General features: G+C 71.3%; 53 protein-coding genes. 40 read left to right on the forward strand and 13 right to left on the reverse strand.

Going from position 1 to position 56,710, the window contains the following annotated elements; translation table 11 throughout:
- Positions 1–191: 191 nt before the first annotated feature.
- A complete protein-coding gene (locus tag RL72_RS15035) occupies positions 192–833 on the forward strand; it encodes an LmeA family phospholipid-binding protein (protein WP_428838630.1) in 642 nt (213 codons plus the stop codon).
- Position 834: 1 nt separating this feature from the next.
- Here the strand turns inward: RL72_RS15035 and RL72_RS15040 are convergent, their stop codons facing one another.
- Together RL72_RS15040 and RL72_RS15045 are read right to left on the reverse strand one after the other, a co-directional pair.
- A complete protein-coding gene (locus RL72_RS15040; protein ID WP_082072437.1) occupies positions 835–1,878 on the reverse strand; it encodes a YhjD/YihY/BrkB family envelope integrity protein in 1,044 nt (347 codons plus the stop codon).
- Between the two features lie 112 nt (positions 1,879–1,990).
- Positions 1,991–2,383 (reverse strand): VOC family protein, encoded by a 393-nt coding sequence (locus tag RL72_RS15045; RefSeq protein ID WP_045251871.1) that lies wholly within the window; start codon positions 2,381–2,383, stop codon positions 1,991–1,993.
- A gap of 139 nt (positions 2,384–2,522) precedes the next feature.
- Between RL72_RS15045 and lysA the strand changes: the two genes are divergently transcribed.
- The 5 genes from lysA to prfA all read left to right on the forward strand — a co-directional run bounded on the left by lysA (position 2,523) and on the right by prfA (position 9,495).
- Positions 2,523–3,971, forward strand: coding sequence for a diaminopimelate decarboxylase (gene lysA / locus RL72_RS15050; RefSeq protein WP_045251695.1), 1,449 nt, complete (start codon positions 2,523–2,525; stop codon positions 3,969–3,971).
- The gene (locus RL72_RS15055; RefSeq protein WP_045251696.1) at positions 3,968–5,287 is read left to right on the forward strand and encodes a homoserine dehydrogenase; all 1,320 of its coding nucleotides are present in this window, start codon (positions 3,968–3,970) and stop codon (positions 5,285–5,287) included. Before lysA ends, RL72_RS15055 begins: the two co-directional genes overlap by 4 nt.
- 19 nt (positions 5,288–5,306) lie before the next feature.
- On the forward strand, positions 5,307–6,242 hold the full coding sequence (gene thrB / locus RL72_RS15060) for a homoserine kinase (RefSeq protein ID WP_045251697.1): 936 nt from the start codon (positions 5,307–5,309) through the stop codon (positions 6,240–6,242).
- 197 nt (positions 6,243–6,439) lie between these two features.
- Positions 6,440–8,374 carry a transcription termination factor Rho gene (rho, locus tag RL72_RS15065; protein ID WP_045251698.1) on the forward strand — a complete coding sequence of 645 codons (1,935 nt, stop codon included), beginning with the start codon at positions 6,440–6,442 and terminating at the stop codon, positions 8,372–8,374.
- Between the two features lie 41 nt (positions 8,375–8,415).
- Complete coding sequence (gene prfA, locus RL72_RS15070) at positions 8,416–9,495, forward strand: peptide chain release factor 1 (RefSeq protein ID WP_045251699.1); 1,080 nt, start codon at positions 8,416–8,418, stop codon at positions 9,493–9,495.
- Between the two features lie 12 nt (positions 9,496–9,507).
- On the opposite strand, the gene RL72_RS15075 is transcribed toward prfA, so the two are convergent.
- Positions 9,508–10,173, reverse strand: coding sequence for a TetR/AcrR family transcriptional regulator (locus RL72_RS15075; protein ID WP_045251700.1), 666 nt, complete (start codon positions 10,171–10,173; stop codon positions 9,508–9,510).
- Between the two features lie 87 nt (positions 10,174–10,260).
- On the opposite strand from RL72_RS15075, the gene RL72_RS15080 reads away from it, so the two are divergent.
- Complete coding sequence (locus RL72_RS15080) at positions 10,261–11,277, forward strand: NAD(P)-dependent alcohol dehydrogenase (protein WP_045251701.1); 1,017 nt, start codon at positions 10,261–10,263, stop codon at positions 11,275–11,277.
- Between the two features lie 12 nt (positions 11,278–11,289).
- Here RL72_RS15080 and RL72_RS15085 read toward each other — a convergent pair whose 3' ends face one another.
- Positions 11,290–12,354 carry a DNA polymerase IV gene (locus RL72_RS15085; protein ID WP_211256071.1) on the reverse strand — a complete coding sequence of 355 codons (1,065 nt, stop codon included), beginning with the start codon at positions 12,352–12,354 and terminating at the stop codon, positions 11,290–11,292.
- A gap of 60 nt (positions 12,355–12,414) precedes the next feature.
- On the opposite strand from RL72_RS15085, the gene RL72_RS15090 reads away from it, so the two are divergent.
- Both RL72_RS15090 and RL72_RS15095 read left to right on the forward strand, forming a co-directional pair.
- Positions 12,415–12,837 (forward strand): membrane protein, encoded by a 423-nt coding sequence (locus RL72_RS15090; RefSeq protein ID WP_045251702.1) that lies wholly within the window; start codon positions 12,415–12,417, stop codon positions 12,835–12,837.
- Positions 12,838–13,001: 164 nt separating this feature from the next.
- A complete protein-coding gene (locus RL72_RS15095; RefSeq protein ID WP_052674458.1) occupies positions 13,002–13,961 on the forward strand; it encodes a PDDEXK family nuclease in 960 nt (319 codons plus the stop codon).
- Positions 13,962–14,052: 91 nt separating this feature from the next.
- Here the strand turns inward: RL72_RS15095 and epsC are convergent, their stop codons facing one another.
- Both epsC and cysK read right to left on the reverse strand, forming a co-directional pair.
- Positions 14,053–14,637 (reverse strand): serine O-acetyltransferase EpsC, encoded by a 585-nt coding sequence (epsC, locus tag RL72_RS15100; RefSeq protein ID WP_045251703.1) that lies wholly within the window; start codon positions 14,635–14,637, stop codon positions 14,053–14,055.
- On the reverse strand, positions 14,637–15,575 hold the full coding sequence (cysK, locus tag RL72_RS15105; protein WP_045251704.1) for a cysteine synthase A: 939 nt from the start codon (positions 15,573–15,575) through the stop codon (positions 14,637–14,639). Before cysK ends, epsC begins: the two co-directional genes overlap by 1 nt.
- 140 nt (positions 15,576–15,715) lie before the next feature.
- Between cysK and prmC the strand changes: the two genes are divergently transcribed.
- The 17 genes from prmC to RL72_RS20600 all read left to right on the forward strand — a co-directional run bounded on the left by prmC (position 15,716) and on the right by RL72_RS20600 (position 32,502).
- Entirely contained in the window at positions 15,716–16,573 is an 858-nt protein-coding gene (gene prmC, locus RL72_RS15110) for a peptide chain release factor N(5)-glutamine methyltransferase (protein WP_045251705.1), read from the forward strand.
- Positions 16,574–16,653: 80 nt separating this feature from the next.
- Positions 16,654–17,328, forward strand: a complete 675-nt coding sequence (locus RL72_RS15115) for an L-threonylcarbamoyladenylate synthase (RefSeq protein ID WP_045251706.1) — start codon at positions 16,654–16,656, stop codon at positions 17,326–17,328.
- A gap of 24 nt (positions 17,329–17,352) precedes the next feature.
- Entirely contained in the window at positions 17,353–18,498 is a 1,146-nt protein-coding gene (locus RL72_RS15120; protein WP_045251707.1) for an MraY family glycosyltransferase, read from the forward strand.
- On the forward strand, positions 18,495–19,028 hold the full coding sequence (locus tag RL72_RS15125; RefSeq protein ID WP_045251708.1) for a Cg1360 family ATP-synthase-associated protein: 534 nt from the start codon (positions 18,495–18,497) through the stop codon (positions 19,026–19,028). The genes RL72_RS15120 and RL72_RS15125 overlap by 4 nt, the downstream gene beginning before the upstream one ends.
- 121 nt (positions 19,029–19,149) lie before the next feature.
- Entirely contained in the window at positions 19,150–19,935 is a 786-nt protein-coding gene (gene atpB / locus RL72_RS15130; protein ID WP_045251709.1) for a F0F1 ATP synthase subunit A, read from the forward strand.
- Between the two features lie 49 nt (positions 19,936–19,984).
- Positions 19,985–20,221: an ATP synthase F0 subunit C gene (gene atpE, locus RL72_RS15135; protein ID WP_045251710.1), complete on the forward strand. Its 237-nt coding sequence runs from the start codon at positions 19,985–19,987 to the stop codon at positions 20,219–20,221.
- 28 nt (positions 20,222–20,249) lie between these two features.
- On the forward strand, positions 20,250–20,801 hold the full coding sequence (locus RL72_RS15140; protein WP_045251711.1) for a F0F1 ATP synthase subunit B: 552 nt from the start codon (positions 20,250–20,252) through the stop codon (positions 20,799–20,801).
- Positions 20,801–21,589, forward strand: a complete 789-nt coding sequence (locus RL72_RS15145) for a F0F1 ATP synthase subunit delta (protein ID WP_045251712.1) — start codon at positions 20,801–20,803, stop codon at positions 21,587–21,589. Before RL72_RS15140 ends, RL72_RS15145 begins: the two co-directional genes overlap by 1 nt.
- Before the next feature lie 51 nt (positions 21,590–21,640).
- On the forward strand, positions 21,641–23,284 hold the full coding sequence (gene atpA / locus RL72_RS15150; RefSeq protein WP_045251713.1) for a F0F1 ATP synthase subunit alpha: 1,644 nt from the start codon (positions 21,641–21,643) through the stop codon (positions 23,282–23,284).
- Between the two features lie 20 nt (positions 23,285–23,304).
- Positions 23,305–24,204, forward strand: a complete 900-nt coding sequence (locus RL72_RS15155) for a F0F1 ATP synthase subunit gamma (protein WP_045251714.1) — start codon at positions 23,305–23,307, stop codon at positions 24,202–24,204.
- Positions 24,205–24,227: 23 nt separating this feature from the next.
- Positions 24,228–25,664: a F0F1 ATP synthase subunit beta gene (gene atpD, locus RL72_RS15160; RefSeq protein WP_045251715.1), complete on the forward strand. Its 1,437-nt coding sequence runs from the start codon at positions 24,228–24,230 to the stop codon at positions 25,662–25,664.
- A gap of 2 nt (positions 25,665–25,666) precedes the next feature.
- Positions 25,667–25,942, forward strand: coding sequence for a F0F1 ATP synthase subunit epsilon (locus RL72_RS15165; protein ID WP_045251716.1), 276 nt, complete (start codon positions 25,667–25,669; stop codon positions 25,940–25,942).
- An 82-nt stretch (positions 25,943–26,024) separates the two neighbouring features.
- A complete protein-coding gene (locus RL72_RS15170) occupies positions 26,025–26,789 on the forward strand; it encodes a YaaA family protein (protein WP_045251717.1) in 765 nt (254 codons plus the stop codon).
- Positions 26,790–26,902: 113 nt separating this feature from the next.
- Positions 26,903–27,658 carry a hypothetical protein gene (locus RL72_RS15175; RefSeq protein ID WP_045251718.1) on the forward strand — a complete coding sequence of 252 codons (756 nt, stop codon included), beginning with the start codon at positions 26,903–26,905 and terminating at the stop codon, positions 27,656–27,658.
- A gap of 93 nt (positions 27,659–27,751) precedes the next feature.
- Positions 27,752–28,723, forward strand: coding sequence for an aldo/keto reductase (locus RL72_RS15180; RefSeq protein WP_045251719.1), 972 nt, complete (start codon positions 27,752–27,754; stop codon positions 28,721–28,723).
- 83 nt (positions 28,724–28,806) lie between these two features.
- The gene (locus RL72_RS15185; RefSeq protein WP_045251720.1) at positions 28,807–29,625 is read left to right on the forward strand and encodes a PP2C family protein-serine/threonine phosphatase; all 819 of its coding nucleotides are present in this window, start codon (positions 28,807–28,809) and stop codon (positions 29,623–29,625) included.
- A gap of 57 nt (positions 29,626–29,682) precedes the next feature.
- Entirely contained in the window at positions 29,683–32,502 is a 2,820-nt protein-coding gene (locus RL72_RS20600) for an FtsK/SpoIIIE domain-containing protein (RefSeq protein WP_045251721.1), read from the forward strand.
- Here the strand turns inward: RL72_RS20600 and ald are convergent.
- Positions 32,474–33,589, reverse strand: coding sequence for an alanine dehydrogenase (gene ald / locus RL72_RS15195; protein WP_045251722.1), 1,116 nt, complete (start codon positions 33,587–33,589; stop codon positions 32,474–32,476). The two genes, RL72_RS20600 and ald, sit on opposite strands and share 29 nt — an antisense overlap.
- Positions 33,590–33,655: 66 nt before the next feature.
- Positions 33,656–34,651, reverse strand: a complete 996-nt coding sequence (locus RL72_RS15200) for an asparaginase (protein ID WP_045251723.1) — start codon at positions 34,649–34,651, stop codon at positions 33,656–33,658.
- 81 nt (positions 34,652–34,732) lie between these two features.
- Between RL72_RS15200 and RL72_RS15205 the strand changes: the two genes are divergently transcribed.
- Positions 34,733–35,218, forward strand: coding sequence for an OsmC family protein (locus tag RL72_RS15205; RefSeq protein ID WP_045251724.1), 486 nt, complete (start codon positions 34,733–34,735; stop codon positions 35,216–35,218).
- A gap of 7 nt (positions 35,219–35,225) precedes the next feature.
- Here RL72_RS15205 and RL72_RS15210 read toward each other — a convergent pair whose 3' ends face one another.
- Positions 35,226–36,029 (reverse strand): lysophospholipid acyltransferase family protein, encoded by an 804-nt coding sequence (locus tag RL72_RS15210; protein WP_374700520.1) that lies wholly within the window; start codon positions 36,027–36,029, stop codon positions 35,226–35,228.
- A 124-nt stretch (positions 36,030–36,153) separates the two neighbouring features.
- Between RL72_RS15210 and RL72_RS15215 the strand changes: the two genes are divergently transcribed.
- From RL72_RS15215 to RL72_RS15230, 4 genes are all read left to right on the forward strand, one after another.
- Positions 36,154–37,119, forward strand: a complete 966-nt coding sequence (locus tag RL72_RS15215; protein WP_045251725.1) for an FKBP-type peptidyl-prolyl cis-trans isomerase — start codon at positions 36,154–36,156, stop codon at positions 37,117–37,119.
- 15 nt (positions 37,120–37,134) lie between these two features.
- Entirely contained in the window at positions 37,135–38,220 is a 1,086-nt protein-coding gene (gene dxr, locus RL72_RS15220) for a 1-deoxy-D-xylulose-5-phosphate reductoisomerase (RefSeq protein WP_045251726.1), read from the forward strand.
- A gap of 68 nt (positions 38,221–38,288) precedes the next feature.
- Positions 38,289–39,617, forward strand: a complete 1,329-nt coding sequence (locus tag RL72_RS15225) for a M50 family metallopeptidase (RefSeq protein WP_045251727.1) — start codon at positions 38,289–38,291, stop codon at positions 39,615–39,617.
- A gap of 117 nt (positions 39,618–39,734) precedes the next feature.
- Positions 39,735–41,798, forward strand: a complete 2,064-nt coding sequence (locus RL72_RS15230) for a PKD domain-containing protein (protein WP_045251728.1) — start codon at positions 39,735–39,737, stop codon at positions 41,796–41,798.
- 66 nt (positions 41,799–41,864) lie between these two features.
- Here RL72_RS15230 and RL72_RS15235 read toward each other — a convergent pair whose 3' ends face one another.
- Positions 41,865–43,775: an anthranilate synthase family protein gene (locus RL72_RS15235; protein ID WP_045251729.1), complete on the reverse strand. Its 1,911-nt coding sequence runs from the start codon at positions 43,773–43,775 to the stop codon at positions 41,865–41,867.
- A gap of 231 nt (positions 43,776–44,006) precedes the next feature.
- Here RL72_RS15235 and ispG point away from each other — a divergent pair, with 231 nt between their 5' ends.
- The 3 genes from ispG to RL72_RS15250 are packed head-to-tail and all read left to right on the forward strand — an operon-like array spanning position 44,007 to position 46,523.
- Positions 44,007–45,158, forward strand: a complete 1,152-nt coding sequence (gene ispG, locus RL72_RS15240; RefSeq protein ID WP_175491204.1) for a flavodoxin-dependent (E)-4-hydroxy-3-methylbut-2-enyl-diphosphate synthase — start codon at positions 44,007–44,009, stop codon at positions 45,156–45,158.
- The gene (locus RL72_RS15245; protein ID WP_045251731.1) at positions 45,155–46,024 is read left to right on the forward strand and encodes an alanyl-tRNA editing protein; all 870 of its coding nucleotides are present in this window, start codon (positions 45,155–45,157) and stop codon (positions 46,022–46,024) included. The genes ispG and RL72_RS15245 overlap by 4 nt, the downstream gene beginning before the upstream one ends.
- 40 nt (positions 46,025–46,064) lie before the next feature.
- A complete protein-coding gene (locus RL72_RS15250; protein ID WP_045251875.1) occupies positions 46,065–46,523 on the forward strand; it encodes a GNAT family N-acetyltransferase in 459 nt (152 codons plus the stop codon).
- A gap of 16 nt (positions 46,524–46,539) precedes the next feature.
- Here RL72_RS15250 and RL72_RS15255 read toward each other — a convergent pair whose 3' ends face one another.
- Both RL72_RS15255 and RL72_RS15260 read right to left on the reverse strand, forming a co-directional pair.
- Positions 46,540–47,892, reverse strand: coding sequence for an erythromycin esterase family protein (locus tag RL72_RS15255; protein WP_052674459.1), 1,353 nt, complete (start codon positions 47,890–47,892; stop codon positions 46,540–46,542).
- Positions 47,879–49,297, reverse strand: coding sequence for an RNB domain-containing ribonuclease (locus RL72_RS15260; protein ID WP_045251732.1), 1,419 nt, complete (start codon positions 49,295–49,297; stop codon positions 47,879–47,881). The genes RL72_RS15255 and RL72_RS15260 overlap by 14 nt, the downstream gene beginning before the upstream one ends.
- Positions 49,298–49,350: 53 nt before the next feature.
- Here RL72_RS15260 and RL72_RS15265 point away from each other — a divergent pair, with 53 nt between their 5' ends.
- The 5 genes from RL72_RS15265 (at position 49,351) to RL72_RS15285 (ending at position 54,116) form a co-directional block, all read left to right on the forward strand.
- Entirely contained in the window at positions 49,351–50,124 is a 774-nt protein-coding gene (locus RL72_RS15265) for an isocitrate lyase/PEP mutase family protein (RefSeq protein ID WP_045251733.1), read from the forward strand.
- A gap of 70 nt (positions 50,125–50,194) precedes the next feature.
- Entirely contained in the window at positions 50,195–51,952 is a 1,758-nt protein-coding gene (locus RL72_RS15270) for a proline--tRNA ligase (RefSeq protein ID WP_045251734.1), read from the forward strand.
- A gap of 19 nt (positions 51,953–51,971) precedes the next feature.
- A complete protein-coding gene (locus tag RL72_RS15275; RefSeq protein WP_045251735.1) occupies positions 51,972–52,568 on the forward strand; it encodes a pyridoxine/pyridoxamine 5'-phosphate oxidase in 597 nt (198 codons plus the stop codon).
- Positions 52,565–52,996: a cupin domain-containing protein gene (locus RL72_RS15280; protein ID WP_045251736.1), complete on the forward strand. Its 432-nt coding sequence runs from the start codon at positions 52,565–52,567 to the stop codon at positions 52,994–52,996. Before RL72_RS15275 ends, RL72_RS15280 begins: the two co-directional genes overlap by 4 nt.
- A gap of 79 nt (positions 52,997–53,075) precedes the next feature.
- Positions 53,076–54,116: an LOG family protein gene (locus RL72_RS15285; protein WP_045251737.1), complete on the forward strand. Its 1,041-nt coding sequence runs from the start codon at positions 53,076–53,078 to the stop codon at positions 54,114–54,116.
- A gap of 30 nt (positions 54,117–54,146) precedes the next feature.
- Here the strand turns inward: RL72_RS15285 and RL72_RS15290 are convergent, their stop codons facing one another.
- On the reverse strand, positions 54,147–55,523 hold the full coding sequence (locus RL72_RS15290; protein ID WP_045251738.1) for a flavin monoamine oxidase family protein: 1,377 nt from the start codon (positions 55,521–55,523) through the stop codon (positions 54,147–54,149).
- Between the two features lie 123 nt (positions 55,524–55,646).
- Between RL72_RS15290 and nusA the strand changes: the two genes are divergently transcribed.
- Positions 55,647–56,633: a transcription termination factor NusA gene (nusA, locus tag RL72_RS15295; protein WP_045251739.1), complete on the forward strand. Its 987-nt coding sequence runs from the start codon at positions 55,647–55,649 to the stop codon at positions 56,631–56,633.
- Positions 56,634–56,710: the final 77 nt, after the last annotated feature.

Consider the following 56,710-nt stretch of genomic DNA (forward strand, 5'->3'; position numbering starts at 1 on the left):
CTGCACTCCGCCGGCGCCCGCGCCGTAGAACATCAGCGGCCCGGCCGCCTCGGCCTCCACGAACACGGCGTTGTTGCCGCCGGGCGCGCTGGCCGTGGGTGCTCGGCGTCGTGCTGGTCGTGCTCGCCGGGATCGTGGTCGGCGGCGAGTTCGTCGCGCGCGCCGTGGTCGCCCAGCAGATCCGCTCCCAGGTGATCACGGCCCTGAAGCTCCCGGCGGACCAGCAGCTCGACGTCGCCGTCGGCGGGATCGTGCTGCCGCAGCTCGTCGCCGGACGCCTGGACGACGTCCATCTGTCGACGAAGAGCGTCGCGATCGGGCCGATCACGAGCGCGGTCGACGTCGACGCGACGGGCGTGCCGATCCGTGGCGGCGCCCTCGGCAGCGCCACCGGCACCTTCCGCATCACGGCCGATCAGCTCGAGGCGGCGGTCAAGGCTGCTGCGGGCGCGTCGACGCCGATCGAGTCGGTGACCATCGACGGCGCCGGGGTGAAGGCCGCGGGCACGGTGTCGCTGTTCGGTGCGAGCGTGCCCCTCGCCCTCGCGCTCACTCCGGGGGCGGAGAACGGCGAGCTCACCTTCACGCCGACCTCGGCGTCGATCGGAGCGCTCACCGTCGACCCCGACACGGTCGCCTCGTCCCCGTTCGGCGCGGCGCTCAAGCCGCTCTTCGCGACGCAGAAGGTCTGCATCGCAGACCGGCTCCCCGCCGGCGTGCACCTGGGCGGGCTGCGGGTGAAGGACGGGGAGCTGATCGCCACCTTCACCGCGGACAGCGCGATCACGACGGATCCTGCGCTGCTCGAGAACGGCACCTGCCCGGCGTCCTGAGTCAGCGAGTCCCGCCCCGCTCCGCCTTCAGGGCCTCGCGCGCGGCGTCGCGTTCGGCCGTGGTCGCGGCCAGCAGACGCTCTGCCCGGTCCAGTCGACGCTCCGCGAACGAGCGCGGCTGTCCCGAGGTGCGATCCTCGCCGTCCTCCACACCGGTGATGATCCAGGCGCCCGCCAGCAGGACGACCTGCGAGGAGAGGTTGAGCCACAGCAGCAGCGCGATGAGCGCGGCGAAGGAGGCGAGCAGCGGATTCGCGGAGGCGCTGCGGACGAACAGCGTCGACAGCTGCTGCAGCACGAGCAGGCCGGCGCCGCCGATCGCGGCGCCCGCCCACAGGGTCCTCGCATCGGCGCGCACCCCGGAGAGCACGGCGAAGACCGACGCCACGAGCGCGGTGTCGAGGGCGAAGACGACGACCAGCGACACGATCCGCTCCGTCCATGCCGCGGCGACCGCATGCTCGGCGCCCAGGAGGACGGCGATCCGGTCGATGCCGAACGAGCCGATCACCGTCGCCGCGGCCGAGAGCGCGAAGCCGACGCCGATCCCGGCGGCGAGTCCGAGGTTGCGCAGGATCACCCAGTACCACTGCACGTCGTCGGCCAGGCGGCCGGCGAGGGTGCGCAGCGCGATGCGCAGCGACCCGATCGCGCCGAGAGCCGCCCCGATGAGGCCGACGAGCGAGGCGGCGCCCGCGATCGAGAGGCCCGTCGGCGCCGCGATGGTCGTGGGGTCGATGAGCCCGTCGGATCCGATCAGCCCGGGCACGGCGGCGTCGACGGCCCGGATGAGCGCGGCGAGCGCCTGCCTGTTGCCGGACAGCCAGAGCCCCGCGACGGAGAAGCCCAGCAGCACCGCGGCGAAGACGCTGAACAGCGCGCGGTAGGTGATGCCGTCCGCCAGGGCGGGGCCGTGCTTCTCCGCGTACAGCAGCCAGGTGCGCACCGCCCGCCAGCGCAGCACGCGTGCCAGCATCGCGTCGATCCGCTTCTGGATCCGCGTCTTCTCTGCCGGTGCGTGCTCGGAGTCGGTGCGGGTGCCCATGCGTCGAGCGTAGCGAGAGGGGTGGGTGAGGTCGGCGCCCCTTGACGCGGGGTAGGGGGGATGGGGTAGTGACCGGCGCCGACGGCGGCGGACCGTCACGTTCGGTGCATGCTCACGTCTCCGTCGCGACGACCTCGGCCTTGAACCCCTCGCTGTTCTCCAGCCAGCCCGCGTAGTGGTCGGGTCCGCCCGCGTGGGGGTACCGATCGTCGTACAGCGCGTTCCAGCCGTGCTCCGGCGCCTCGGCCATCAGGCGGTCGACGTCGCTCCTCGACCCGCCGTGGAAGGCGAGGTGGTTGAGGCCGGGAAGCCTGCGGTCATGCCTTTCGCCGCGCAGTCCGGGGGGCACGCAGACGGTGAGATAGGAGTCATCCGCCCGCCAGGAGCTTCCGTCCTCCCAGGCGGCGTCGAGCGTGAAGCCCAGGCGGTCCAGGAGCCAGGACCACTCGGACCGCGCGCGATCCAGATCCGCGACCCACAGCTCGACATGATGGAATCCGCGCACGATCACATCCAAGCAGGTCGGGTGCCGCGCGGCCGTCACACCCGTCGGGTCGGGGCAGTGCGGTGCTCTAGAATTCTCAGAACCCGGCCCGCTCTGGGCCGCGCTCGAAACCCGAGTCCCACACGACGATTGGTGCCCTGTGCTTTCCGCATCGCCCGACGACGCGCTCGCTCCGGCCTGGCTGGAAATCCCGGCCGATCCGAACGGACTCGCCCCGGGGGTGTGGCCCGCGTCCGCGCGCCGCGACGCAGACGGAGAGCTCGAGCTCGGCGGCGTGGGCGTCGCCGAACTGCGTGCACGATTCGGCACGCCGCTGTACGTGCTCGACGAGGCGGAGGTGCGCGCCCATGCGGCCCGCATCCGGAGCGCCTTCCACGACGCGGCCGCCGCGCACGGAACCAAGGCGCGTGTCTACTACGCCGGCAAGGCGTTCCTCAGCACCGAGGTCGCCCGGTGGGTGACGCAGGAGGGGCTCCGCGTCGACGTCTGCAGCGGTGGCGAGCTCGAGATCGCGCTCGCGGCCGGCGTCAAGCCGTCGCGGATCGGCTTCCACGGCAACAACAAGAGCGTCGCAGAGCTCGAGCGCGCTGTCGCGGTCGGCGTCGGCACGATCATCCTCGACTCGGCGATCGAGATCGAGCGCCTCGGCGCGATCGCCGAGCGCCGTGGCGCGGTGCAGCGCGTGCTGCTGCGCGTGAACAGCGGCGTGCACGCCGAGACCCACGACTTCCTCGCCACCGCGCACGAGGACCAGAAGTTCGGGACGCCGCTGGAGGCCGCGCCCGCGCTCGTCGAGCGGATCCGCGAGATCCCCAGCCTGAAGCTGCGGGGTCTGCACTGCCACATCGGCTCGCAGATCTTCGGATCCCGCGGCTTCGCCGAGTCGGCCTCTCGCATGATCGAACTGCACGCGGCGCTGCGCGAGGGCGGTGAGCTCCCGATGCTCAACCTCGGCGGCGGCTTCGGCATCGCTTACACGTCCGCCGATGACCCGACGCCCATCGAGGAGCTCGCGGACTCGATCGTCGACGCCGTCGCGCGCGAGTGCGAGGTGCGGGGCATCCCGATCCCGATCCTCGCCTTCGAGCCCGGCCGTGCGGTCGTGGGCCAGGCCGGCGTCACCCTGTACGAGGTCGGCACCACCAAGGAGGTGTCCCTCGGTGATCGGGGTGAGCGCCTCTACGTGAGCGTCGACGGCGGGATGAGCGACAACGCCCGTCCCGCCCTGTACGGATCCCAGTACTCGGCGCGCATCGCGTCGCGCGAGGGCACGGGCGCCCCCGTGCTGGCGCGCGTCGTGGGCTCGCACTGCGAATCCGGGGATGTCGTCGTCGACCACGAGTACCTCCCCTCCGACGTCACCCCGGGCGACCTGCTCGCGGTGCCGGCGACCGGCGCCTACTGCCACGCGCTGTCCAGCAACTACAACCACACCCCGCGCCCCGCGGTCGTCGCCGTCCGCGACGGCCAGGCGCGGGTGATCGTGCGGGGGGAGACCCTCGCCGACCTCCTCTCCCGGGACGCCGGCATCGCCGCCCCCGGGACCTCGGAGCGCACCGGTGCCCGCACCGGAGAAGGAGAAGCATGACGGAACTCGACGGCCACCGCCGCACCCTCCGCGTCGCCCTGCTCGGGGCCGGATCCGTGGGGTCGCAGGTCGCGCGCCTGCTGCTCGCGCACGGCGCCGACCTCTCCGAGCGCAGCGGCGCGACGCTCGAGCTCGCGGGGATCCTGGTCCGCGACGTGAACGCGCCGCGCGACGCGGAGCTGCCGCGCGAACTGCTCACCACCGACGCCGAGGCGCTGATCCTCGGCGCCGACATCGTGATCGAGCTCATGGGCGGCATCGAGCCGGCGCGCGGCTACGTGCTGCAGGCGCTGCGCAGCGGCGCCGACGTCGTCACCGGCAACAAGGCGCTGCTCGCGACGCACGGCGCGGAGATCTTCGAGGCCGCCGATCAGGTGGGCGCCTCCGTGTCGTACGAGGCCGCCGTCGCCGCCGCGATCCCGATCATCCGGCCGCTGCGCGACTCGCTCGCCGGCGACCGGATCGAGCGGATCTTCGGCATCGTCAACGGCAGCACGAACTTCATCCTCGACTCCATGGACCGTCAGGGGCTGAGCGCCGAGGAGGCGCAGCGGATCGCCACCGACCTGGGCTACCTCGAGGCGGATCCGACCCTGGACCTCGAGGGCTTCGACGCGGCGCAGAAGGCCGCGATCCTCGCGAGCCTGGCCTTCCACACCCAGGTCTCGATCGACGACGTGCACCGCGAGGGCATCTCGTCGGTCACCGCTGACATGATCGAGGACGCCCGTCGCGCGGGCTACGTGATCAAGCTGCTCGCCGTGTGCGAGCGCCTCTCCGAGCCCGCCGGCGACGCCGTCTCGGTGCGCGTGTACCCGGCGCTGATCGACCGCGACCACCCCCTGGCCAGCGTGCACGGCGGCAACAACGCCGTGTTCGTGGAGGCCGAGGCGGCCGGGCCGCTGATGTTCTACGGCGCGGGCGCCGGCGGAGTGCAGACGGCGTCGGCCGTGCTCGGCGACGTCGTCTCCGCCGCGCGTCGCCACATCGCCGGCGGCGTCGGCGTGGGGGAGTCCGCGCGGCAGAGCCTGCCGATCGCGCCGTTCGGGCACATCACGACCCGCTACCAGATCACGATCGAGGTCGCCGACGTCACGGGCGTGCTCGCGACCGTCGCCGGGATCCTCAGCGACCACGGCGTCTCGATCGCCACCGCCCTGCAGACGGTGGAGGGCGGCGAGGACAGCAAGACCGCCCGCCTCGTCATCGGCACGCACCGCGCGACCGAGCAGGCCCTCAGCGACACCGTCGCCCGCCTGGCCGACAGCGCGGCCGTCACCCGCGTGGTGTCGGTCCTGCGCGTCGAGGGGGAGTGACGTGAGCGCTGCCGCACCGATGCCGGGGCGCACCGTCGAGGTGCGCGTCCCCGCCACCAGCGCCAACCTCGGCCCTGGGTTCGACACCCTCGGCCTGGCCCTGAGCATGTACGACGAGCTGGAGGTCACCGCGCTCGAGCCGGGGACCTATGAGATCGAGGTCTCCGGATCCGGTGCCGAGGAGATCGCGCGCGACCCGTCGAACCTCGTCGTCCGCTCCATCGCCCACGTGTTCGCCGACGCCGGCATCGCGATGCCGGGCATCCGCCTCGTCGCGCGCAACGGGGTGCCGCATGGCCGGGGGCTCGGCTCCTCCGGGGCCGCCGTGGCCGCGGGCGTCCTCGCGGCCAAGGGCCTGCTCGAGGGGATCGTCGAGCTCGACGACGAGGCGCTGCTGCGCCTGGCGACCGAGCTCGAGGGGCATCCCGACAACGTCGCGCCCGCACTGTTCGGCGGACTCACGATCGCCTGGACGGGGGAGCGCGGCCCGCAGCACAAGAAGCTGCTGGTGCACCGCGGAGTCTCGCCCCTCGTGCTCGTGCCCGGATACACGATGTCGACCAAGGCGGCGCGCAGCCTGCAGCCGCAGCACGTGCCGAGCGAGGACGCGGTGTTCAACGTCTCGCGGTCGGCGCTGTTGATCGCCGCGCTCACGCAGAGCCCCGACGTGCTGCTGGACGCCACGGACGACCGGCTGCATCAGGACTACCGTGCACCCGCCATGCCCGAGACGAACCGCCTCGTGCGCGCACTGCGGGCGGAGGGCTTCGCGGCCGTCGTCTCGGGCGCCGGGCCGAGCGTCCTCGTGCTCTGCGACGGCCCGGGAAGCCGTCTCGACGCGGTCCGCATCGCGGAGACGGCGACGGACACTCCGTGGATCCCGCAGATGGTCGCCGTCGATGTGCGAGGTGGTACAGTGAGGGAACGAGCGGAGGGTTCTTCGTCACAATCGTGATCCCGGCCCGCGACGCACTTCCTGCGTCAGCCGCACAGCATCCGAAACCGCACCGCGAGCCGGTCACCGAGCTCGTCGAGAGCGTGTTCTCCGGGTGGCATGCAGGGGACAGCCTGTTCTCGGCATGATCGTGCGGTCGCGCCCCGGCAATCTGCCGTGTGCGCGTCGAACACCCACGTCTTACAAGAGGAGTACTCGTGGAGACCATCTCCGAGACCCAGATCGACAGCTCGGCTCCGGCCGGCGACGCGTCCGCCGAGGACGCCCCGAAGGCGCCGCGCAAGCGCGCCCCGCGCCGAGCGACCACCGCGAGCGCGGCCAAGGCGGCCGAGGCCGGCGACACCGTCGTCGCAGCCCCCGCCGCCGAGGCCCCCGCCGCTGAGGCCGCTCCGGCCGAGGAGGCGCCGAAGGCCAAGGCCCCGCGTCGCAGCCGTGCGAAGAAGATCGAGGAGGCTCCGGCCGAGACCGCGTCCGCCGACGCTCCCGCCGCGGACGCCCCTGCCGCCGAGGCTGCTCCCTCCGAGGACGCGCCGAAGGCCAAGGCCCCGCGTCGCAGCCGTGCGAAGAAGACCGAGGACGCTCCGGCAGAGACGGCCGACGCCGCTCCCGCCGAGGCGCTGGCCGAGTCCGCCCCGAAGGACGCGCCGGCTGACGCCGCGGCGTCCGACCAGGCGTCCGAGGCGCCCGCCGAGACCGGCGAGGAGCAGACCGGCCGCAGCCGCAGCCGCTCGCGCTCGCGCAGCCGCAACCGCAACGGCGGTCAGGACGGCCAGGGCAACGGCGGCCAGAACAACGGCGGCCAGAACCAGAACCAGAACCAGAACGGTCGCGGCGGTGCTCCCGCCGACGCCGACGAGGACGGCGGCAGCAGCCGCAGCCGGCAGCGCAACAAGCGCCGGGGCGGCGGCAACCAGAACGTCGACGAGTTCGAGACCGAGATCGGCGAGGACGACGTCCTGATCCCGATCGCAGGCATCCTGGACGTGCTCGACAACTACGCGTTCGTGCGCACCACCGGATACCTCTCCGGCCCCAGCGACGTGTACGTGTCGCTCGGCCAGGTGAAGAAGTACAACCTGCGCAAGGGCGACGCGGTCGTCGGCGCGATCAAGCAGCCCCGCGAGGGAGAGCAGCAGGGCCGCCAGAAGTACAACGCCCTGGTCAAGGTCGACTCGATCAACGGCCTGAGCACGGAGGACGCGGCCGCCCGCGTCGAGTTCTCCGCCCTCACCCCGCTGTACCCGCAGGAGCGCCTGCGCCTGGAGACGGCGCCGGAGAAGCTCACGCAGCGCATCATCGACCTGGTCGCCCCGATCGGCAAGGGCCAGCGCGGTCTCATCGTCGCGCCCCCGAAGGCCGGCAAGACGATCGTCCTGCAGCAGATCGCCAACGCGATCGCGCAGAACAACCCCGAGGTGCACCTCATGGTCGTGCTCGTCGACGAGCGCCCCGAAGAGGTCACCGACATGCAGCGCACCGTGAAGGGCGAGGTCATCGCCTCGACCTTCGACCGCCCGGCGGAGGACCACACCACGGTCGCCGAGCTCGCGATCGAGCGCGCCAAGCGCCTCGTCGAGCTGGGCCGCGACGTGGTCGTGCTGCTCGACTCGATCACCCGTCTGGGGCGTGCGTACAACATCGCGGCGCCGGCCTCGGGCCGTGTGCTCACCGGCGGTGTGGACGCCTCGGCGCTGTATCCGCCCAAGCGCTTCTTCGGCGCGGCGCGCAACATCGAGAACGGCGGATCCCTCACGATCCTCGCCACCGCTCTCGTCGAGACCGGATCCAAGATGGACGAGGTCATCTTCGAGGAGTTCAAGGGCACCGGCAACAGCGAGCTGCGCCTGTCGCGCGCCCTCGCCGACAAGCGGATCTTCCCGGCCGTCGACGTCAACGCGTCCTCGACCCGCCGCGAGGAGATGCTGCTGAGCCCCGACGAGGTCAAGATCACCTGGAAGCTGCGCCGCGCCCTCGCCGGGCTCGACCCGCAGCAGGCCCTCGAGGTCGTCCTCGGCAAGCTCAAGGAGACCGAGTCGAACGTCGAGTTCCTGCTGCAGATGCAGAACGCGCAGCTGGGCAAGCCGGCCTCCGGCACGGGCCACAGCCACGCGTCCGAGAACAGCATCCGCTGACCCGCGTCCGCGGATCAGTCATCGTCCGGGATCCGGTCGTCATGTTCGAACAGGTCGAGGCGCTGCGCGACGAGCACCGCAGGGTGGAGAAGGAGCTCTCCGACCCTGAGGTGCACGCCGACGCGGCGCGGGCGAAGCGCGTCAACCGGCGCTACGCCGAGCTCAGCCGCATCGTGAAGGCGCATGACGACTGGATCGCCGCCGGCGAGGATCTCGAGACGGCGCGCGAGTTCGCCCGCGAGGACGAGTCGATCGCGGCGGAGATCCCCGGCATGGAGGATCACCTGCAGCAGGCGCAGGAACGACTGCGGCGCCTGCTGATCCCCCGCGACCCCGACGACGCCCGTGACGTGATCATGGAGATCAAGGCGGGGGAGGGCGGCGCCGAGTCCGCGCTCTTCGCAGCCGATCTGCTGCGCATGTACGTGCAGTACGCCGCGTCGAAGGGGTGGAAGACCGAGCTCCTGGAGCGCACCGAGTCCGACCTCGGCGGCTACAAGGACGTCCAGGTCGCGATCAAGGGTTCCTCCACGGATCCGTCCCAGGGCGTCTGGGCGCACCTCAAGTACGAGGGCGGCGTCCACCGCGTGCAGCGCGTGCCGGCGACGGAGTCGCAGGGGCGGATCCACACGTCCACGACCGGGGTGCTGGTGTTCCCCGAGGTGGACGAGCCCGACGAGATCGCGATCAACCAGAACGACCTCAAGATCGACGTGTTCCGCTCCTCGGGACCGGGCGGTCAGTCGGTCAACACGACCGACTCCGCCGTGCGCATCACGCACGTCCCGAGCGGGATCGTGGTGTCGATGCAGAACGAGAAGTCGCAGCTGCAGAACCGCGAGGCGGCGATGCGCGTGCTGCGCGCCCGTCTGCTCGCGAAGCAGCAGGAGGTGCTCGACGCCGCCGCGAGCGACGCCCGGCGCTCGCAGATCCGCGGCATGGACCGCTCGGAGCGGATCCGCACCTACAACTTCCCGGAGAACCGCATCGCGGATCACCGCACCGGCTTCAAGGCCTACAACCTCGACCAGGTGATGGACGGCGCGCTCGAGCCGATCATCGAGTCCGCGATCCACGCGGACGAGGAGGCGCGCCTCGCCGCCCTCGGCAGCGAGGACTGACCGCGCTCCTCATCACTGGTCGCGGCGGCGTCCGCCCTGAGCCGCCCGCCGCACCTCCAGCTGGTCGAGCACGAGATCCAGGCCGTAGTCGAACTCGTCGCCGAACGCGTAGTCGTGCCCGACGACCATCTGCTCGAGCATCTCGGCGAGGTGCGGATAGTCTGCGGCGGGAAGCTCCAGCCCCTCGGCGAAGGCGTCGGGACCCGTCTCGGGGGTGAACGGCAGGCTGAGCTCGGTGAGCACGAAGCCGTAGATGTACGCATCGAGCACCGAGTAGGCGTGGGCGGCCAGCACGAGCTCGAAGCCGTCGCTGCGCAGCAGCCCGAGCACGCGGTCGTGGTGGCGCATCACCGCCTCGCCCGGGTGCGATCGCGACTCGAGCAGGGACAGCGCCCAGGGGTGCCTCTTGAGCACGGCGCGCATGGCGTGGGCGCGCGAGGTCATCGCCGCACGCCAGGGCGTGCCGAGCTCGAGCAGAGGGATCTGGGCGAACGCCGCGTCGGCGAGCAGGTCGAGCAGCTCCTCCTTGCCGGACACGTGGTGGTAGAGCGACATCGCCTCGGCGCCCAGCGCCCTGCCGACGCTCCGCATGCTCACCGCCCCCAGACCGCCCTCGTCCGCGACCTGCGTCGCGGCCGCGACGATGCGTTCACGGCTGAGCGGGGTGCGCGGGGGCATGTCGACTCCGTTCCGGGCGCAGGTTGCGCTCCTTACACCTGTAAGGCTATCGTGACGAGCACAGACTTACAGGCGTAAGGGGGCAGGATGCGTGCAGGAGTGGTGGAGCGGTACGGACCGCCGTCGGTCGTGCGGATCGCGACCGTGGCCGATCCGGTCGCGGGCCGTGGCGAGGTGGTCGTGCGCGTCATGGCGGCGACGGTCAACTCCGGCGACGCGCGCATCCGCGGTGCGCGCTTCCCGCGCGGGTTCGCCCTGCCGGGCAGGCTCGCGCTCGGACTGCGGGGACCCAGGGCCGCGGTGCTCGGCGTGGTCTTCTCCGGTGTCGTCGAGGCGGTCGGCGAGGGGGTCGAGGTCGGTCGGCGCCGTCGCGGGGGCACTTCGCCGGCGTCCGGGCTCGCGGTCGGCGACCGCGTCTGCGGCATGACGGGGGCGCGGATGGGGGCGCACGCCGAGCTCGTCACGGTGTCCGCCTCCCGGCTCGTGCGCATCGACGACGGGATCTCCTTCGACGATGCGGCGGGAGTGCTGTTCGGCGGCACCACCGCGCTCTCCTTCCTCCGCGACAGAGCTGCGGTGCGCCCGGGCGAACGGGTGCTGGTCGTCGGGGCGGCGGGGGCGGTCGGAACCAACGCGGTGCAGCTCGCGAAGCACCTCGGAGCCACGGTCACCGCGGTGACGAGCGCGCAGAACGCCGAGCTCGTCAGATCCCTCGGGGCCGACCGGGTCGTCGACTACCGGGTCACGCCGACCCGTGCGCTCGCGGAGCACGGCGAGCGCTTCGACGTCGTGTTCGACACGGTCGGCGCGCTGAGCCCGAAGACAGGACGACCGCTTCTCGCCGAGGGAGGGAGACTGCTGCTCGCCGCAGCGACCCTCGGCGAGATCATCGCGGCCCGCGGTCCGGTCAAGACGGGCACCGCCCCGCAGCGCCCCGAGGACTTCACGACGCTGCTCGACCTGGTCGGATCCGGTGCGCTGCGCGTCGTCGTGGACGACGCCCTTCCGCTGGACGGCCTCGCCGCGGCGCACGCGCGCGTCGACTCGGGCCGCAAGACCGGCAACCTCGTGCTGCACCCGCAGCTCGCCGCCGAACCCCTCTGATCCGCGAGGCCGTCACCATGCACCGCGCGTCGGTGTGCGTCCTTCCCTCGCGTCGTCCGGAAGAGCCATCTCGGCGCGCAGGCCCAGAAGGCGCACGGCCCGGTCGGGGGCGATCCGGGCGATGAGCTCCCTGGCTCTGTCGACGACGACGGCCCGGTCGGCGGTCTCCGGGATCCGCTTCGTGAACGTCTTCGTCGTGAACGGCGCATAGCGCACCTTGAGCGCCAGCCCGATGACGCCCCGCCCGTCCTCGGCGACGTCGTCGAGGACCTGATCCAGCAGAGCCAGCGCGGCCCGCTCGATCTCCGCGGGATCGGTGAGATCGGCCTGATAGGTCGTCTCGCGGCTGTGCCCGCGGGGGACCCAGGGCGTGTCGTCGACGACGGCCGACCGTCCGCCCTGCCCGAGCTCCCGGTACCAGAGCCCCATCCGCGGGCCGAACTCAGCGACGAGCTCGTCCTCGGGCGCGTCGGCGAGCTCGGCGACCGTCCGGATACCGCGCGAGAGCAGTCGCTTCGACACCTTCGAGCCGACTCCCCACAGCTCGATCACCCCGCGGTCGCCCATCACCTCGTCCCAGTTCTGCGCCGTGAGGCGGAAGACCCCTCGCGGCTTGCCGAATCCCGTCGCGATCTTCGCGCGCACGAGCGTGTCGCCGATGCCGACGCTGCAGTGCAGCCGTGTGCGATCCAGGACGGCCTGCTGCAGACGGCGCGCATACGCCTCGGGATCATCCGTGTCGACGCCGACGAACGCCTCGTCCCAGCCCAGCACCTGCACGACCGCGCCGGGCTGCGCGCGCAGCTCGTCCATCACCTCCGCGGACGCGGCGAGGTAGGCGGGCGCGTCGACAGGCAGGATCACGGCGTCCGGCACCTTCCGCGCCGCGATGCGCAGCGGCATGCCGGAGCCCACACCGAACTCCCGTGCTTCGTAGGACGCGGTCGACACGACCGCGCGCTCGGTGGGATCGCCACGACCGCCGACGATCAACGGGAGGCCGGCGAGCTCGGGACGGCGCAGCACCTCGACCGCCGCGATGAACTGGTCGAGGTCCACATGGAGCACCCAGTGCATGTCCCCGACAGTACGCGGGGCGGCCGCGGAACGGCACCCGCCCCGCGCTATGCTCCGGCTATGGGCCTCTTCCTCACGCGCACCCTGATCTTCCTGGCTTCGTCCGCGATCGGCCTCATCGTGGCCGACCTGCTGCTGACCGGGTTCACGATCGAGTGGAGCAAGTGGTGGGGCTTCGTGCTGTGCGTGCTGATCTTCACCGTGCTGCAGAGCCTCCTCGCGCCCTGGATCACGTCCATGGCGAACCGTTACGCGCCGGCGCTCCTGGGCGGGATCGGCATCATCTCGACGTTCGCGGCGCTGCTCATCGTCGTGCTGCTGCCGATCGGCGGCCTGCGGATCACCGACGCCCTGGGCTGGATCCTGGGTCCCGTCGTCGTCTGGATCATCACGGCGCTGTGCACGGTCGTGCTGCCGCTGCTGCTGATCAAGCGCGAGGTGCGCGAGGCGGCCGCGCTCAAGGCCGCCGCGAAGAAGCGCTGACCCTCCGCGCCGGCCCGGCTCCGCGCCGGCCCCGGTCCCCGTCCCTTCCCTCTATTTGCGTCAAACCGTGGGTTTCAGGCCCCTAACGCCACGGATCGGCGCAAACAGACGGAGCCTGTGGAGAACCGGCGCGGGGGATGCCTGGTCTGCGTCAGAGTCGGGGGATGGGATCTCCCTCCTCGCACCCGCCGGATCTGCCGTCGTCCTTCACCGTGCGCGAAGGACTGCTCCACGGACTCAGCGAGTGGCGGCTGCGGGATCCGGCTCTGCGGCGCTCGTTCCATGGCGCGCGCAGCCTCGGCACGGCCGTCGATGACGTCCTCGACCCGGGGCCGTGGTGGCAGACGCGAGCCGAGGAAGCCGAGCAGATCCTGCGGGACTACCTCCCCGTGATGCCCGCGCACGCCTTCTTCTGCGGACCGACCGCGGCGTTGCACTGGGGCGTTCCTCTTCCGCGCCGTCTCGACCCCGCCCTGCATGTCGGCGTCTGGCGTCCTCGGACCGCGCCGGTGCGACCGGGGATCCGCGGCCATCAGTTCTCGACGGGATTCGTCCGCACCGTGGTGTCGAGGGGCGTCAGGGTCACGGATCCGGCGAGCACCTGGGCCGGCCTCGGAGGACTGCTCACCGACGACGAGCTGGTGGCGGCCGCCGACTTCGTCCTGCACATCCCGCGCCATCCCGGAGGATTCGCACCGGTGACGGACACGGCGCTCGCGACCCGCGCCGAGCTGGCGGCCTTCGCCGAACGGAAGGGACGCCCGGGGGCTCCCGCCCTGCGTCGCGCGCTCGCGCTCGCCCGCACCGGTTCTGCATCACCGCCCGAGACACAGATCCGCCTGATCCTGCATGATGCGCGGATGCCCGAGCCGACGCTGGACTGGGATGTCTACGACGATCTCGGGCGGTTCCTCGGCTGCAGCGAGCTGGCGTACCCCGAGAGCAGGCTCGCGATCGAGTACGAGAGCGACGGCCACCTCGCCCGTGCGCAGCTCCAGCGCGACATCGACAAGTACCAGGCCTACGCGGAGGCCGGATGGCGCGTCGTCCGGCTGACGTCCGAGCACGTCTACCGTGCCCCGCGGGAGGTCGTGCGCCGCGTGCGTGCCGGTCTCGCCACCTGACCCTTCCGTCCTTCCGTCTGTTTGCGTCAAACGGTGGGTTTCGGGCCCTGAACCCCACGGATCGGCGCAAATAGACGGAGGCGGCGGGCGGTCAGATCGAGTAGTCGGGCACGGAGAGGATCCGGGCCGTGCTCTCGCCCTCGACACGGGGGCGCGCTCGTGCGGGGACGCCGGTGAGCACCGAGTCGGGCGGGGCGTCCTTCGTCACGACCGCGTTGGCGCCGATCGCCGAGCGGGCTCCGATCACGACCGGTCCCAGGATCTTGGCGCCGGCGCCGACCACCACGCCGTCCTCGAGCGTGGGGTGGCGCTTGCCCGCGTCGCGGGTGCGTCCGCCGAGCGTGACCCCGTGGTAGAGCATGACGTCGTCGCCGACCTCGGCGGTCTCGCCGATCACGACTCCCATGCCGTGGTCGATGAAGAACCGTCGCCCGATCTGCGCCCCGGGATGGATCTCGACGCCGGTCAGCCAGCGCGCGATCTGCGAGCCCATCCGCGCCGGGAACCGCAGCCCGCGCGTCCACAGCGCATGGTTCAGCCGGTGCGCCCAGATGGCGTGCAGTCCGGGGTAGAGCAGGGCGATCTCGAGTCCGCCGCGTGCGGCGGGGTCGCGAAGCCGGGCGGATGCGATGTCCTCGCGGATCCGCCCGGCCCACGACATGCCGGAGTTCGGCATCAGTCTTCGCGCAGGTCCTCGAACAGCGCGGTGGACAGGTAGCGCTCGCCGGTGTCGGGGGCGATCACGACGATCGTCTTGCCGGCGTTCTCGGGACGCGCGGCGACCTTCAGCGCCTGGGCGACGGCGGCGCCGGCGGAGATGCCGACCAGCAGCCCCTCCTTCGCGGCCAGGTCGCGGGCGGTGGTGAGCGACTCCTCGAAGCCGGCCGTGATGATCTCGTCGATCACGTCGCGGTCGAGGATCGGCGGGACGAAGTTCGGGCCGATGCCCTGGATCTTGGCCGGTCCGGGGTGACCCTCGCTGAGCAGCGGGGAGTCGGTCGGCTCGACGGCGATCACCGTGAGCGCGGGGTTGGCCGCCTTGAGCGCCTGACCGGTACCGGTGATGGTGCCGCCGGTGCCGATGCCGGCGACGAACACGTCGACGTCGCCGTCGGTGTCGCGCAGGATCTCCTGCGCGGTGGTCTCGCGGTGGATCTGCGGGTTCGCGGCGTTCTCGAACTGACGGGCCCAGACCGCGCCCGGGGTCTCCGCGATGATCTCCTGCAGCTTCTCGATCGCGCCCTTCATGCCCAGCGTCGGGTCGGTCAGCACCAGCTCGGCGCCGAACGCCTTGAGCAGGACGCGGCGCTCCTTCGACATGGACGCGGGCATGGTCAGGATCACGCGGTAGCCGCGGGCCGCGCCGACCATCGCCAGCGCGATGCCGGTGTTGCCGCTCGTGGCCTCGACGATCGTGCCGCCGGGCTTCAGCTCGCCGGAGGCCTCTGCGGCGTCGACGATGGCGATCCCGATGCGGTCCTTCACGCTCGAGGCCGGGTTGAACGATTCGAGCTTGACGAGCACCGTGGCGCCGAGGCCATCGGTGACGTGGTTCAGGCGGACCAGCGGGGTGTTGCCGAACGTGCTGGTGATGTCGGAGTGGATGCCTGCCATGACGGACCTTTCGATGGGCGCACTGCGTCGGTGGAGCGACGGGTCCCGCCACCGGAGTCGACGAGGACACGCTCGTGCACAGCCTAGGACGGGGTCGTGTGCGCACGGTGAATGTGACGGCCGCATTACGCTGTACCTCTATGCCCGAGTCCCTCTCCGATGCCCTCCGCCGCGCCGCGTCCGCCCTCGGCGAGGCCGGAGTCCCCGACCCCGCGGTGGACGCCGAGCTGCTGGCGGGCCATGTGCTGGGTCAGGGGCGCGGCGCCGTGCAGGCCGCCACGATCCGCGGCGACGTGCTCGATGACGCGCAGGCGGCGACGTTCGAGGAGCTGGTGGCCCGGCGGGCGGCCCGGGAGCCGCTGCAGCACCTCACCGGGACGGCGCCTTTCCGCCACCTCGAGCTCGCGGTCGGCCCCGGCGTCTTCGTCCCGCGGCCGGAGACGGAGATCGTGGCCCAGTTCGCGATCGACGCCCTGCTGGCCTCGCCCTCATCCGAGCCCGTCGGCGTCGACCTCTGCACCGGATCCGGCGCGATCGCCCTCGCGATGGCGACCGAGGTGCCCCATGCCCGGGTGCACGCGGTCGAGCTCTCGCCGGAGGCGCACGCCTGGGCGCGGCGCAACACCGAGGGGCAGCAGAACCTCGCGCTCGTGCTGGGCGATCTGCGCGACGCGCTGGGCGAGCTCGACGGCACCGTCGACGTGGTGATCTCCAACCCTCCGTACGTGCCGGACGACGCGATCCCGCGCGACCCCGAGGTGCGCCTGTTCGACCCGGCGCTCGCGCTCTACGGGGGCCCGGACGGACTCGACGTCGTCCGCGCGATCAGCCGGCGCGCGTGGGCGCTGCTGCACCCGGGCGGCACGCTCGTGCTCGAGCACGCCGAAGTGCAGGGTGCGGCCATCCGCGAGCTGCTCGCCGCGGACGGATGGCGGGCGACCGCGACGCATCAGGACCTCACCCGTCGTGACCGCGCCACGACCGCGATCCGCGCCTGACCCTGCGTGGCCCCGCGGCGCCGGGGATCGGGGCGGCGCTCAGCAGGACCGCGCCCTGCGCCCCGTAGACTGGGTCGGCCATGTCCTCCCTCTTCGATAGCCGCGACGCGGATCAGATCCTCACCGGTATGCGCCAGGCCCGCCTGGCGATCGGCCGAGGCGAGCTGGTCGTGCTCCCCACCGACACCGTCTACGGCGTGGGCGCCGATGCGTTCAGCCCCGCCGCCGTGCAGCGCCTGCTCGACGCGAAGGGGAGGGGACGCCAGCAGCCGCCTCCCGTGCTCGTCGGCAGCACCGCGACGCTCGCCGCCCTGGTCGAGACCGTGCCCGAGCCCGTGCAGCGTCTCGTCGATGCGTTCTGGCCCGGGGGCCTCACGATCGTGCTGCCGTCGCAGCCGTCGCTCGTGTGGGACCTCGGCGACACCCACGGCACGGTCGCCGTGCGAATGCCCGATCACAAGGTGGCCCTGGCGCTCCTCGAGGAGACGGGCCCGCTCGCGGTCTCGAGCGCGAACCTCACCGGACAGCCCGCCGCGGTCGAGGCCGAGGCGGCGCAAGGCATGCTGGGCGACAGCGTGGCGGTCTACCTGGACGCCGGACCGGCGACCGGCGGCGTGGCCTCCACGATCGTCGACGCCACCTCTCTCGTGCGCCCCGGCGGGGACGACGCGAAGGTCCGGGTCCTCCGCGAGGGTGCCATCTCGCGCGAAGAGCTCGTCGGTGTGCTCGGGGATCTGCTCGAAGACCCGTCCTGACGGTCCTCGGATGAGAGCGACGACGTGAAGCAGTACTTGTTCACCGTGATCCTCACGGCCGCCGTGACCCTGGCCTGCTCGTGGGCGGTCTGGCAGCTCGGCCTGCGGTACAAGCTGTACCCCGGCATCCGCGAGCGCGACGTGCACACCACGCCGACGCCGCGGCTCGGGGGAGTGGCGATGCTGCTGGGGATCCTGGCGGCGTTCGCCGCGAGCGCGGCGAGCCCGTTCTTCCACATCATCTGGGCGCAGCCGCAGACGATGTGGTCGGTGCTCGGCGCCGTGCTGCTCATCGCGATCGTGGGCGTCGTCGACGACCTCTGGGATCTCGACTGGATGATCAAGCTCGGCGCGCAGTTCATCGCCGCGGGCCTGGTCACGATCGTCGGCGGACTGCAGATCGCTTCGCTGCCGCTCGCGGAGCCGGTGATCGGATCCAACTGGCTCAGCATCGTCATCACGATGTTCGCGATCGTCATCGTGATGAACGCCGTCAACTTCATCGACGGCCTGGACGGCCTCGTCGCGGGGGTGTGCCTCATCGCGAACGGCGTGTTCTTCGCGTACTCCTACATCATCGCGCGGGACATCGGACAGTCCAGCTACTTCAGCCTCGCACCGTTCATCGCCGCGGTGCTGATCGGCGCCTGCATCGGCTTCCTGCCGATGAACTGGAGCCCCGCCAAGCTCTTCATGGGCGACTCCGGGGCGCTCGTGATCGGCCTGCTCATGGCCACGAGCGCCGTGGCCATCACCGGCCAGCTGAACCCTGCCGCCCTCCCGAACGCGCAGATCGGCCGCTCCCAGCTGCTCGGCGCGTTCATCCCGATCCTGCTGCCCGTCGTGGTCGTGCTGCTGCCGCTGCTCGACTTCGGACTGGCCGTGCTGCGCCGCATGGGCGCCGGCAAGTCGCCGTTCTCCCCGGACCGCAAGCACTTGCACCACCGCATGCTCGATCTCGGCCACCGCGGCCGGGACGCCGTGCTCATCTTCTACGCCTGGACCGCGATCATCTCGCTCGCCGTGCTGCTGATGTACATCGGCTCGCGCGAGGGCTGGTACGGCGAATACGCCGCCGGCGTGATCTTCGGCGTCGTCGGCGCGGGGGCCTGCCTCGTCGTCACCCTCATCCCGTCGCGCCCGCGCGCCCCCCAGAAGGAATCGAAATGAGCTCCGCGAGCCCCGTCACCAGCACCCCGATCCTGCGCACGGCCCTGGTCGCCTCCGGCATCGCCGCGGTCGTGCTCGGCGTCATCGCGGCGGTCGTCGGGGGAGCCCTCAAGGGTGCTCCCGGAGTGTGGAGCGGCCTCATCGGCGCGCTCATCGCCGTGGTCTTCGGGGCGATCACGGCGGGCAGCATCCTGATCGCGAACCGCTGGTTCGGCCAGGAGCTCTACGTGCAGCTGTTCTTCGCGATCGTGATGGGCGGCTGGTTCCTCAAGCTCGGGCTGTTCGTCGTGCTGATCCTGGTGCTGCGCGGACAGCCGTGGCTGGAGCCCGTGGTGTTCTTCTGGTCGCTCCTGGCCGGTGTCCTGGTGTCCCTCGCGATCGACGGCGTGGTGTTCCTGCGGATGCGCCTGCCGCACGTCAGCGACACCTCTCTTCCCACCGTCGCACCCGAGGACGTGGCGCCGTCGGCAGGGGAGCGTAGCGCCTCCGAGCGGGATCATGACGCGGATTCAGGGAACTCACACGTCTGATAGGCTGGAACCCGAGCCCGCTCGTCCCGCGAGCGCTGCGCTGTGAAGCACATCGACCGACGCCCCGGTAGCCCCCGGTGCCCCGAAGTTGGAGCCCGCGCTGTTTAATCTTGCTGCGACCATGATTCCTCGACTGGCCGACGACAGCGGTTTCCACGGCCCGTCGATGGACGAGTTCTTCCCCGAGATCCTGTTCAACGTCTTCGGCGTCCCGATCCACCGGATCCACCTGGTGCAGTTCATCTCGGTCGTCGCCGTGGTCCTGGTCCTCGTGATCGGCACGCGCCGCATGAAGGTCGTCCCCGGTCGCTTCCAGAGCGTCGTCGAGATGGGCCTCGGCTTCGTCCGCGGCGGCATCGCGCACGACCTGCTCGGCCGCAAGGACGGCGACCGGTTCCTGCCGATCCTCACCACGATCTTCTTCATGACGCTGTTCATGAACATCACGGGCATCATCCCCGGCCTCAACATCGCCGGTACGAGCATCATCGGCGTGCCCCTGCTGCTCGCCGTGATCAGCTACGTCACCTTCATCTACGCCGGCATCAAGAAGAGCCCGAAGAACTTCTTCAAGAACGCCCTGTTCCCGGCCGGTGTGCCGTGGCCGGTGTACATCATCGTGACGCCGATCGAGTTCATCTCGACGTTCATCATCCGCCCGGTGACCCTCACCCTGCGTCTTCTGATGAACATGGTCGTCGGGCACATGCTCCTCGTGCTGTGCTACTCGGCCACCGCGTTCTTCTTCTTCACGGCGGGCGGCGGCTGGGCCGCGCTCGGTGTGGGAACCCTCGCCTTCGGCGGCGCCTTCTCGGTCTTCGAGATCCTCGTGGCGGTCCTCCAGGCCTACGTCTTCACCGTCCTCACCGCGGTCTACATCCAGCTCGCGGTCGCAGAAGAGCACTGACAACCCCTGCGGGCGGTGAAAGCGCCGCCCACAACGAAAGGAAAAATCCGTGGACGCTACTACGGTTCTCGCAGCAGTCAACGGCAACCTCGCGGCGATCGGCTACGGTCTCGCCGCCATCGGCCCGGCCATCGGCGTGGGCATCGTCGTCGGCAAGACGATCGAGGGTGTCGCCCGTCAGCCCGAGCTGGCCGGTCGCCTGCAGGTTCTGATGTGGATCGGTATCGCCTTCACCGAGGCGCTCGCGTTCGTCGGCATCGCCGTCGGCTTCATCCCCTTCCCGTAATCCGCACCCGAATCCCGAAGGAGACAGGATGCTGAACGCTCTTGTCACGAACCTCGCGGCCGAGGGTGAGGCGCACAACCCGCTCCTGCCCGCGTGGTACGACCTGGTCTGGTCGGCGCTGTGGTTCGTCGTGATCCTCCTCGTGGTGTGGAAGTTCGCTCTTCCCCGCTTCACGAAGATGCTCGACGAGCGCTCCGCGGCCATCGAGGGCAACATCGCGAAGGCGGACGAGGCGCAGAAGCAGGCCGAGGCCGCGCTGGAGGAGTACACCCGCCAGCTCGCCGAGGCCCGTACCGAGGCCGGCGCGATCCGCGAGACCGCCCGTGAGGACGGCAAGAAGATCGTCGCCGAGGCGAAGGAGACCGCTGCCGCCGAGGCGGCGCGTCTGACCGCCGCCGCGCACTCGCAGATCGAGGCCGAGCGTCAGACGGCGTTCGTCTCGCTGCGCAACGAGGTCGGCGGCCTGGCCCTCGACCTCGCCGGTGGCGTGGTCGGCGAGACCCTGTCCGACGACGCCCGCGCGACGGCCGTCGTGGACCGCTTCCTCGCGGACCTCGAGGCCTCCGAGGCGGCGAAGTAATGGGCAGCGCGACCGCTCAGGCCCTCACGGCGTCGAGCAACGCTCTGACCGCCGCGCAGGGGATCACCCTCGACGTCGCCGGGGAGCTCTTCTCCGCCACGCGCCTGATCGGTGAGTCCACCGCGCTGAGCGGCGCGCTCGCCGATCCGTCCGCCCCGGTCGAGGCCCGCGCCGCCCTGGTGTCGCGGGTGTTCTCCGGTGCTTCCGCAGCCACGCTGAGCGTGCTCACCACGGCCGTCTCGCAGCGGTGGTCCTCGGCCGCCGACCTCGTCGACGGCGTGGAGGAGCTCGCGGTGCGCGCCGCGGCGATCGCCTCCCCGGATGCCGACATCGAGGGCGAGCTGTTCTCGGTCTCGCGCCTGGTCGCCGACAACGCCGACCTCGAGCTCGCTCTGGGCAGCCGCCTCGGCGGCGGCGAGGGCAAGGCCGCGCTGGTCCAGAAGCTGGTCGGTCCGAGCGTCCACCCGGCGACCTCGCTGATCGTCACCTCGCTGGTGCGCGAGCCGCGCGGACGCCGCGTGCGCCGCCTGCTGAGCCGTGCCATGCGGGTCGTGTCGGAGCAGCGTGACCGGATCGTCGCGACCGTGCGCACGGCGGCCCCGCTCAGCGCATCGCAGCGCGACCGTCTCCGCACGGTGCTGGCCGGCCGCTACGGCCGTCAGGTCGCGCTGAACGAAGTGCTCGACTCCTCCGTCGTCGGAGGCCTGCGCGTGCAGGTCGCGGACGACGTCATCGACGGCAGCATCGCCGCCCGCCTCGCCGATCTCCGGCAGAAGCTCGCGGGCTGACAAACGAACTTCGCGCGGTACGGCCGCGCACCTGTATACAAAGGGAAGACAATGGCAGAACTTTCGATCAGCCCCGACGTCATCCGTGACGCGCTGAAGGACTTCGTCGCCGCGTACGAGCCGACGGCCGGCACGGCGACCGAGGTCGGCACCGTCATCGACGCCGCGGACGGCATCGCGCACGTCGAGGGACTGCCCGGCGTCATGGCGAACGAGCTCGTGACCTTCGCCGACGGCACCAAGGGTCTCGCGCTGAACCTGGACGAGCACGAGATCGGTGTGGTCGTCCTCGGCGACTTCGCCGGCATCGAGGCCGGCCAGGAGGTCACCCGCACCGGCGAGGTGCTCTCCGTGCCGGTCGGCGACGGCTACCTCGGCCGCGTCGTGGACCCGCTCGGCAACCCGATCGACGGCCTCGGCGAGATCACCCCTGTGGAGGGCGTCCGTGCGCTCGAGCTGCAGGCGCCCGGCGTCATGCAGCGCAAGTCGGTCCACGAGCCGATGCAGACCGGCATCAAGGCGATCGACGCCATGATCCCCGTCGGCCGCGGCCAGCGCCAGCTCATCATCGGCGACCGCCAGACCGGCAAGACCGCGATCGCGATCGACACGATCATCAACCAGAAGGCCAACTGGGAGTCCGGCGACGTCAACAAGCAGGTCCGCTGCATCTACGTCGCCATCGGACAGAAGGGCTCGACCATCGCCTCCGTCAAGGGTGCGCTGGAAGAGGCCGGCGCCCTGGAGTACACGACCATCGTCGCGGCGCCCGCGTCCGACCCGGCCGGCTTCAAGTACCTCGCTCCGTACACCGGCTCGGCCATCGGCCAGCACTGGATGTACGGCGGCAAGCACGTCCTGATCATCTTCGACGACCTGTCGAAGCAGGCCGAGGCCTACCGCGCCGTGTCGCTGCTGCTGCGCCGTCCGCCGGGCCGCGAGGCCTACCCGGGTGACGTCTTCTACCTGCACTCCCGTCTGCTGGAGCGTTGCGCGAAGCTGTCCGACGAGCTCGGCGCCGGGTCGATGACGGGTCTGCCCATCATCGAGACCAAGGCGAACGACGTCTCGGCGTACATCCCGACCAACGTGATCTCGATCACCGACGGCCAGATCTTCCTGCAGTCCGACCTGTTCAACGCGAACCAGCGTCCCGCGGTCGACGTGGGCATCTCGGTGTCCCGCGTCGGCGGTGACGCCCAGGTCAAGTCGATCAAGAAGGTCTCCGGAACGCTGAAGCTCGAGCTCGCGCAGTACCGCTCGCTCGAGGCGTTCGCGATGTTCGCCTCCGACCTCGACCAGGCGTCGCGGCGCCAGCTGGCCCGTGGTGCGCGCCTCACCGAGCTGCTCAAGCAGCCGCAGTACTCGCCGTACCCCGTGGAGGACCAGGTCGTCTCGATCTGGGCCGGCACCAACGGCAAGCTCGACACCATCGAGGTCGAGGACGTGCTGCGCTTCGAGAGCGAGCTGCTCGACCACCTGCGTCGTCACACCACGGTCCTGGACCGCCTGCGTGAGACGAACGTCCTCGACGACGACACCGTCGCCGAGCTGGAGAAGGCCACCGACGCCTTCATCCTCGAGTTCCAGGGCGGCAAGGGCCACGGCATCGGCGCTCCCGGTCACGAGGAGCACAGCGCTGCGGACGTCGACGACGTGAACCAGGAGAAGATCGTCAAGGGTCGCCGCGCGTAAGCGCGGGGGAGTCTTCCGATATGGGCGCACAACTCCGGGTCTACAAGCAGAAGATCTCTTCTGCTCAGACGACCAAGAAGATCACGAAGGCGATGGAACTCATCGCGGCTTCGCGCATCCAGAAGGCGATGGCGCGCGTCAACGCGTCCTCGCCCTTCGCGCGAGCCGTGACCCGGGCCGTCTCAGCCGTGGCCACCCACTCCAACGTCGACCACCCGCTCACCCGTGAGCCCGAGAACATCCGCCGCTCCGCGGTCGTGATCTTCTCCTCGGATCGCGGTCTCGCGGGCGCCTTCAACTCGCAGATCCTCCGTGAGGGCATGGAGCTCGCCGAGCTGCTGCGCTCCGAGGGGCGCGAGCCCGTGTTCTACCTGGTGGGCCGCAAGGCCGTGGGCTACTTCCAGTTCCGCGGCCTCGAGGCCGCGGCCGAGTGGACCGGCGACACCGACACGCCGTCCTTCCACACGGCAGAGGCCATCTCGGCCACCCTGCTGGAGGCGTTCGAGCGCGGCGGCGAGCAGGGCGGCGTGGACGAGATCCACCTCGTCTACAACCGCTTCGTCAGCATGATGACGCAGTCGCCGGAGACGGTCCGCCTGCTTCCGCTGGAGATCGCGGAGGCCGACGCGAACGACACCTCGACCGCGGTCTACCCGCTGTACGAGTTCGAGCCGGATGCGGCGACGGTGCTCGACGCGATCCTGCCGGTGTACATCCAGAGCCGCGTCTTCAACGCACTCCTGCAGTCGTCCGCTGCCAAGCAGGCCGCGACGCAGAAGGCGATGAAGTCGGCCAGCGACAACGCCGACAAGCTCATCACCGACTACACCCGCCTGCGCAACAACGCGCGCCAGGCGGAGATCACGCAGCAGATCGCCGAGATCGTCGGCGGCGCCGACGCCCTGGCGTCGAGCAAGTAAGACCCTCAGGAGAGAGACGAAATATGACTGCCACCGCTACGACGGTCGTCGGGCGCGTTGCTCGCGTCACCGGCCCGGTCGTCGACATCGAGTTCCCGCACGACGCGATCCCCGACATCTACAACGCGCTGAAGACGACGATCACGATCGGCGACGAGTCGACCGAGATCACCCTCGAGGTCGCCCAGCACCTCGGCGACGACCTCGTCCGCGCCATCGCGCTGAAGCCGACCGACGGCATCGTCCGCGGCCAGGAGGTGCGCGACACCGGCGAGCCGATCTCGGTTCCCGTCGGCGATGTCACCAAGGGCAAGGTCTTCAACGTGATCGGCGAGGTCCTCAACGCCGAGCCCGGCGAGCAGATCGAGATCACCGAGCGCTGGCCGATCCACCGCAAGGCGCCGAACTTCGACCAGCTCGAGTCGAAGACCACCATGTTCGAGACCGGCATCAAGTCGATCGACCTCCTCACGCCGTACGTGCAGGGTGGAAAGATCGGCCTGTTCGGCGGCGCGGGCGTCGGCAAGACGGTCCTCATCCAGGAGATGATCCAGCGCGTCGCGCAGGACCACGGTGGTGTGTCGGTGTTCGCCGGTGTCGGCGAGCGCACCCGTGAGGGCAACGACCTTATCGCCGAGATGGAGGAGGCGGGCGTCTTCGACAAGACCGCGCTCGTGTTCGGCCAGATGGACGAGCCGCCGGGGACGCGTCTGCGCGTCGCGCTGTCTGCCCTGACCATGGCGGAGTACTTCCGCGATGTGCAGAAGCAGGACGTGCTGCTCTTCATCGACAACATCTTCCGCTTCACGCAGGCGGGTTCCGAGGTCTCCACGCTGCTCGGCCGCATGCCGTCCGCGGTGGGCTACCAGCCGAACCTCGCCGACGAGATGGGTGTGCTCCAGGAGCGCATCACCTCGACCCGCGGCCACTCGATCACCTCGCTGCAGGCGATCTACGTGCCGGCCGACGACTACACCGACCCGGCACCGGCCACGACGTTCGCCCACCTCGACGCGACCACCGAGCTCTCGCGTGAGATCGCCTCGAAGGGTCTGTACCCGGCGATCGACCCGCTGACCTCGACCTCGCGGATCATGGACCCCCGCTACCTGGGCGAGGACCACTACCGCGTGGCCACCACGGTCAAGCAGATCCTCCAGAAGAACAAGGAGCTGCAGGAGATCATCGCGATCCTCGGTGTCGACGAGCTCTCGGAAGAGGACAAGATCGTCGTCGCCCGCGCGCGCCGGATCCAGCAGTTCCTCTCCCAGAACACCTACATGGCGAAGAAGTTCACCGGTGTCGAGGGCTCCACGGTTCCGCTCAAGGACACGATCGAGTCGTTCGACGCGATCTGCCGCGGTGACTTCGACCACGTCGCCGAGCAGGCCTTCTTCAACGTCGGCCCGATCTCGGACGTCGAGGAGAACTGGGCGCGGATCCAGAAGGAGAACGCCTGATCATGGCGGCCGGTGCTGCATCACTGCATGTCAGCCTCGTCTCCGCCGACGCGGAGGTCTGGACCGGCGAGGCGAGCCTCGTCGTCGCGAAGACCGTCGAGGGCGAGCTGGGCTTCATGGCCGGTCACGAGCCCGTGCTGGCCATCCTCGCCGAGGGGCAGGTCCGCATCACGCAGCTGGATGGCACGAAGGTGCTCGCCAGCGCCCGTGACGGCTTCGTCTCGATGGAGGGCGACACCCTGACCATCGTGGCGGGCAACGCGGCGCTCGTCGCCTGATCGACCACTTCACGCACGCGCCGGATCCCTTCGGGGGTCCGGCGTTTGCGTGTCTCCGCACGACCTCGAGGAGCCTTTGCCCATGATGATCCTGCTGCCGCCGAGCGAGACCAAGCGTCCCGGCGGCAAGAGCGGCCCTGCGGATCCGTCCGCATGGGCCCTGCCCGGCCTGCTGCCGCAGCGGATCCTCGTGCGCGATGCGCTCGGGGCGCTCGCGGCCGACGCCGAGGCGACACGCCGGGTGCTCAAGCTCAGCGACAAGCAGCTCTCCGAAGCGGTGCACGACAACGCCTCCCTCGGTGACGGACCGGTGATGCCGGCCGTCGACCGCTACACCGGGGTGCTGTACGACGCGCTGGATGCGGCCTCGCTCGACGGTTATGCACGCCGGTGGCTCGGCGCACACGTCCGGATCCATTCGGCGCCGTTCGGCCCGGTCGGAGCGCTGGATCCGATCCCGTCCTACCGGCTGGGCGCCGCCGCGTCCGTCCCGGGCCTCCCGGCATTGCGCCGGCTGTGGTCCGAGGCGGTGTCGGACGAGCTGGCGAACGTGTCTCCGCGGTTCGTGCTGGATCTGCGCTCGGAGGCCTACGTGGGACTGGGCCCCGTGCCGGAAGGCGTTCCCTCGGCGTATGTGCGCGTCGTGACGGCAGAGGGCAAGGCGCTTAACCACTTCAACAAGTACGCGAAGGGCGAGCTCGTCCGTCGCCTCGCCCAGGACCGGCCGAACATCTCGTCGCTGCGCACGCTGCGGAACTGGGCCTCGCGAGCCGGGGTCGAACTCCGCGTCACGGATGAAACCGGAATACTGGAGCTGGTCACGGATCAGGCGCCGGTCCGCAAATAGTTCGTGAGTGCGACGCTCGGACGCGGTATGGTGTTTCGCGTCGAAGCACCCAGCAGATTCTCAGCTGGGGCTCCTCGATGCGTATGCATCATCAACCGATCCCGGAGGGAAACATGGACTCTTACGGAGACAGCACCGCTCTTGCGGCTGCCTATCTGATCGCGGCCCTGACCTGGTTCATCTTCGCCGTCGTCTTCTACGTGCTCGGCTCGCTCTTCCTGATGAAGATCTTCGAGAAGGCCGGCGTCGAGGGCAAGTGGCGCGCGTGGGTGCCGTTCTACAACGTGATGATCTTCCTGAAGCTCGGTGACCTGAGCCCGTGGCTCGCATTCGGCTTCCTGCTCACGTGGGTGCCGTTCCTCGGGTGGCTCGTCGGCATCGCCATGGCGGTGCTGATGGTGCTCGCCGCGTGGCGTGTCGGCCTCAAGCTGCAGAAGAGCGGTGCCTGGGTCGTGCTGTACATCTTCCTCAGCATCGTGTGGCTCGGCATCAACGCGTTCGACAAGTCGCGCTGGAACCCGAACATCGTCCCCGCGTCCTGGGCCGGCAACGGCTTCCTCGCCGACCGCACGGTCTGGCAGGGCATCCCGGTGCAGCCGTCCGCGCAGGCGGCTCCGGGCTATGGTGCTCCGCAGGGCTACCAGCCTCCGGCGGCCCAGGGCTACGCCCCGCCGCAGCCGGGCTACGGTCAGCCGGCTGCGCCGCAGGCACCCGCTGCCCCGCAGGCGCCGACCTTCCAGCCGCCGGCCGCTCCGCCGGCTCCGGCAGCTCCGCAGCCGCCGGTGACCCCGCCCGCGCCTCCGGCCCCGCCGGCCGCGCCGTCGACAGACCCGGATGCTCCGCAGACGGGCGAGCAGCCCCCGGCCTGATGCTGATCACGAAGGCCCCGGTCCTCGGACCGGGGCCTTCGTCGTTCCCACGGCGGACCGCGGCCGTCGATCACGACCTGTAGTTTGGAAGGCATGAGCGCTGAACGTCGTGTCGGATCGTCCGGGCTCCTGGTCTCCGCCGTGGGGCTCGGATGCAACAACTTCGGACGGGCGGGAACCGCGACGGAGACGCTGCAGGGGACGCGCGAAGTCCTGGATGCTGCGATCGACCACGGCGTGACGTTCCTCGACACGGCGGACATCTACGGCAAGGACCCCGGGCTCAGCGAGACCTTGATGGGCGAGGCTCTCGACGGTCGCCGCGACCGGGTGGTGCTCGCCACCAAGTTCGGCTACCCCGGCGTCGACATGGGCTACGACTTCCCGGCCGCGCGAGGCTCCCGGCGCTACATCCGCAAAGCGGTGACGGAGTCGCTGCGCCGTCTGCGGACCGACTGGATCGACCTGTACCAGCTGCACTGGCCCGATCCGCTCACACCGATCGAGGAGACCCTCGACGCGCTCGACGAGCTCGTGCGCGAGGGGAAGATCCGCTACTTCGGCCACTCCAACTTCGCCGGCTGGCAGATCGCCGAAGCGGAGCTGCGTGCTGCGCGCAGCGCCCGCTTCATCTCGTCGCAGAATCAGTACTCCCTGCTGTCGCGCGCCTCGGAGCGCGAGGTCCTGCCCGCGGTGAACCGTTTCGGGCTCGGGTTCTTCCCCTTCTTCCCGCTGCACAACGGCCTGCTCACGGGCAAGTTCACGCGCGAGGGCGGACCGGCGCAGAGCCGCATCATGCGCACCAGGGCTCACCTCTGGGAGGACGCGCCCTGGGATGCGCTCGACGCCTACCGGGCGTTCTGCGACGAGCGGGGTATCACGATGCTGGAGGCGACCTTCGGATGGCTGCTGGCGCAGCCGGGCGTGGCCTCCGTGATCGCCGGTGCGACGTCCGCGGCGCAGATCGAGGCGAACGCGCGCGCCGGCGGAGCGTGGACGCCGAGCGCCGACGAGGTCGCCGCGATCGACGCGCTTCTTCCGCTGCCCGCGGATCCGGCGGCCTGAGCCGCGTGTCGACGGTGGGGATCCATTACGATGTGTGAGATTTCAGCGGTCGTTCCGATCGCCCGAGCCGAGGGAGGATCGCGATGAGCCAGGGTTCCACAGCGCACACCCGCGAGATCGCACTGGCCTCCGGCGACACGGTCGTCCTGAGCTGGGCGGGGGCGACCGACACCGGTCGCCGACGCGAGAGCAACCAGGATTCGCTGCTCGCCGAGTTCCCGCTCTTCGTCGTCGCCGACGGCATGGGCGGGCACGCCGGGGGAGAGATCGCGAGCCAGCGCACGGTCGCGCGCTTGCAGGAGGCGGTCGGTGCAGGAGAGGTCTCGGCGGCGACCATCGAGACGGCGCTGATCGCCGCCGTGCAGGACATCACGGCGCATCCCGACACCACCGATGAGGGCACGGGGACCACTCTCACGGGTGTCTTCTTCACCCTGATCGACGGCGATGCGCACTGGGTCTCCCTCAATATCGGCGACTCCCGGGTGTATCTGCTGCGCGACGGTGCGCTCAGCCAGGTGACGACGGACCATTCCGTCGTGCAGGAGCTCATCACGGCCGGGCGCCTCAGCCCGGAGGAGGCCGAGGGACATCCGTACAGCAACGTGATCACCCGTGCGGTCGGCGTCAGCGAAGCCCTGCCGCCGGACTACCGCGAGTTCGCCGTGCAGGACGGCGATCGGTTCGTGATCTGCTCCGACGGCCTGACGAAGGAGCTCACGGACTACGGCATCCAGCACTTCCTCGGGCTCAACCCGACGCCGGACGCCGCGGTGGACGCGATGCTCAGCGCTGCGCTGGAGAACGGCGGCCGTGACAACGTCACCGTCATCGTGGTGGACGCGCGGCGGCTTCCGGCCAGCTCCGACTCGTCCTCCACAGCGCCGATCCCGGTCGAGTAGCGCACCGGTCGCGCGGGCGGAGCCCCGCTGACCCGTCGCACGCGATGGGATGACGGCATGGAGCCCGTCGACACGATCGTCCTTCCCGCCGCACCCACCCCGCCTGCGCGGGGTGCTCTGCCGCTGATCGCGGCGATCGTCCCCGTCGTGTCAGGGGCCGTGCTGTTCGCCGTGACCGGGTCGCCGCTCACGCTGTGCTTCGCCGCGCTGGGCCCCGTCATGATCCTGGGGTCCTTCCTGGACGGCGTGCGTCAGCGCAGGCGCGCCCTCCGCGCTGCTCGCGGCGAGGAGGCGCAGTCGTGGGAGCGCGTGGAGGAGACGGTGGCCAGGCGCGAGACGGAGGAGCGAGGGCGACGCGTGCGCATGGCTCCCGATCTCGCCGGCTGCCTCGAGGAACCGCCGACCCGGGCCGTCGCTCTGGCACCGGGAATCGAGGTGTCCGTCGGCCGTGGCGACGGCCCTTCACCGCTGCGGTTCAGCGGGACGGGGGAGCGGGCCGAGGACTTCCGTGCGCAGCATCGGAACGTGTCCGGCGTGCCCGTGACCGCGCCGCTCGCGGAAGGGCTGTGCGTACGCGGCCCTGCGCCGGTGGCCGCCGCGGTCGCACGCGCCCTGCTGCTGCAGCTGTGCCTGCGGCACGCCGCCGGTGCGATCCGTCTCGAGGGAGACGGCGTCGCGTGGCTCGGAATGGACGACCTGGCGGGCCACGGAGGGCTGCCCGCCGTCGCGGCGGGGGTGCACGTCGGCAGACGTCGGACTGCATCCTCCGGCCCCCGCATCTGCGTGGTCGCACCGGGGGATCCGCCGCCCGCGGGCTACCACGCGGTGCTCGACGTGGCCGACCCCGGCCTCGCGTGCCTGCGCATCGCCGAGGGTGCCCGGGTGTGCGCGGCCGAGGGGGTCTCGCGCGAGCAGGCGGAGGTGATCGTCCGCGACCTGGTCCGGGAGCGCGGTGCGGCGGCGGGCATCCCGGGTGCGGTCGCCCTGCGGGAGGTGCTGGCATCAGCGGACGGCCACGGCGACGCCGGGGGCACGCCGGGCGGTCCGCACGGGCTCCCGGCCGTACTGGGGAGGGACGCGGACGCCGCAGTGGTCGTCGACCTCGTCGCCGACGGACCGCACGCCCTCGTGACGGGCGTCACGGGCGCAGGCAAGAGCGAGCTGCTGGTGAGCTGGGTGGCGGCGCTGGCCGCAGCGCACCCCGTCGAGCGGGTGTCGTTCGTGCTCGCCGACTTCAAGGGCGGCGCCGCGTTCGAGCCGCTGCGGTCGCTGCCCCACGTCGCGGCGATCATCACCGACCTCGATGCCGACGGCGCCGCGCGCGGAGTCCGCAGCCTCCGCGCCGAGCTGCGCCGCAGGGAGGCGCTCCTGGCCGCAAGCGGCGTGAGGAGCATCGCCGAGGCACGCGGAGACCTCGGAAGGCTCGTGATCGTCGTCGACGAGTTCGCCGCGCTGCTGCAGGAGCATCCGGATCTCGCCGCGGTGTTCACCGACATCGCCGCACGCGGACGCGCTCTGGGCATGCACCTCGTCCTCGGCACGCAGCGCGCGACCGGGGTGATCCGCGACGCCCTGGCGGCGAACTGCCCGTTGAGGATCGCCCTGCGGGTGACGGACGCCGCCGACAGCCGGGTGATGATCGGCACCGACCAGGCGGCGGGACTGCCGGGCGATCTGGCCGGGCGTGGGCTCGCCTGCATCCGGCGCGCCCAGGACACCGCCCCGGCGGCGTTCCGCGTCGCACGCACCGGTCCGGAGGAGATCGCGGAGATCGCCGTGCGATGGCCGGGGGCGCTCCGTGCGCGCAGTCCCTGGCTGCCGGCCCTGCCGACGCGGCTGCGCCGCGCGGACCTGCCCGGATGTCCGGCAGGGGAGCTCGTGATCGGCCTCGCGGACGAGCCGGATCGACAGCGCCAGGAACCGCGCACCCTGCGGATTGGTCACGATCGCGGACTCACGGTGTTCGGCGGTCCGGGCTCCGGCAAGAGCACTGCGCTGCGGAACGCCGTCGAGCAGGTGACGGACTCCCTGCTGCTGCCGGGGGATCCGGAACGCGCGTGGGCGCTGCTCGACGAGCTGTCGGACGGACGACGTCCCCTGCCCGCGCTGCTGGCGGTCGACGACCTGGACCGGCACCTCGCGGCGTTCCCGCACGAGTACGCGGCGGCCTGGGCGGAGAAGCTGCAGCGCGTGCTGCGGATCGCCGCGGAATGCGGAGGCACGGTGCTGCTCAGCGCGTCCCGGTGCTCGGCGCAGGTCTCGTCCGCGGCCGATCTGCTGCCGGCGCGGATGCTGCTTCGCGCCGCGAGCCGCACCGAGCACCTCACCGCCGGAGGCGATCCGCGCACCTACGATCCCGGCCGCACGCCGGGAAGGGGTGTGCTCGACGGCGTCGAGGTGCAGGTCGCCGTGCCGGATCGAGCCGACGCGGACGGTCGTGCACACGCGGATGACGCCCCGGTCTGGCAGCCGAGAGCGCCCCTGGTCGGGCTCGTGAGCACCACGCCGGCGCGCACCGCGGACGCGCTGTCGCGGTGCTTCGGGCGCGGCGTGGTGCAGCTGCTGACGGAGGGCGCGCCCGTGATCGTCACGGACGGAACGAGAGCATCCGACGACCTCGCGCTGATCGTCGGGGACGCGGATGCGTGGCAGCGGCAGTACGCGCTCTGGCAGCGCGTGATGCGGACGGGGGAGGCGGTCGTGCTCGCGGAAGCGGGCAGGGAGCTGCGCACGCTGGCGGGCGTGCGCGAGCTGCCGCCCTACGCGCTGACGCACGCGGGGCGGGCATGGACCGTGAACGCGGACGGAAGACCGTCCCGTGTGATCCTGCCCGCCCCGCGGGACGACGTCAGCCCAGCAGCTCGTCCAGCGGTGTGAGCGGCAGATCGTGCGCCGTGGCCACACCGGCGTTGGCGATCTTCCCGCCGGTGACGTTGAGACCGCCGGCGAGGGCGGCGTCGGCGCGAAGAGCGGCCTGCCAGCCGCGCGACGCGATCTGGCGCACGTAGGGCAGCGTCGCGTTCGTCAGCGCCGAGGTCGACGTGTTCGGCACCGCGCCCGGCATGTTCGCGACGCAGTAGAACACCGTGTCGTGGACCCGGAAGGTGGGGTCGTCGTGCGTCGTCGGATGGGTGTCCTCGAAGCAGCCGCCCTGGTCCACGGCGATGTCCACGAGCACGCTGCCCGGACGCATCTCCGCGACCATGTCGTTCGTGACCAGCTTCGGCGCCTTCGCCCCGGGGATCAGCACCGACCCGATGACGAGATCCGATCCGACCACGGCGCGGCGCAGATCCAGCGGATTCGACGCCGCGGTCTTGACGCGTCCGCCGAAGAAGTCGTCGAGGTAGCGCAGCCGGGCGATGTTGGTGTCGAAGATCGTCACGTCGGCGCCCATGCCGGCCGCGATCACCGCGGCGTTCGCGCCGGCGACGCCGCCGCCGATCACCGTGACGACAGCCGGACGGGTTCCGGGCACGCCGGGCATCAGCAGACCGAGACCGCCCTGAGAGCGCATCAGCGTGTTCGCGCCGACCAGCGGCGCCAGACGGCCCGCGACCTCGCTCATCGGGGCCAGCAGCGGAAGCGCCCCCGAAGCCAGCTGCACCGTCTCGTAGGCGATCGCGGTCATGCCCGACTCGGCGAGACGGTCGGTCAGCGCGCGATCGGCGGCGAGGTGCAGATAGGTGAAGAGCACCAGATCGCTGCGGAAGCGGTGGTACTCGCTGGCGATCGGCTCCTTCACCTTCAGCACCAGCTCAGCACGGGCCCATACGTCGTCCGCGTCGTCGAGCAGCGTCGCTCCCGCCTCGCGGTAGTCGTCGTCCGACATCGAGGAGCCGGCGCCGGCGCCGGACTGCACGAAGACGTCATGGCCGGCGAGCACGAGGTCGTGCACTCCGGCGGGGGTGAGCGCCACCCGGAACTCGTTGTTCTTCACCTCACTGGGGACCGAGATCCTCATTGTGGCTCCTTTCCTTTTCCCTGATGGGCTTTCCCGCCCGCGGGTTCTGGCCCCTTCTGGGGGCGTTCAGATTCCGGCGCCGGGGCGGATGGCCCCCACGTCGCTGCCGCCGCCGAGGACGGCAAGAGGAAGGGCCGAGGCGAGGTCCTGGACCTGCGCGTCGGTCAGCGCGCCCGCACGGGCGAGCAGGGTCGCCGCGACGATCGTGGCCGCACGGCCCGATCCGTCCAGCATCTTCAGCGCGACCGTGGTGCCGTTCGGCGCGACCATGACCATCACGCCCTCGGCACCGTGCTTGGCGAACACGCCGAGCTTCTCGATCGCGATCGTGTCGGGCCGGCCGGGACCCTCGATCGTCCACGGGTTCTCCCGCACGGTGCGCACCAGTGCGCCGGCGACGCGGTGCAGTGCGAACGGCGAACGCTCGGAAGCGCTGCCGATGCGGTGCAGAGCCCTCGCCAGTCCGGCGAGCGTGATCGCGTGCACCGGAGCGCCGCAGCCGTCGATCGCGGTCGCCGCGACGCGTTCACCGCTCAGGCGCTCCACGGTCTCCTTGATGTGCACCTGCAGCGGGTGGTCGAGCCCGAGGTATCCGGCGGTCGGCCAGCCGTTCGCCACGCAGGCGCGCAGCATCGCGGCATGCTTGCCCGAGCAGTTCATCCGGATGCGCGCCTTGCTCGCGTGGTCGCGCACGAGCTCGTCCCGGGTCGCCGAGTCGCCCGGCCAGTCGGCGGGGCAGCCCAGATCGTCCTCCGTGAGCCCGCCCGCGGCGAGGACCTCGCGCACGACGGCCACATGGCGGTCGGTGCCGACGTGGCTGGCGGTGGCCAGTCCCAGCTGCTCGCCCTCGAGGGGCGCCCCGGCGGTCAGGCAGGCCACCGCCTGCAGCGGCTTCAGGCTCGAGCGGGGAAGGACCAGTGCTTCCGGGTTGCCGTGCCGGGCGATGATCTCGCCCTCCGGCGACAGCACGACCGCGGCTCCGATGTGGCGGGATTCGATGAAACCGTTCCGCTCGACGACGGCGAGTTCCACGGCATCCTGGACGGTCAGAGTCTGCACCACGAAGGAAAGCCTAGTGGGCGCGCGTGCACTCGAACGCTGCCGTTTCCGCGCCGCACGGACGCGGCCTGGCACGATGGATCCATGAGCCTCGGCACCCATCGCTACGCCCTCAGCACCACGTGGACCGGCAACCGCGGAACCGGCACCTCGGGATACCGCGACTACGACCGCGCGAGCACGATCCGCGTGGCGGGGAAGCCGGATCTGCTGGCGTCCTCGGACAAGCCGTTCCGAGGGGATCCGACGCGCTGGAACCCCGAGGACATGCTCCTCGCAGCACTGAGCGAATGCCACCTGCTGAGCTACCTGCATGCCTGCGTGACTGCCGGGGTGGTCGTCGTGGACTATCGCGACGAGGCGACGGGCACCATGCAGGAGGACGGGCGCGGCGGGGGAGCGTTCACCGAGGTCACCCTGCACCCTGTGGTGACGGTCGCCGACGAGTCCATGCGGGCGGCTGCCGAGGCCGCTCACGCCCAGGCGAACGCCTGGTGCTTCATCGCGAACTCCGTCGCGTTCCCGGTGCGCCACGAGGCGACGATCCTGGTCGCCGACGCCGCGGACTGACGCGACGTCAGCGGCGCTCGTGCGGCAGCGCCTGCTTGATCTTCTCGATCGTGCCCTGCGCGGGCACCTCGTTGTAGACGCCCGCGAGCTCCTGCTCGCTGAGGGCGTGGATCGCGGCCATGATCTCGTCCGTCGCACCGCGACGCGCCCGGCCCGAGTTCGCCGAGCCGTGGTGGGAGAGGTCCAGCGGCTCGCCGAAGCGGATGGTCACCTTCACGCCGAGCTTGGGCATGTTCGCCCCGACCGGCATCGCCTTGTCCGTGCCGATCACGCCCACGGGCACGACCTTCGCCCCGGTCTGCAGTGCGAGGAAGGCGACGCCCGTGCGGCCCTTGTAGAGGCGGCCGTCGGTGGAGCGCGTGCCCTCCGGGTACAGCGCGACCGCGAGCCCCTCGTCCAGGAGCTTGCGCTGCTCGTCGAGGGCGTCGAGCGCCGCCTGTCCGGCGCCGCGGCGCACCGGGATGGCGCCGACCGCGCGCATGAAGCTGGCCACGAAGCGGCCCTTCAGGCTGGTGCCCTCGAAGTAGCTGGACTTCGCCAGGAAGTGCACGCGTCGTGGCGCGGCCACGGGGATCGCGATCGAGTCGATGAAGGAGAGGTGGTTCGACGCGATGATGATCGGGCCGTCCATCGGCACGTTCGCGCGGCCCTCGATGCGGGGGCGGTAGATCAGGCGGGTGAGCGGGATCAGGATCATCCGGCCGAGCAGATACGTCGCTCCGGTGCGGCGCACCTCGTCCTCGGGCTGGTGCGTCTCCGCGACGGCGCCGTCGCGGTCCGCGGACGCTGCGGGTTCGTGTTCCGGTGTCACCAGACAAGGCTAGATCAGGATCCATTCCACGATCGGAATGCGCGATGCAGGAGGCATCTCCCAGCGGCGGCAAAGCCCGATACGGCAGGATGGGTGGGTTCGTCCCTACGTCTCGAGGTCTTCTGTGCGCATCCGCATCGCCGCCGCTCTGTCCGCCGTCGCCGCGACGGCACTCCTGCTCTCCGGCTGCGCCGGCGCCGGCAGCCCCTCTGCATCGCCCACCCCGTCGGCCTCGTCGTCGTGCCTGCTCGACGCGAAGCCGGGCAAGGCGTCGGACGCCGTCACGCTCGAGGGGGAAGGCAAGGATCTGAAGGTCACCGTTCCCTCGGCCGCTGACGTCGACAAGGCCACGGCGGTCGAGCGGACGGTCGTGAAGAAGGGCGATGGCAAGGACGTCAAGCCCGGCGACCTCGTCTCCGTGCAGTACCGGATCGTGAACGCCGCGGACAGCGCCGTCCTCGACTCCAGCTCGCGCGGGTCCGATGACCAGATCCCGGTACTGCTGGATCCGCAGCAGCAATCGCTTTTCGTCGCCGCGCTGGAGTGCCAGCCGCTCGGGTCGGCGGTCGTCGCCGCGATCCCCGGCAAGATGTTCGGCGACGGCGGGAAGTCGGTCGTGGTGTACGCCCAGGCCACGAAGAAGCTCTCCACGGTGGCGGATGGCACCGCGGTCGCTCCGGTCGACGGGATGCCGGCCGTGAAGCTCGCCAAGGACGGCGCGCCGGAGATCACCATCCCCAAGGCGGACCCGCCGACCGAGACGAAGATCTCCCTCCTGAAGCAGGGCGACGGAGCGACGGTGGCCAGTGGCGACTACGTCATCGTGCAGTACCGCGGAGTGACCTGGGCCGACGGCAAGGAGTTCGACTCCAGCTGGAAGCGCGGCACCCCGGCGCAGTTCCAGACCACGGGAGTGGTGACCGGGTTCAAGAAGGCGCTCGAGGGCCAGAAGGTCGGCTCGCAGGTGCTTGCGGTGATCCCGCCGGCCGACGGCTACGGCGCTCAGGCGCAGGGCTCGATCCCGGCGAACTCGACCCTGGTGTTCGTGGTCGACATCCTCGGCACCGTTCCTGCGGCCCCGACCCAGTGACCCTAGGCTGAGGGCATGCGTCGCGTCCTCATCCTCGGATCCACCGGCTCGATCGGCACCCAGGCCCTCGATGTGATCCGGGCCAACCCCGATCGCTTCGAGCTGGTCGGGCTCGCCGCCGGCACACAGGCCGACCTGCTCGCGCAGCAGGCCGAGGAGTTCGGCGTGGAGGACACGGCGCTGGGCTCCGCCGAGGCCGAGCAGCTGGTGCGCGACGTCGAGGCGGACGTGGTGCTCAACGCGATCACCGGATCCATCGGGCTCGGCTCCACTCTCGCCGCCCTCAAGGCCGGGCGAACGCTGGCCCTGGCGAACAAGGAGTCGCTGATCGTCGGAGGCGCGCTCGTCACCGCGCTCGCCGCACCGGGGCAGATCGTCCCGGTCGACTCGGAGCACTCGGCGCTGGCCCAGGCGCTGCGCTCGGGCACCAAGCAGGAGGTGCGCCGCCTCGTCGTCACCGCGTCCGGAGGTCCGTTCCGCGGGCGCTCCCGCGCGCAGATGGCCGCCGTCACCCCGGCGGAGGCGCTCGCGCACCCCACCTGGGACATGGGGCGCATGGTCACCACGAACTCGGCGACGCTCGTGAACAAGGGGCTCGAGGTCATCGAGGCGCACCTGCTGTTCGACGTCGACTACGAGCGCATCGAGGTCGTCGTGCATCCGCAGTCGATCGTGCACTCCATGGTCGAGTTCGTGGACGGATCCACGATCGCGCAGGCCTCGCCGCCCGACATGCGCCTTCCCATCTCGCTGGGACTGGACTGGCCGAACCGCGTCGGGGGCGTGGGCCGTCCGATCGACTGGACGACGGCGGCGAACTGGACGTTCGAGCCGCTCGACACGGCCGCCTTCCCGTCCGTGGCGCTGGCCAAGCAGGTCGGGCGCGCGGGCCGCACCTATCCGGCCGTCTACAACGCCGCCAACGAGCAGGCGGTGGACGCGTTCCACGAGGGGCGCCTGCCGTTCCTGGGGATCGTCGACACCATCGAGCGCGTCGTGGACGCGCACGATCCGCCCGAGGAGCTCACGGTCGAGACACTGGCCGCGGCGGAGGCCTGGGCGCGTGCGACCGCGGACCGCGTGATCGCCGCATCCGCCTGACCGGGCACAGGCCGGGCGCACAGCCGCGGCACGGCCGTTTCCTAGCCCGGCACCGGTAGCGTGGCGGGGTGGAGATCCTGCTATACGTCGGCGGCCTGCTGTTCGTGCTGGTCGGGCTCGGCGTCTCGATCGCCCTGCACGAGCTCGGGCACCTGGTGCCCGCCAAGCTGTTCGGCGTGCATGTCGGCCAGTACATGATCGGCTTCGGACCGCGGCTGTTCTCGAAGAGGATCGGCGAGACCGAATACGGGGTCAAGGCGCTTCCGATCGGCGGCTTCATCTCGATGTCGGGCATGTACCCGCCCTCGCCCGGGGAGCAGGAGGACGCGGCGCAGAGCCGGTCACGGGGCGCGTTCCGCAGCCTGATCCAGGACGCCAGGGCGGCCAACGACGAGACCATCGACCCCGAGCGCGCGACCCGCGTCTTCTACCTGCTGCCGGTCTGGAAGCGCGTCGTCGTGATGTTCGGCGGGCCGTTCATGAACCTCGTCCTCGCGATCGTCGTGTTCACGGTGCTCCTCAGCGGCATCGGGGTGCAGCAGGGCACCACCACGATCGCGTCGCTGTCCGAGTGCGTGCTGCCGGCGGGCTCCACCCAGACGTCCTGCACGTCATCGGATCCGGTCGCGCCCGCCGCCGAGGCCGGCGTGAAGCCGGGGGACCGGATCGTCTCGGTCGACGGCACGGCCGTGTCGACGTTCGCCGAGGCGAGCGCCATCATCCAGGCGTCGCCCGGCAAGACCATCCCGCTCGTCGTCTCCCGCGACGGCGCCGACGTCACGCTGCAGCTGACCCCGGTCGCCGCGCAGCGTCAGCAGGTGGACGGCAACGGCCGGCCCGTCGTCGACGACAAGGGCCACCCCGTCGTGCACACGGTCGGCTACGCGGGCGTCTACGCGCAGCTCGCATACGTGAAGCAGCCGGCGAACGCGGGCTTCGACCAGGCGATGACCAACGCCGGCGCGGTGGTGCAGCTGATCGGCAACCTGCCCGTGCGGCTGTGGGACGTCGGGGTATCGCTGGTCACCGGAACCCCTCGTGACCCGAACGGCCCGCTCAGCGTGATCGGCGTGGGACGGATCGCGGGCGAGGTCGCCGCGGCCGATGCGCCCCTGCTGAACCGCTTCGCCGTGCTGCTCGGGCTGATGGGCTCGCTGAACATCGCCCTCTTCGTGTTCAACCTGATCCCGCTGCTGCCTCTGGACGGCGGACACATCGTGGTCGCGCTGTGGGACGGACTGAAGCGCGCGTGGGCGAAGCTGTTCCGTCGTCCGCCGCCGGCGCCGGTGGACGCGACGCGCCTCGTGCCGCTCACGATCGTCGTCGCGGGCCTGCTCATCGCGATGGGCGCGCTGCTGCTCGTGGCCGACCTGTTCCGGCCGGTGACGATCGGCTGAGACGCCGCTTCGGGCACGGATCCGGATCCCGATCCGTGTATCAGGGGGACGGGCGCCGACTCTCTAGGGACGTACGCTGCGGGCACCCGCAGCCGTCCCTCTAGGAAAGGCCCCCCGATGAACACCGTCGCAAAGACGCGGCGTGCCGTGATCACAGGTCTTGCGATCGCCGTCGCCACCGCGCTCCTCACACCGGCTCCCGCCTTCGCGAGTCCGGTCGGCCAGAACCAGACCGTCGCCTTCAGTCAGGCGATGGATCTGCCCGCCGCCGATTACACCGTCACGGGTGCCCTGAACGGCACCGCGAGCCTCACCACCCACCTGGCGCTCTCGCAGTCGGACGTCGTCTCCGCCGGATGGGACGACAGCACGGTCCGCCAGGGCGGAGCGGTGAACCCGGTGGTCACCCGGCAGCCCGGTGCCGGCACGCTCACCGTGGAGCACACGGTCGGGTTCTCCGGGACGGTGGACGTCAGCGGCAGCTCCGTCCCCATCGCGTTCGCGCCCACCGTCATGAACGCCAGCACGCCGTGCAGCCTCGGCGCGGACGGCGACACCGCCACCTGCGTCGCGGAGTCCGCAGATGTGACCGTGGTTCCGCCGCCGTGCCCCGACATCCCCGGCTCGACCCCTGACGCGAACGCGTGCCCGCTCACTCCCCAGGTCGCGGCCAAGCTGCGCACGACGGCGACGTTCTCGGTGTCCGCGGTCGCCGCGACGAGGTCGCTGAACGGTCTGACCGGCCCTCTGGATCTCGGCACCGGCCAGCCGGTGACCGATCAGGTGTCGGTGCCGTGCACGACGCCCGTGGGATCTCCGGTGATGTACGGGCTGTCCGGCCTCGGGCTCCAGGGCACCGTGCACACCGTCACCGAGCTGGTCTGGACGGTGAAGGTCTCGGCACCGGCGGTCATCCCGGTCGTGGTGCCGTACCCGCCGTTCACCCTTCCCGGGGCGCCGAACATCACGGTGTACGACGCGACCGACACGCTCGCCACGAACGACAGCGGGTTCGCGGAGACGGCATCCGACGTGTCCTACGCGCTGGGCAGCGCGTTGGCGAACAACGTGCCGCCCACCGTGACGGCCGCTCCGACGTTCACCGGGGACGAGGGCAGCGCGATCCCGTTCAGCGCGGTCGCCGCAGGACCCTGCGCCGCAGGGGCCACGTTCGTGTGGAGCTTCTCCGACGGGGGTACCGCGTACGGCAGCCCGACGACGCACGTGTTCGCGGATTCCGGTCCGTTCTCGGGCATGGTCGCCGCGACCGACGTGACGGGCCTGTCCGGCACGACGACGTTCGGCGTCGGGGTGAACAACCTTCCGCCGGCCGTGATCGTCGCCCCCGCCGACCCGACCGTCGCATGGGGACGTCCGCTGACCCTGCAGGCGCAGGCGACGGATCCGGGCGCCGCCGAGCAGTCGACGCTGACGTACGCGTGGGACTTCCACGACGGCTCGGCCATCGTGACGGGCGGGCCGTCGGAGACGCATCAGTGGGCGGATCCGGGAACCGCGCAGGTGACCGTGACGGTGTGCGACAGGCACGGCGCCTGCACCGCCAAGGACGTCTCGGTCACGGTGCGCGCCCGCAGCACGAGCACGTCGTTCACGGGCGATCTGACGGCGACCTACTCGGCCCCCGTCACCTACCGGGGCGCGGTGATCGACGAGTTCGGGCGACCCGTCAACGGCGCGGCGGTGGCCTTCACCACGGCCGGCGGTGCGACGCAGCTCGCCACGGCGACGGCGGACGGCTCCGGGACGGCTGCGGCGACCGTGACGGAGACGCTCCCGAGCGGCTCCTATCCGATCACCGCGGCGTTCGCGGGTGATGCCCGGTATGTCGCGAGCAGCTCCGCGGCGGTGTCGCAGACGGTGACGTCGATGGCCTCGGCGATCGTCTACACGGGCACGCTGTCCAGCAAGCCGAACGCGAAGATCCCGTTGTCCGCGACCGTGACCGACGTGCTCGGCCGTCCGATCGCGAACCAGACCGTGACCTTCGTGATCGGCAGCCAGACCGTGACCGCCCAGACCGGCGCGAACGGGGTGGCCTCCACCGCGCTGAAGCTGACCCTGAAGCCGGGCACCTACCCGGTCTCCGTGGCCTGGGCCGGGATCGCCGGACGGTATGCCGGTGCGGCCTGGAGCGGGAGCTTCAAGCTGAACACCAAGTAGGCGATGCCGCAGAGGAGGCGCCGTCGGGACCGGCGGCGTCTCCTCGTGCGCCCGGGGGAAGGGCGCTCAGCGCCCCTCGAGTGCGTGCCCGACGAGGCGCTGCAGCGTGGTCATCCCGTCCCGGGACAGGATCGACTCCAGGTGGCCCTGCACCGATGCGAACCCGGGTCCGCGCAGCGCGTAGACATCGCCGGATCCCGGATCCGCCGACACCTCGGCGACGCCGACCGCGGTGGTGCCGGGGGCGACGCGGGCCGTGAACGTGTTGTAGAAGCCGATCGACGCGTCCTGGCCGAACACGGGCACCGACTTCTGCAGCCCCTGGTGCGGGCTCGCGAGCGGCGCCAGCTCGATTCCCAGCGAGTCCGCGAGGATCTGGTGGCTGAGGCAGACGGCCAGCAGCGGGCGGCCGCTCGCGCGCCGTCGCGCCACGAGCTCCCGCATGCGGGCGATGCGCGCGGAGGAGCCGTCGCGGGGGTCGCCCGGACCAGGGCCCGCGACGAGAAGGTCGGCGGCGTCGATCTCCGCGTCGTCGCTCTGCGCCCACGGCTGGATGTGCACCTCGAGGCCGAGATGGCGCAGCTGGTGGGCGAGCATCGTCGTGAAGCGGTCCTCGGCGTCGACCACGACCGCGGTGCGGCCGGCGAAGGGCGCGGCGGCCGTGGACTGCGCGCCGCCGTCCTGCGGATTGATCCAGAACTCCGCCAGACGCGCGTTGCGGGACGCGAGCAGGGCCTGGATCCCCGGGTCCTCCGCCGGCGTGCCCGCGGGGCTCGGCGCGTCGGGATCCTCCCGCGACTCCGCCGCCGTGTCGCGGGCCACGGCGCCGATGGCGCCCAGCACACCCGCCGCCTTGCCGTGGGTCTCACCGACCTCGCCGGCCGGATCCGAGTGCCGTACGAGCGTCGCCCCCACCGGCACGCTGAGCCGGCCGTCGGCGAGGTACACGGTGCGGATGAGGATGGGCGCGTCGAGGTCGTGGCCGCCGGCGTCGTTCGGGGTGAAGAGCGCCGCGACACCGGAGTAGTAGCCGCGCGGCTTGCGCTCGTGCCGGCGGATCACAGTGCACGCGTTCTGCATCGGGGAGCCGGTGACCGTCGGCGCGAACATGGTCTCGCGGAGGATGTCGCGGGGGTCGAGGCGGCTGCTGCCGCGGAGCATGTACTCGGTGTGGGTGAGGCGCGACATCTGCTTCAGGTGCGGACCGGTGATCCGTCCGCCGTCGGAGCAGACCGCGCTCATCATCTTGAGCTCCTCGTCCACGACCATGAACAGCTCTTCGGTCTCCTTGGCGGAGGAGAGGAACTCGCCGAGCGCGGCCGTCGTGGAGCCGCCGGCCGGGTGGCGGAAGGTTCCGGAGATCGGGTTCATGGTCACGACGCCGCCCTGCGCGACGACGTGCGCCTCGGGGCTGGCCCCGACCGCCACGACGCCGGGGGTGACCACCGCGAAGGTCCAGTAGGCGCCGCGCTCGTGCTCGAGCAGAGCCCGGAACCACGTCAGCGCCGCGATCCGCTCCGTCTCCGGGGTCGCGGCGTCGATGCGCGCCGTGTAATCGCGGCGGATCACGAAGTTCGCGCCTTCGCCGCGGCCGATCTCCTCGGCGATCACGCGCTCGACGATCGCGGCGTACTCGTCGTCGCTGAGATCGAAGCCGCCGTCGTGGAGCGGCAGCGGCTCGGCCGGCAGCGCGGCGCGCACCTCGTCCGCGGGCAGGTGCAGATGCTCGTCGACGAGCAGGCAGCGCAGCGGCGCCCCGTCGTCCTGCGCTTCGAAGCCGCGCTCGCGCACCTGGCGGTAGGGCACCAGGGCGAACACCTCACGACGGGCGCCGTCCGCCCCCAGCGGGATGTCGGCGAGGTCGAGGACGTCGACGATCTCGCCGGTCAGCAGCTCGACGCTGTCCGAGCCCTCGCGGGCCAGCAGCACGAAGGCGCTCTCGGTCGGCAGGGCATGGATCCGGTCGGCAGTGGTCATCTGAGGCTCCTGAGCAAGGGGGATCCGACGCGGCAGAAACGACAAGACCGCCCCGGAAGGCGGTCTGGATCGTGGTACGCGAACTCACCGCCTAGGAGGCGGGCCACCAGGTGCGGTTCGCGGACATGCGCCGAAACTATCACAACGGGGCGGTGTCCTCGCCCGTCGTGACGTTCGCGGCTGCGGCTGTTCGCGGATCCCTTCCAGCCGCACACCGGTAACCTGGTTGACGTGCCAGCTGTGAACCTGGGGATGCCCCGGATCCCCGAAGTCCTCGCCCCGCGACGCAAGAGCCGCCAGATCAAGGTCGGCAAGGTCCTCGTCGGCGGCGACGCCCCGGTCAGCGTCCAGTCGATGACCACGACGAAGACGACCGACATCAACGGGACGCTGCAGCAGATCGCCGAGCTCACCGCGTCCGGCTGCGAGATCGTGCGGGTCGCCGTCCCGTCCCAGGACGACGCCGACGTGCTGCACATCATCGCGAAGAAGAGTCAGATCCCGGTCATCGCCGACATCCACTTCCAGCCGAAGTACGTGTTCCAGGCGATCGACGCGGGCTGCGGCGCAGTGCGCGTCAACCCTGGCAACATCCGCAAGTTCGACGATCAGGTCGGCGCGATCGCCAAGGCCGCGAAGGACGCCGGCGTCTCGCTGCGCATCGGCGTGAACGCCGGGTCGCTCGACCGGCGCCTGCTCGAGAAGTACGGCAAGGCCACCCCCGAGGCGCTCGTCGAGAGCGCCGTGTGGGAGGCGTCCCTGTTCGAGGAGCACGACTTCCACGACTTCAAGATCTCGGTCAAGCACAACGACCCCGTGGTGATGGTCAAGGCCTACCGCCTGCTCGCCGAGCGGGGCGACTGGCCGCTGCACCTCGGCGTCACCGAGGCGGGCCCCGCGTTCCAGGGCACGATCAAGTCGGCCACCGCGTTCGGGATCCTGCTCGGCGAGGGGATCGGCGACACGATCCGGGTCTCGCTCTCCGCACCGCCCGCTGAGGAGGTCAAGGTCGGACACCAGATCCTCCAGTCGCTGAACCTGCGCGAGCGCAAGCTCGAGATCGTCTCCTGCCCGTCCTGCGGACGCGCGCAGGTCGACGTCTACACGCTCGCCGAGAACGTCACCGAGGGGCTCAAGGACATGACCGTGCCGCTGCGCGTGGCGGTCATGGGCTGCGTCGTGAACGGACCCGGCGAGGCGCGCGAGGCCGACCTCGGTGTCGCCAGCGGCAACGGCAAGGGCCAGATCTTCGTCAAGGGAGAGGTCATCAAGACCGTGCCCGAGGAGGACATCGTCGCGACCCTCATCGAAGAGGCGAACCGCATCGCCGACGAGATGGGCCCGAACGCGCCGCTCGGCACCGCACAGGTCGTCACCTCGTGACCAGCGCCACCGTCGTCACCTTCCCGTCGGGATCCCTCCTCGAGACCGCCCACGTGGTCGGCGTGAACCCGGACGACAGCGGTGCGGTCGTCGTGCTCGATCGCACGCCGTTCCACCCCGTCGACCACACCTGGCCGGACCAGCCGGGGGACCGGGGCACGCTCCGCGTCGCCGACGTCGAGGTCGCGGTGACCGAGGCCGTCATGGCCGCCGTCAGCGACGAGGGCGAGGTCGCGATCGGCGCCGCGATCCCGGTCAAGCGCGGCGCGGAGGGCTGGACGTGGTCGGTCGGCCACCGGGTCGACACGGTCCCCGCGGCGCTCGCCGCGGGTGCGGAGGTCGAGGCCGCGGTCGACGCCGCGTACCGCGCCGGCCTCAGCCGCGGACACACCGCCTGCCACCTCGCGTCGCTGGCGCTCGACTTCGCGGTCGCCGATCTGTGGCGGAAGGATCCCGGATCCGACGCCCTCGGCAACCCTGATTTCGAGGGGCGCGCGAATCAGACGAGCGTCATCGGCCCCGACGGCGCCGTCGACGAGTACCGCCTCGGCAAGAGCCTGCGCAAGGCCGGGTTCGACACCGAAGGTCTCGCCGGGACGCTGGCAGAGCGCGAAGAGCGCATGAACGCGCGGCTCGCGGCGTGGATCGCGTCCGCCGCGCCGAGCCGCATCGAGGCCGAAGGCGAGAGCATCGTCGACCGCCGACGCTGGGTCTGCGAGCTGCCCGAGGGCACCGCGTCGATCCTGTGCGGCGGCACGCACGCCTCCTCGCTCGCGGAGTTCGCGTCGATCCGGGTGTCGCTGCAGCTCTCGGAGCAGCTGCTGGTGATGACCACGACCGCGGTTCCTGCGGGTTCGCCGGCGTGAACGCCTGAACCGGGGGACGGCCGTGGCGGGTGACGAATCGATCGACATCAGGATCGGCACGGTCGATCAGGCGGCGATCGCGGCCCGGCTGCAGATCGACTTCGGCGACGAGTTCGGGGATCCGTCGCCGCCGTTCGAGGTGCTCGAGCGGCGGTTCCGTGCCCTGATCGCCGATCCCGCCGCGTTCGTGCTGTTCGTCGGCGACCCCGCCGATCCGATCGCCTACGCCGTGGTCACGCTGCGCCCCACCGTGTACTGCGACGGACCGCTCGCGGTACTGGACGAGCTCTACGTGATCCCCGACCTGCGCGGCGGGGGCATCGGCACGCGGCTGCTGCAGCGCGCGATCCAGGAGGTGCGCGCCCGCGGCGGCGGGGAGATGCACATCAACGTCGACGAGATCGACGTCGACGCGCGGCGCTTCTACGAACGGCACGGCTTCGTCAACGTGGAGCCGGGCAAGGACTACCGGATGCTCTGCTACCTCCGCGAGCTCTGAGCCCGCGGGGGAAGCCTCAGCGCCGGTCGAGGCCGCGCTCGTCGATCCAGGTGTGCCAGGGCGAGACCCGGCGGACGAAGGCCACGGCGTCGAAGGCCTCGCGGGCCGAGCCGGGCTGCAGGACGTCGCCGTTGTGCCATCCGGAGGTGGCATCGAGTGCCACGGCTGCGCGCGCGGACGGCCGGCGCAGATCCAGCAGCGCGTCGCCGATCCCGGAGCGCTCCAGCACGGCGTCCAGGCTCGAGGGATCGAGCGGGGCGAGCGGTGCGATGAAGGGGCGGGAATGGCCCGGGGCGTCGTCCACCGTCGGACGGTGCAGCCACTGCTCGCCGCCGCCGAAGGCCGTGCCGATGACCACGAGATCGGTGCCCAGCCGGTCGGCGAGGTGCCCGCCCATCGTCGTCATCGGATCCGGCACGAACGGGGGAGCGGAGAACGGGGTGCGCTGCACGTGCCCGTTCGCCGCCGCCACCACGATCCGCGGCTCGCGCTCCAGGATCCACTCCACGGTGTCGGCCATCCACGCGTCGCGGATGTTGGCGGCGGGCCAGGTGCGGGCGGCGCCCGCGGTCATCGCCTGCAGGAACGCGTCCGCCGCCCGGGCGCTCTCCGCGGCCCGGATCGCGGCGTCGACCCGCTCCCGGCTCTCCGCGTCGCCGCCGAGTGCGGCGATCTCCTCGCGGCGCCGGGCGCGGATACGTGCGGCGAGGTCCGCGATGCCGACCGTGATGCCCGCACGCCGGTCGGCGGGCAGGGCGAGATAGGCCTGGATCGTCGGTGCCGCCTGGGCCAGCCCGGAGCGGTCGCCGGGCAGATACGCGAACACGGGGAGCAGGCTCTCTCGCGCGTGCGCGGCGTAGTGCGGATCCACGTCGTCGAGCAGGTCGAGGGCCGTGAGGACGCCGGGGAGGGCGCTGGCGGACGAATCGGGGAGGTCCATCCCGTACCAGCGCGGCGCGCCGTGGCCGGCCGCGGCGCGCGCCCGCATCCACGTCAGCTGGTCGAGCATCTCCTGGCAGGCCCCGAAGCCGTAGGTGACGCCCTCGCGGAGGGTGTCACGGAGCCCTCCGGCCCCGGTGCGGATCCACGTGTCGACCCTGCGGCCCTCCGGCATGCCGCTCTCGGTCACGAGTGCGGTGAATCCGGCGCGCCGGTGCAGGAACCGGAACAGCCGGTGGCGCAGAGCGAAGAACTCGTGCACGCGGTGCATCGATTCGCCGATCGCGACCACGCGGGCGTCGCCGACGATGTCGGCCAGCGGCTCGAGGTCGGAGTCGTCGTCATCGTCCGGATCGAGCGTGCGCAAGGAGTGCGCGTCGTCCCGGATCCAGGTGCCGAGCGCGTCGGGCTCGTCCTCAGGCGACGGCAAAGGAGATCTGCCCCTTCGCGACGTCCGCGGCGGTCAGCGTGACCCGCACCGCAGTGCCGGCGACGGCCTCGGGCGGCAGCGCCACCGACGCCGTCACGGGCGGCTCCTCGATCTGCACCGTGCCGCGTTCGCCGTTGCGCCGGATCACCACCGCGTCGAACGTCTCGCCGACGCGCGGGGCCAGCAGCGCCGCCTCGACGAGATCGATCGTGCGGGAACTGAGCGCCGACGCCCGCTGTGCGGAGGCCCGCATCAGGTCGGGGAGGAGCGGGAGGCTCTGGCGCACCCACGCGGGCACCTCCTCCCCACGGCTCACCGCGAGCGCGACGGTGAGCGACCAACGGTCCACGAGCCGCCGGAGGGGCGCGGTGGCGTGCGCATAGGGGGCGGCGATGGCCGCCTGCGTGGTCTCGGCGGGGACCGTCCCGTCGAAGGCGACGTACCCGGCCCCGCGGAACAGCGCGGACGCCGCCTCCAGGATCGGCAGCGTGCGCGGATCCTCCTTGTCGAGCGTCCGCAGATAGTCGCCGTAGCGTCCGGTCGTCCACGGCACGCCGAGCGCCTCGGTCTGGTGCCGGAACGTCTCGAACGCGGCGTCCTCGGGCTGCGGCATCGTGCGCAGGATCCCGATCCTCGCCTGCAGCATGAGCTGCGCCGCGGCCATCCCGGTCATGAGCGAGAGCTGCGCGTTCCAGTCCTCCACGGGGAGCGGGGTGCGCCGCTCGATCGCATAGGTCCCGTCGTCGTGCCGCATCACCTCGTCATCGGGCAGGTTCAGGCTCGCCCCTCCGCGCTGCGCCTCCTGCGCGAGCCGCAGCCGCCCGATCTCGGGGAGCAGCGCCGCCGGAGAGTCCCGCCCCGCGTCGAGATCCGCCTGCACCGAGACGTAGTCGAGCTTGGCCCTCGAGCGGATCAGTGCGCGCTCGAGCCGGGTGTCCGACACGCTCCCCTCCGCGTCCAGGGCGAAGGTCCACACGAGCGCGGGGCGATCCTGATCCGGCAGCAGCGAGGCGTGATCCTCGCTCAGGATCGGCGGATGCAGCGGGATCGTCCCGTCCGCGGCGTAGAGGGTCTCGCCCCGCAGGCGGGCCGCGGCGTCGAGTGCGCCTCCCGGTGCGACGAACGAGGGCACGTCGGCGATGGCATATCGCACGGTGTAGCCCGATCCGCTCCGTTCCAGCTGGAAGGCCTGGTCCAGGTCCATGGAGCCGGCCGGATCCAGCGTCGCGAAGGCGATGTCGCGCAGGTCGAGGTCGGGCGTCGCGGGGGAGGCCGCGGCGGCCTCGGCGAGGGCTTCCGGAGGGAACCCGGTCGGGGCGTCGAGCTCGGTGCGCAACGTCGCCAGCGCCGTGGCGAGCTCCGACTGCGCGGCCGAGGGGGCGACGTGCGATCGGCGCTGAGGCATGGGTTCAGCCTAAGCCGCCCTCCGCGTCGGGGGCGGGCGTTAGCGTGTTGACCATGACCACCACTGCCGACAAGGCCCGTACCCTCGCCGCGCTCTACGCGGCCCCCGAGATCCTCCGTGTCGTGAACGTCTGGGACGTCGTCTCCGCGCAGGCGATCGCCGCACTGCCCGAGACCACGGCCATCGCCACGGCCGGCCACTCCATCGCGTCGTCGTTCGGCTATGCCGACGGCGCGATCCCGCGCGAGCTCATGCTCGACATGGTGGGCCGCATCGTGGCGGCCGTCGAGCTGCCGGTGACGGCCGACCTCGACGACGGCTACGGCGACCCGGGAGAGACCGTGCGCCTGGCGATCGGCGCCGGCGTCGTCGGCGCGAACGTCGAGGACCGCCTGCGCCCGCTGGACGAGGCCGCGGCGAACGTGGCGGCGATGATCCGCGCCGGCGAGACCGAAGGCGTGCCCTTCGTGCTCAATGCCCGCACCGACGCGTTCGTGCGCGGCGGCGGGCGTCCGGTCGCAGAGTCCCTCGCCGACGCGATCGAGCGCGGCAGGGCGTTCGTCGAGGCGGGCGCGACCAGCGTGTTCGTGCCGGGCATCCTCGACGCCGACACGACGCGGGCGCTGGTCGACGGCATCGGCCATGGCAAGGTCAGCGTGATCGGCCTCCCCGGGGCCCTCACCTCGACCGAGTACGAGGCGCTCGGCGTGGCCCGCATCTCCTACGGCCCGCTGCCGCAGCGTGTGGCGCTCACCGCCCTGCAGGACAACGCGTCGGAGATCTACGCCGGCGGGATCATCCCGCCCGGCACGCGCGCGCTCAACTGATCCGCGCTGCGCGCCCGTCCCGCCCTGCAACGCGCACGGGGCGGGACGGGCGCCTCACTAGACTTGAGCCGTGGTGACTCGTCTCTCGAACTTCTTCCTCCGCACGCTTCGCGAAGACCCGGCCGGCGCCGAGGTCGCGAGCCACAAGCTCCTGATCCGCGCCGGGTACATCCGACCGCAGGCGGCCGGCATCTTCGCGTGGCTGCCGCTCGGGCTCCGGGTGAAGGCGCGGATCGAGACCATCGTCCGCGAGGAGATGGCCGCGGCCGGCGCGCAGGAGGTGCACTTCCCGGCGCTCATGCCGCGGGAGGCATACGAGGCGACCGGACGGTGGGAGGAGTACGGCGACCTGCTGTTCCGCCTTCAGGACCGCAAGGGCGGCGACTACCTGCTCGCGCCCACGCACGAGGAGGCCTTCACCCTGCTGGTGAAGGACCTGTACTCCTCGTACAAGGATCTGCCGCTCACGATCTACCAGATCCAGGACAAGTACCGCGACGAGGCCCGCCCCCGTGCCGGTCTCCTGCGCGGTCGCGAGTTCACGATGAAGGACGCGTACTCCTTCGACGCGTCCGACGAGGGGCTCGCCGCCAGCTATCAGGCCCAGCGCGACGCCTACGAGCGCATCTTCCAGCGGCTCGGGCTCGAGTACGTGATCGTGCAGGCCGACGCGGGCGCCATGGGCGGTTCGCGCAGCGAGGAGTTCCTGCACCCGACGCCCGTCGGCGAGGACACGTTCGTGCGGTCCGAGGGTGGCTACGCTGCCAACGTCGAGGCCTTCTCGACGGCGGCGCCGGAGCCCGTGCCCTATGACGAGTCCGGGGCGCCGGTGATCTTCGACTCCCCGAACACGCCGACGATCGAGACCCTGGTCGCACACGCGAACGCGCATCTCGACGGCGAGTACACGGCCGCCGACACCCTCAAGAACGTCGTGCTCGCCCTCACTCATCTCGACGGCACCCGCGAGCTCGTCGTCGTCGGCATCCCCGGCGACCGCGAGGTCGACGAGAAGCGCGCCGAGGTGGCTTTCGCCCCGGCCGAGGTCGAGCCCGCGACGGCGGACGACTTCGAGAACAATCCGCTGCTGGTGAAGGGATACATCGGCCCGTGGTCGCCCACGGGAGCCATCCTCGGCGAGGAGTCGGCCACCGGGATCCGCTACCTGCTCGACCCGCGGGTGGGGGAGGGCACGAGCTGGATCACCGGCGCGAACATCGACCAGAAGCACGCGCACTCGGTCGTCGCCGGCCGCGATTTCTCGGCGGACGGCGTGGTCGAGATTGCGAACGTGCGAGAGGGCGACCCGGCCCCGGACGGCTCGGGACCTGTGCATCTGGCACGAGGCATGGAGATCGGCCACGTCTTCCAGCTCGGCCGCAAGTACGCCGAGGCGCTCGGACTCAAGGTGCTCGACGAGAACGGCAAGCTCGTGACCGTCACCATGGGCTCCTACGGCATCGGCGTGACCCGCATCCTCGCGATCATCGCCGAGCTCAACAACGATGAGAAGGGCCTGATCTGGCCCGCCTCGGTCGCGCCGTTCGACGTGCACGTGGTCGCCGCGGGCCGCGACCAGGTCGCCTTCGACGTGGCGGAGGACGCGGCGGCGCAGCTCGAGGCCGCAGGGCTGGACGTGCTGTACGACGACCGTCCCAAGGTCTCCCCGGGCGTGAAGTTCGGCGACGCCGAGCTCGTGGGCATCCCGCGCGTGCTCGTCGTGGGCCGCGGCGCCGCCGACGGCCAGGTCGAGCTGTGGGACCGCCGTACGGGCGAGCGCGACACGCTCACGATCGCCGAGGCGCTGCAGCGGCTCGCGGCGCGCTGACCGCGACGGATCCCCTCGCATGGACATCACCCCCGCCGCCTGGCTGAGGTCCCGTCCGGCGCTCACCGGGACCGCCCCCGCACTGCACCCGGGGTCGGTGCCGGACGAGCCGCTCGCGCTGTTCCTGAACTGGATCACCACGGCGGCGGAGGCGGGCGTCCCCGAGCCGCACGCCGCGACGCTGGCGACCGTGGACGGCGACGGAATGCCGGATGCGCGCACACTCATCCTGAAGGACGTCGACGAGCGCGGCTGGGCCTTCGCCGGTCCCCGCTCGTCGGCGAAGGGACGCCAGCTCGCGGCGAATCCCGCGGCCGCGCTGAACTTCTGGTGGCAGCCCGTCCTGCGCGCGGTGCGGGTGCGGGGTCCGGTGCAGGAGGCCTCCGCCGAGGAGAGTGCCGCCGATCTCGCCGCACGCTCGGCCGCCGCGCGCGCCGGAGTGGCCGAGGGCGACTGGGTGCTCTGGCGGATCGTGCCGAGCCGGGTCGAGTTCTGGCAGGGGGCGGAGGATCGCCGCCACACGCGCATCGTCTACACGCGGGCCGCCTCGGGCTGGATCCGGACCTGGCACGGCGGACAGGGTGCCGCAGACCGCACGCACGAGGAGGACGCATGAGCGACTACGAGATCACCGACATCGGAAGCCCGGACGACTGGCGGGCGTTCCACGGCGGATTCGACGAGGCCCGGTCGCGCGACGGCCGTCGCGTCGTCGACCATGAGCTGACCATGCAGTACATCGGGATGACCGCCAACGCCCTGGTGCCCGGCGAGGAGGCCGGCTACTGGCACACGCATGCGCAGATCGAGGAGCTCTACGTGTTCCTCGCCGGACTCGGGCAGATGGGCGTCGGAGACGACGTCGTCGAGGTCGCCCCCGGCACGGTGGTGCGCGTCGGCCAGGGCGTGCCGCGCACCTGGCGCGCCCGTCCGGACAGCCCCGGCGAGCTGCGCTGGCTCTGCATCCGCGCCGGCGGCGAGCAGCTTCCGCACCTTCCCGACGACAGCACGCGCATCACCGACCGGCCGATGCCCTGGGCATGACCGTTCGCGGCGCTTCGGGCCGGCGGCCGCCCCGGCGCGGTCGCGCTCGGGAGGCCGGACGGCGTGACACGCTGGAGCCATGACCGAAGAACTGCTCCCGCCGGCCCTGCGCGCCGAGATCAACGCCGTGCTCGACGACGCCGGAGTGCACGCCGACCGGCGCCTCGTGCTGCGGATGCTGCAGACGGCGGTGCTGCTGGGCGAGGACCGCACCGACCGCCTCGACCTGAAGATCGCCTCGGCGGCGCTCAGCGAGATGCGCGACGCGTTCCGGCTGTTCGCGCCGTTCCGTGGCGTGCCCAAGGTCACGGTGTTCGGCTCCGCCCGCACCGCGCAGGACGATCCGCTCTACCGGCAGGCGCGCGACGTCGCGGCCGCGCTCGCGGCGGAAGGCTGGATGGTGGTCACCGGTGCAGGCCCCGGGATCATGCAGGCCGCGGCGGAGGGCGCGGGGCCCGACCGCTCGCTGGGAGTGTCGATCCGGCTGCCGTTCGAGGAGAAGGCGAACACGATCGTCGCGGAGCAGGAGCACGTCGTCGCGATGAAGTACTTCTTCACGCGCAAGCTCATGCTCATGAAGGAGTCGCGCGGCTTCATCTGCCTCCCCGGCGGGTTCGGCACGCTCGACGAGATGTTCGAGCTGCTCACGCTGCAGCAGACGGGCAAGGCGGAGCCGATGCCGATCGTGCTCCTCGACCAGCCCGGCGGCAGCTTCTGGCACGGGCTGGAGCGCTTCGTGCAGGAGGATCTGGCGCCCACCGGGGTGATCTCGCCGGGTGACTTCGACCGGGTGCGCATCACCGACTCGGTCGACGAGGCCACTGCGGCGATCACCGGATTCTGGCGCAACTACGACTCGCTGCGCTGGGTCGGGGACGTCCTCGTGCTGCGCCTGCGCGCCGAGCCCACGGGCGACGAGATCGCGCAGCTCAACGAGCAGTTCGGGTCCATGCTCTCCTCCGGGCGGATCGAGGGGAGCGGGCCGCTGCCCGTCGAGCTCGCGGACAAGGATCAGCTCGACCTGCCGCGACTCACCCTGCACCTCGACCAGCGCGCGGTGGGGTCCCTGTTCCGGCTGATCGGCGCGATCAACCGGCTGGGAACCGCTCCGTCCGCCTGAGCGGCGCGCCGCGCCCGAACACCCTGCGGATCAGGACGCGACGGCGCGGATCCCCGCCGCGAACGCCGTGAGATCCGCCGGCCGGCCCAGCACGCGCTCCGCCGCCCGCGCACCCGAGGCATAGGCGCCGCCGACGGTCGCGGGCTCGGCGCCCCAGGTGGCCTCGCCGGCGAAGTGCAGCACGCCGTCCACCGGTCCGGCCAGCGCATCGTGGTCGTGGTGCGAGGACCCGGTGGCGAGATACGAGTAGGAGCCCTGCGCGTAGGGATCCTCGCCCCAGCGGGTGATCCGGTGCGCGCTCGGGGCCGGGATCCCGTCCCCGTACAGCGCGCGGAGCGCGGCGGTCGCGTCACGCGCGATCTCCTCGTCGGACAGGCCCTGGATCCGACGGCCGAACGGACCGGCGGCGAAGGTCAGAAGCGTCGGCCGTCCGCTGATCGCGGACACGTCGTACCACGAGTGCCAGTGCTCCCCGGGCTCGCCGAGGGCCCGGACGGCGTAGACCCCGTCCTCCCAGAAGCGTGCGGGGAACTGCAGGAACACCTTGTTGAAGACACCCATCCCGAGGCGCGCGAGCGGTCCCGCGACCGCCTCGGGCAGCGGCGGCTCGAAGGCGATCGTGCCGGCCTTCAGCACGCCGAGGGGCACGGTCACGATCGCCTGGGCCGCCGAGAACGTCCCCCGGTCCGTCTCGACCCGCACGCCGCGGGGGTCGCGTCCGACGCGCCGGACGACGTGCGCGAGGCGCACCTCCAGGCCCGCAGCGATCCGCGCCGGGAGCTCGTCGTACCCGCGCGGGAAGATCACCTCGTCGCCGTCGATCGCGTCCTCGTCCACGCCGTGGGCGTCGAGGTCGCCGATCCAGGCGCCGCACTGCTCCTCGACGCGATGGCGGAAGAACTCGCGGATCTCGTCGATGCGCTCCGGATCCATCGCGTCGGGGAGGCGCTCGAGCCGGTCGAGAGCGCGCTCAGTCACATCGAGGTAGGTGTCGCCGGGGGAGGCCGCCTCGATCTCCTGCGCGACGGCACGGTCGGCGGCGTCGACGTCCGCGACCCACCGGGCGCTCGCGTCGGCCGTCATGCGCCGCCCCTCGCCGTCGAAGTCCGCGATCGGCCGTCCGCCGGCCTGGAAGCTGCCGACCGTGAACTCGAGCGTCGGGATCTCGAGCGCCTGCACGAGCTCGGCCAGGCGCGAGTCCTCGATGCCGTGGATCCAGGAGGCGCCGAGATCGACGGGGAATCCCGCCGAGCGATCGCTGTGCATCCGGCCGCCGATGCGGTCGCGCGCCTCCAGGACGACGACCCGCAGCCCGGCGTCCGCGAGGAGGCGCGCGGCGACGACGCCGGACATGCCGGCGCCGACGACGATCACGTCGTGGCTGGTCGCGCTGTCGTCGTTGGTCATCGGGTCCTCCTGGAGCCGCGCGCGAGCGGCCGTCGATCGCGCAGGGGAGCCGGACCAGGGTATCGTTGTACGGATGTCGTGCGTGCGGATGCGCGCCGACGAGAGCTGAACAGGGAGGCCGCCATGGATATCGATCTCGGATTGCTGCGCACGATCGAACGGGAGAAGGAGATCCCCTTCGACGAGCTGATCGCGATCATCGAACAGGCCGTCCTGACCGCCTACGCCAAGCACGACTCCCACGAGGGCTCGCTCACCGAGGGCACCCGCGTCGAGCTCGACCGCAAGACCGGCCACGTGGCCGTCATGGTGCCGGTCCTCGACGAGGAGGGCGTCGTGATCGGCGAGGAGGACTCCACGCCGGACGACTTCGGCCGGATCGCCGCGTTCGCCGCCAAGCAGGTCATCGGACAGCGCCTTCGCGACATCGCCGACGACGCGGTGCTCGGCGAGTTCCGCGGCAAGGAGGGCGACATCGTCGCCGGCGTGATCCAGCAGGGCCCGAACCCGCGCATGATCCACGTGGACCTCGGGTCCGTCGAGGCGATCCTGCCGCCGGAGGAACAGGTGCCCGGCGAGGAGTACACGCACGGATCCCGGATCCGCGTCTACGTGACCTCCGTCGCGAAGGGCGCCAAGGGTCCCGCGATCACGGTCTCCCGCACGCACCCGGGGCTCGTTCGCAAGCTCTTCGCGCTCGAGGTGCCCGAGATCGCCGCCGGTCTGGTGGAGATCGTCGCACTCGCGCGCGAGGCGGGCCACCGCAGCAAGATCGCGGTGAAGGCGAACGATCCCTCGATCAACGCCAAGGGCGCGTGCATCGGCGAGCTCGGCCGCCGCGTGCGGGCCGTCACCGAGGAGCTGGCGGGGGAGAAGATCGACATCGTCGACTACCACCAGGATCTGGCGACGTTCGTGGCGCACGCCCTGTCGCCCGCGAAGGTCACGAGCGCGTTCGTCCTGGACGCCGGCACCAAGGCCGTCCGTGCCCTCGTGCCCGACTACCAGCTGTCGCTCGCGATCGGCAAGGAGGGGCAGAACGCGCGCCTCGCCGCCAAGCTCACGGGCGCCAAGATCGACATCCAGCCGGACTCGATCCTCGACGCGTGAGGGATCGATGCGGCGTAGCCGCGGTGATGCGGCGCTGATCGAGAGGGAGCGAGGGCGCGCAGCGACCGAGACGACGT

The sequence above is a fragment of the Microbacterium azadirachtae genome (genome assembly GCF_000956545.1).
GTDB lineage: Bacteria > Actinomycetota > Actinomycetes > Actinomycetales > Microbacteriaceae > Microbacterium > Microbacterium azadirachtae.

Coding starts and splice junctions, on each gene's coding strand:
- RL72_RS15140 (WP_045251711.1), top strand. CDS start 20,250: ATGCTGAACGCTCTTGTCACGAACCTCGCGGCCGAGGGTGAGGCGCAC.
- dxr (WP_045251726.1), top strand. CDS start 37,135: ATGCGTCGCGTCCTCATCCTCGGATCCACCGGCTCGATCGGCACCCAG.
- RL72_RS15280 (WP_045251736.1), top strand. CDS start 52,565: ATGAGCGACTACGAGATCACCGACATCGGAAGCCCGGACGACTGGCGG.
- RL72_RS15265 (WP_045251733.1), top strand. CDS start 49,351: ATGACCACCACTGCCGACAAGGCCCGTACCCTCGCCGCGCTCTACGCG.
- RL72_RS15175 (WP_045251718.1), top strand. CDS start 26,903: ATGGACTCTTACGGAGACAGCACCGCTCTTGCGGCTGCCTATCTGATC.
- thrB (WP_045251697.1), top strand. CDS start 5,307: ATGCCGGGGCGCACCGTCGAGGTGCGCGTCCCCGCCACCAGCGCCAAC.
- atpB (WP_045251709.1), top strand. CDS start 19,150: ATGATTCCTCGACTGGCCGACGACAGCGGTTTCCACGGCCCGTCGATG.
- RL72_RS15205 (WP_045251724.1), top strand. CDS start 34,733: ATGAGCCTCGGCACCCATCGCTACGCCCTCAGCACCACGTGGACCGGC.
- ald (WP_045251722.1), bottom strand. CDS start 33,589: ATGAGGATCTCGGTCCCCAGTGAGGTGAAGAACAACGAGTTCCGGGTG.
- RL72_RS15290 (WP_045251738.1), bottom strand. CDS start 55,523: ATGACCAACGACGACAGCGCGACCAGCCACGACGTGATCGTCGTCGGC.
- RL72_RS15085 (WP_211256071.1), bottom strand. CDS start 12,354: ATGCACTGGGTGCTCCATGTGGACCTCGACCAGTTCATCGCGGCGGTC.
- prfA (WP_045251699.1), top strand. CDS start 8,416: ATGTTCGAACAGGTCGAGGCGCTGCGCGACGAGCACCGCAGGGTGGAG.
- RL72_RS15230 (WP_045251728.1), top strand. CDS start 39,735: ATGAACACCGTCGCAAAGACGCGGCGTGCCGTGATCACAGGTCTTGCG.
- atpD (WP_045251715.1), top strand. CDS start 24,228: ATGACTGCCACCGCTACGACGGTCGTCGGGCGCGTTGCTCGCGTCACC.
- prmC (WP_045251705.1), top strand. CDS start 15,716: ATGCCCGAGTCCCTCTCCGATGCCCTCCGCCGCGCCGCGTCCGCCCTC.
- RL72_RS15080 (WP_045251701.1), top strand. CDS start 10,261: ATGCGTGCAGGAGTGGTGGAGCGGTACGGACCGCCGTCGGTCGTGCGG.
- atpA (WP_045251713.1), top strand. CDS start 21,641: ATGGCAGAACTTTCGATCAGCCCCGACGTCATCCGTGACGCGCTGAAG.
- RL72_RS15180 (WP_045251719.1), top strand. CDS start 27,752: ATGAGCGCTGAACGTCGTGTCGGATCGTCCGGGCTCCTGGTCTCCGCC.
- RL72_RS15075 (WP_045251700.1), bottom strand. CDS start 10,173: ATGCCCCCGCGCACCCCGCTCAGCCGTGAACGCATCGTCGCGGCCGCG.
- RL72_RS15285 (WP_045251737.1), top strand. CDS start 53,076: ATGACCGAAGAACTGCTCCCGCCGGCCCTGCGCGCCGAGATCAACGCC.
- nusA (WP_045251739.1), top strand. CDS start 55,647: ATGGATATCGATCTCGGATTGCTGCGCACGATCGAACGGGAGAAGGAG.
- RL72_RS15040 (WP_082072437.1), bottom strand. CDS start 1,878: ATGGGCACCCGCACCGACTCCGAGCACGCACCGGCAGAGAAGACGCGG.
- RL72_RS15260 (WP_045251732.1), bottom strand. CDS start 49,297: ATGCCTCAGCGCCGATCGCACGTCGCCCCCTCGGCCGCGCAGTCGGAG.
- RL72_RS15275 (WP_045251735.1), top strand. CDS start 51,972: ATGGACATCACCCCCGCCGCCTGGCTGAGGTCCCGTCCGGCGCTCACC.
- RL72_RS15155 (WP_045251714.1), top strand. CDS start 23,305: ATGGGCGCACAACTCCGGGTCTACAAGCAGAAGATCTCTTCTGCTCAG.
- epsC (WP_045251703.1), bottom strand. CDS start 14,637: ATGCCGAACTCCGGCATGTCGTGGGCCGGGCGGATCCGCGAGGACATC.
- RL72_RS15235 (WP_045251729.1), bottom strand. CDS start 43,775: ATGACCACTGCCGACCGGATCCATGCCCTGCCGACCGAGAGCGCCTTC.
- RL72_RS15185 (WP_045251720.1), top strand. CDS start 28,807: ATGAGCCAGGGTTCCACAGCGCACACCCGCGAGATCGCACTGGCCTCC.
- RL72_RS15145 (WP_045251712.1), top strand. CDS start 20,801: ATGGGCAGCGCGACCGCTCAGGCCCTCACGGCGTCGAGCAACGCTCTG.
- cysK (WP_045251704.1), bottom strand. CDS start 15,575: ATGGCAGGCATCCACTCCGACATCACCAGCACGTTCGGCAACACCCCG.
- RL72_RS15055 (WP_045251696.1), top strand. CDS start 3,968: ATGACGGAACTCGACGGCCACCGCCGCACCCTCCGCGTCGCCCTGCTC.
- RL72_RS15095 (WP_052674458.1), top strand. CDS start 13,002: ATGGGATCTCCCTCCTCGCACCCGCCGGATCTGCCGTCGTCCTTCACC.
- RL72_RS15090 (WP_045251702.1), top strand. CDS start 12,415: ATGGGCCTCTTCCTCACGCGCACCCTGATCTTCCTGGCTTCGTCCGCG.
- RL72_RS15170 (WP_045251717.1), top strand. CDS start 26,025: ATGATGATCCTGCTGCCGCCGAGCGAGACCAAGCGTCCCGGCGGCAAG.
- RL72_RS15115 (WP_045251706.1), top strand. CDS start 16,654: ATGTCCTCCCTCTTCGATAGCCGCGACGCGGATCAGATCCTCACCGGT.
- RL72_RS15165 (WP_045251716.1), top strand. CDS start 25,667: ATGGCGGCCGGTGCTGCATCACTGCATGTCAGCCTCGTCTCCGCCGAC.
- RL72_RS20600 (WP_045251721.1), top strand. CDS start 29,683: ATGGAGCCCGTCGACACGATCGTCCTTCCCGCCGCACCCACCCCGCCT.
- RL72_RS15125 (WP_045251708.1), top strand. CDS start 18,495: ATGAGCTCCGCGAGCCCCGTCACCAGCACCCCGATCCTGCGCACGGCC.